At 37.5% G+C, this 57,671-nt stretch carries 59 protein-coding genes (1 of these 59 only partly in view); 49 read left to right on the top strand and 10 right to left on the bottom strand.

The annotated features are described in order from the left end of the window. Positions 1–11 precede the first annotated feature (11 nt). The gene (locus MHH73_RS04140) at positions 12–425 is read right to left on the bottom strand and encodes a VOC family protein (RefSeq protein WP_341064926.1); all 414 of its coding nucleotides are present in this window, start codon (positions 423–425) and stop codon (positions 12–14) included. A gap of 154 nt (positions 426–579) precedes the next feature. On the opposite strand from MHH73_RS04140, the gene MHH73_RS04145 reads away from it, so the two are divergent. Next, the gene (locus MHH73_RS04145) at positions 580–1,104 is read left to right on the top strand and encodes a dihydrofolate reductase family protein (protein WP_318245516.1); all 525 of its coding nucleotides are present in this window, start codon (positions 580–582) and stop codon (positions 1,102–1,104) included. A gap of 32 nt (positions 1,105–1,136) precedes the next feature. Here the strand turns inward: MHH73_RS04145 and MHH73_RS04150 are convergent, their stop codons facing one another. Continuing rightward, positions 1,137–1,520 (bottom strand): nuclear transport factor 2 family protein, encoded by a 384-nt coding sequence (locus tag MHH73_RS04150; protein ID WP_191816664.1) that lies wholly within the window; start codon positions 1,518–1,520, stop codon positions 1,137–1,139. 431 nt (positions 1,521–1,951) lie between these two features. Between MHH73_RS04150 and MHH73_RS04155 the strand changes: the two genes are divergently transcribed. Together MHH73_RS04155 and MHH73_RS04160 are read left to right on the top strand one after the other, a co-directional pair. Then, positions 1,952–2,869, top strand: a complete 918-nt coding sequence (locus MHH73_RS04155; RefSeq protein ID WP_341064930.1) for a macrolide 2'-phosphotransferase — start codon at positions 1,952–1,954, stop codon at positions 2,867–2,869. 220 nt (positions 2,870–3,089) lie between these two features. Continuing rightward, the gene (locus tag MHH73_RS04160; RefSeq protein ID WP_191816662.1) at positions 3,090–4,046 is read left to right on the top strand and encodes a hypothetical protein; all 957 of its coding nucleotides are present in this window, start codon (positions 3,090–3,092) and stop codon (positions 4,044–4,046) included. Positions 4,047–4,239: 193 nt separating this feature from the next. Here the strand turns inward: MHH73_RS04160 and MHH73_RS04165 are convergent, their stop codons facing one another. Continuing rightward, positions 4,240–4,938, bottom strand: a complete 699-nt coding sequence (locus MHH73_RS04165) for a polysaccharide deacetylase family protein (protein ID WP_191816661.1) — start codon at positions 4,936–4,938, stop codon at positions 4,240–4,242. A 129-nt stretch (positions 4,939–5,067) separates the two neighbouring features. Here MHH73_RS04165 and MHH73_RS04170 point away from each other — a divergent pair, with 129 nt between their 5' ends. The 7 genes from MHH73_RS04170 (at position 5,068) to MHH73_RS04200 (ending at position 11,420) form a co-directional block, all read left to right on the top strand. Beyond that, positions 5,068–6,750 carry a YrzE family protein gene (locus MHH73_RS04170; RefSeq protein WP_341064933.1) on the top strand — a complete coding sequence of 561 codons (1,683 nt, stop codon included), beginning with the start codon at positions 5,068–5,070 and terminating at the stop codon, positions 6,748–6,750. A 391-nt stretch (positions 6,751–7,141) separates the two neighbouring features. Then, a complete protein-coding gene (locus MHH73_RS04175) occupies positions 7,142–7,900 on the top strand; it encodes a TerC family protein (RefSeq protein WP_225230740.1) in 759 nt (252 codons plus the stop codon). 261 nt (positions 7,901–8,161) lie between these two features. Further along, on the top strand, positions 8,162–9,472 hold the full coding sequence (locus tag MHH73_RS04180; RefSeq protein WP_341064936.1) for an NtaA/DmoA family FMN-dependent monooxygenase: 1,311 nt from the start codon (positions 8,162–8,164) through the stop codon (positions 9,470–9,472). Between the two features lie 15 nt (positions 9,473–9,487). Continuing rightward, positions 9,488–10,471 carry an ABC transporter substrate-binding protein gene (locus tag MHH73_RS04185; RefSeq protein WP_341064939.1) on the top strand — a complete coding sequence of 328 codons (984 nt, stop codon included), beginning with the start codon at positions 9,488–9,490 and terminating at the stop codon, positions 10,469–10,471. A 286-nt stretch (positions 10,472–10,757) separates the two neighbouring features. Further along, a complete protein-coding gene (locus tag MHH73_RS04190) occupies positions 10,758–11,012 on the top strand; it encodes a hypothetical protein (protein ID WP_341064942.1) in 255 nt (84 codons plus the stop codon). Then, positions 11,013–11,216 carry a hypothetical protein gene (locus MHH73_RS04195; RefSeq protein WP_341064944.1) on the top strand — a complete coding sequence of 68 codons (204 nt, stop codon included), beginning with the start codon at positions 11,013–11,015 and terminating at the stop codon, positions 11,214–11,216. After that, positions 11,217–11,420: a hypothetical protein gene (locus tag MHH73_RS04200; protein WP_341064947.1), complete on the top strand. Its 204-nt coding sequence runs from the start codon at positions 11,217–11,219 to the stop codon at positions 11,418–11,420. A 202-nt stretch (positions 11,421–11,622) separates the two neighbouring features. Here MHH73_RS04200 and MHH73_RS04205 read toward each other — a convergent pair whose 3' ends face one another. Continuing rightward, positions 11,623–11,868 carry a ferredoxin gene (locus MHH73_RS04205; protein ID WP_341064950.1) on the bottom strand — a complete coding sequence of 82 codons (246 nt, stop codon included), beginning with the start codon at positions 11,866–11,868 and terminating at the stop codon, positions 11,623–11,625. Between the two features lie 490 nt (positions 11,869–12,358). Between MHH73_RS04205 and MHH73_RS04210 the strand changes: the two genes are divergently transcribed. The 14 genes from MHH73_RS04210 (at position 12,359) to MHH73_RS04275 (ending at position 25,155) form a co-directional block, all read left to right on the top strand. Continuing rightward, complete coding sequence (locus MHH73_RS04210; protein ID WP_341064952.1) at positions 12,359–13,684, top strand: phenylacetate--CoA ligase family protein; 1,326 nt, start codon at positions 12,359–12,361, stop codon at positions 13,682–13,684. Positions 13,685–13,804: 120 nt separating this feature from the next. Next, the gene (gene paaA / locus MHH73_RS04215; RefSeq protein ID WP_191815528.1) at positions 13,805–14,755 is read left to right on the top strand and encodes a 1,2-phenylacetyl-CoA epoxidase subunit PaaA; all 951 of its coding nucleotides are present in this window, start codon (positions 13,805–13,807) and stop codon (positions 14,753–14,755) included. 13 nt (positions 14,756–14,768) lie between these two features. Then, positions 14,769–15,107: a 1,2-phenylacetyl-CoA epoxidase subunit PaaB gene (gene paaB, locus MHH73_RS04220; protein ID WP_191815526.1), complete on the top strand. Its 339-nt coding sequence runs from the start codon at positions 14,769–14,771 to the stop codon at positions 15,105–15,107. Position 15,108: 1 nt separating this feature from the next. After that, positions 15,109–15,918, top strand: coding sequence for a 1,2-phenylacetyl-CoA epoxidase subunit PaaC (gene paaC, locus MHH73_RS04225; RefSeq protein ID WP_341064956.1), 810 nt, complete (start codon positions 15,109–15,111; stop codon positions 15,916–15,918). A 33-nt stretch (positions 15,919–15,951) separates the two neighbouring features. Then, positions 15,952–16,452 carry a 1,2-phenylacetyl-CoA epoxidase subunit PaaD gene (gene paaD, locus MHH73_RS04230; RefSeq protein WP_191815522.1) on the top strand — a complete coding sequence of 167 codons (501 nt, stop codon included), beginning with the start codon at positions 15,952–15,954 and terminating at the stop codon, positions 16,450–16,452. Between the two features lie 13 nt (positions 16,453–16,465). Next, positions 16,466–16,771 (top strand): EthD family reductase, encoded by a 306-nt coding sequence (locus tag MHH73_RS04235; RefSeq protein ID WP_191815520.1) that lies wholly within the window; start codon positions 16,466–16,468, stop codon positions 16,769–16,771. Next, a complete protein-coding gene (locus tag MHH73_RS04240) occupies positions 16,768–17,544 on the top strand; it encodes an enoyl-CoA hydratase/isomerase family protein (RefSeq protein WP_341064960.1) in 777 nt (258 codons plus the stop codon). Before MHH73_RS04235 ends, MHH73_RS04240 begins: the two co-directional genes overlap by 4 nt. 14 nt (positions 17,545–17,558) lie before the next feature. Beyond that, positions 17,559–18,332, top strand: coding sequence for an enoyl-CoA hydratase-related protein (locus MHH73_RS04245; protein WP_341064962.1), 774 nt, complete (start codon positions 17,559–17,561; stop codon positions 18,330–18,332). Between the two features lie 18 nt (positions 18,333–18,350). Beyond that, positions 18,351–19,868: an aldehyde dehydrogenase family protein gene (locus MHH73_RS04250; RefSeq protein ID WP_341064963.1), complete on the top strand. Its 1,518-nt coding sequence runs from the start codon at positions 18,351–18,353 to the stop codon at positions 19,866–19,868. A gap of 81 nt (positions 19,869–19,949) precedes the next feature. Further along, on the top strand, positions 19,950–20,825 hold the full coding sequence (locus tag MHH73_RS04255) for a 3-hydroxyacyl-CoA dehydrogenase (protein WP_341064966.1): 876 nt from the start codon (positions 19,950–19,952) through the stop codon (positions 20,823–20,825). After that, positions 20,822–22,027: a thiolase family protein gene (locus tag MHH73_RS04260; protein ID WP_191815510.1), complete on the top strand. Its 1,206-nt coding sequence runs from the start codon at positions 20,822–20,824 to the stop codon at positions 22,025–22,027. Before MHH73_RS04255 ends, MHH73_RS04260 begins: the two co-directional genes overlap by 4 nt. 184 nt (positions 22,028–22,211) lie before the next feature. Beyond that, on the top strand, positions 22,212–22,988 hold the full coding sequence (locus tag MHH73_RS04265) for an enoyl-CoA hydratase-related protein (protein ID WP_341064969.1): 777 nt from the start codon (positions 22,212–22,214) through the stop codon (positions 22,986–22,988). A 71-nt stretch (positions 22,989–23,059) separates the two neighbouring features. Then, positions 23,060–23,944, top strand: coding sequence for a phenylacetic acid degradation operon negative regulatory protein PaaX (paaX, locus tag MHH73_RS04270; RefSeq protein WP_191815506.1), 885 nt, complete (start codon positions 23,060–23,062; stop codon positions 23,942–23,944). 248 nt (positions 23,945–24,192) lie between these two features. Beyond that, positions 24,193–25,155, top strand: coding sequence for an NAD(P)H-dependent flavin oxidoreductase (locus MHH73_RS04275; protein WP_341064971.1), 963 nt, complete (start codon positions 24,193–24,195; stop codon positions 25,153–25,155). Positions 25,156–25,181: 26 nt separating this feature from the next. Here the strand turns inward: MHH73_RS04275 and sstT are convergent, their stop codons facing one another. Then, positions 25,182–26,423: a serine/threonine transporter SstT gene (sstT, locus tag MHH73_RS04280; protein WP_191815502.1), complete on the bottom strand. Its 1,242-nt coding sequence runs from the start codon at positions 26,421–26,423 to the stop codon at positions 25,182–25,184. 549 nt (positions 26,424–26,972) lie between these two features. Between sstT and codB the strand changes: the two genes are divergently transcribed. Together codB and MHH73_RS04290 are read left to right on the top strand one after the other, a co-directional pair. Next, a complete protein-coding gene (gene codB / locus MHH73_RS04285; RefSeq protein ID WP_191815500.1) occupies positions 26,973–28,250 on the top strand; it encodes a cytosine permease in 1,278 nt (425 codons plus the stop codon). Continuing rightward, complete coding sequence (locus MHH73_RS04290; RefSeq protein ID WP_341064975.1) at positions 28,219–29,490, top strand: cytosine deaminase; 1,272 nt, start codon at positions 28,219–28,221, stop codon at positions 29,488–29,490. Before codB ends, MHH73_RS04290 begins: the two co-directional genes overlap by 32 nt. 200 nt (positions 29,491–29,690) lie before the next feature. Here MHH73_RS04290 and MHH73_RS04295 read toward each other — a convergent pair whose 3' ends face one another. Then, positions 29,691–30,575 carry a LysR family transcriptional regulator gene (locus MHH73_RS04295; protein WP_191815496.1) on the bottom strand — a complete coding sequence of 295 codons (885 nt, stop codon included), beginning with the start codon at positions 30,573–30,575 and terminating at the stop codon, positions 29,691–29,693. 130 nt (positions 30,576–30,705) lie between these two features. Here MHH73_RS04295 and MHH73_RS04300 point away from each other — a divergent pair, with 130 nt between their 5' ends. The 3 genes from MHH73_RS04300 (at position 30,706) to MHH73_RS04310 (ending at position 32,600) form a co-directional block, all read left to right on the top strand. Continuing rightward, entirely contained in the window at positions 30,706–31,371 is a 666-nt protein-coding gene (locus MHH73_RS04300; protein WP_191815494.1) for a YczE/YyaS/YitT family protein, read from the top strand. 588 nt (positions 31,372–31,959) lie between these two features. After that, a complete protein-coding gene (locus MHH73_RS04305) occupies positions 31,960–32,379 on the top strand; it encodes a DUF1801 domain-containing protein (protein ID WP_341064980.1) in 420 nt (139 codons plus the stop codon). A gap of 47 nt (positions 32,380–32,426) precedes the next feature. Beyond that, positions 32,427–32,600: a hypothetical protein gene (locus MHH73_RS04310; RefSeq protein ID WP_341064982.1), complete on the top strand. Its 174-nt coding sequence runs from the start codon at positions 32,427–32,429 to the stop codon at positions 32,598–32,600. Between the two features lie 290 nt (positions 32,601–32,890). Here the strand turns inward: MHH73_RS04310 and MHH73_RS04315 are convergent, their stop codons facing one another. After that, positions 32,891–33,811 (bottom strand): MBL fold metallo-hydrolase, encoded by a 921-nt coding sequence (locus MHH73_RS04315; protein WP_341064985.1) that lies wholly within the window; start codon positions 33,809–33,811, stop codon positions 32,891–32,893. Positions 33,812–34,518: 707 nt separating this feature from the next. Between MHH73_RS04315 and MHH73_RS04320 the strand changes: the two genes are divergently transcribed. The 13 genes from MHH73_RS04320 to MHH73_RS04375 all read left to right on the top strand — a co-directional run bounded on the left by MHH73_RS04320 (position 34,519) and on the right by MHH73_RS04375 (position 45,238). Further along, complete coding sequence (locus tag MHH73_RS04320) at positions 34,519–35,949, top strand: aminotransferase-like domain-containing protein (RefSeq protein WP_341064987.1); 1,431 nt, start codon at positions 34,519–34,521, stop codon at positions 35,947–35,949. Positions 35,950–36,052: 103 nt separating this feature from the next. Continuing rightward, the gene (locus MHH73_RS04325) at positions 36,053–36,244 is read left to right on the top strand and encodes a hypothetical protein (protein WP_341064990.1); all 192 of its coding nucleotides are present in this window, start codon (positions 36,053–36,055) and stop codon (positions 36,242–36,244) included. Positions 36,245–36,265: 21 nt separating this feature from the next. Then, a complete protein-coding gene (locus MHH73_RS04330) occupies positions 36,266–36,724 on the top strand; it encodes a YfmQ family protein (protein WP_341064992.1) in 459 nt (152 codons plus the stop codon). An 86-nt stretch (positions 36,725–36,810) separates the two neighbouring features. Then, on the top strand, positions 36,811–36,987 hold the full coding sequence (locus MHH73_RS04335) for a hypothetical protein (protein WP_191815479.1): 177 nt from the start codon (positions 36,811–36,813) through the stop codon (positions 36,985–36,987). A gap of 201 nt (positions 36,988–37,188) precedes the next feature. Next, positions 37,189–37,356: a hypothetical protein gene (locus MHH73_RS04340; RefSeq protein ID WP_191815477.1), complete on the top strand. Its 168-nt coding sequence runs from the start codon at positions 37,189–37,191 to the stop codon at positions 37,354–37,356. Beyond that, on the top strand, positions 37,335–37,829 hold the full coding sequence (locus tag MHH73_RS22450) for a serine hydrolase domain-containing protein (protein ID WP_191815475.1): 495 nt from the start codon (positions 37,335–37,337) through the stop codon (positions 37,827–37,829). Before MHH73_RS04340 ends, MHH73_RS22450 begins: the two co-directional genes overlap by 22 nt. Continuing rightward, complete coding sequence (locus tag MHH73_RS04345) at positions 37,826–38,206, top strand: hypothetical protein (protein ID WP_191815473.1); 381 nt, start codon at positions 37,826–37,828, stop codon at positions 38,204–38,206. The genes MHH73_RS22450 and MHH73_RS04345 overlap by 4 nt, the downstream gene beginning before the upstream one ends. 97 nt (positions 38,207–38,303) lie before the next feature. Beyond that, positions 38,304–38,957 carry a DUF975 family protein gene (locus MHH73_RS04350; RefSeq protein ID WP_191815471.1) on the top strand — a complete coding sequence of 218 codons (654 nt, stop codon included), beginning with the start codon at positions 38,304–38,306 and terminating at the stop codon, positions 38,955–38,957. 273 nt (positions 38,958–39,230) lie between these two features. Continuing rightward, positions 39,231–39,773: a glycerol-3-phosphate responsive antiterminator gene (locus MHH73_RS04355; protein ID WP_404826103.1), complete on the top strand. Its 543-nt coding sequence runs from the start codon at positions 39,231–39,233 to the stop codon at positions 39,771–39,773. Positions 39,774–40,273: 500 nt separating this feature from the next. Then, complete coding sequence (locus MHH73_RS04360; protein ID WP_191815467.1) at positions 40,274–40,984, top strand: MIP/aquaporin family protein; 711 nt, start codon at positions 40,274–40,276, stop codon at positions 40,982–40,984. 19 nt (positions 40,985–41,003) lie between these two features. Continuing rightward, positions 41,004–42,494: a glycerol kinase GlpK gene (gene glpK / locus MHH73_RS04365; RefSeq protein ID WP_191815464.1), complete on the top strand. Its 1,491-nt coding sequence runs from the start codon at positions 41,004–41,006 to the stop codon at positions 42,492–42,494. Positions 42,495–42,598: 104 nt separating this feature from the next. Continuing rightward, entirely contained in the window at positions 42,599–44,209 is a 1,611-nt protein-coding gene (locus MHH73_RS04370; RefSeq protein ID WP_341064997.1) for a glycerol-3-phosphate dehydrogenase/oxidase, read from the top strand. 252 nt (positions 44,210–44,461) lie between these two features. Continuing rightward, positions 44,462–45,238 (top strand): hypothetical protein, encoded by a 777-nt coding sequence (locus tag MHH73_RS04375; RefSeq protein ID WP_341064999.1) that lies wholly within the window; start codon positions 44,462–44,464, stop codon positions 45,236–45,238. Positions 45,239–45,327: 89 nt separating this feature from the next. Here the strand turns inward: MHH73_RS04375 and MHH73_RS04380 are convergent, their stop codons facing one another. Beyond that, positions 45,328–46,494 carry an IS256 family transposase gene (locus MHH73_RS04380; RefSeq protein ID WP_341065002.1) on the bottom strand — a complete coding sequence of 389 codons (1,167 nt, stop codon included), beginning with the start codon at positions 46,492–46,494 and terminating at the stop codon, positions 45,328–45,330. A gap of 96 nt (positions 46,495–46,590) precedes the next feature. On the opposite strand from MHH73_RS04380, the gene MHH73_RS04385 reads away from it, so the two are divergent. Next, positions 46,591–47,058: a hypothetical protein gene (locus MHH73_RS04385; protein WP_341065004.1), complete on the top strand. Its 468-nt coding sequence runs from the start codon at positions 46,591–46,593 to the stop codon at positions 47,056–47,058. A gap of 198 nt (positions 47,059–47,256) precedes the next feature. Here the strand turns inward: MHH73_RS04385 and MHH73_RS04390 are convergent, their stop codons facing one another. Next, positions 47,257–48,207, bottom strand: a complete 951-nt coding sequence (locus MHH73_RS04390; RefSeq protein ID WP_191815457.1) for a zinc-binding dehydrogenase — start codon at positions 48,205–48,207, stop codon at positions 47,257–47,259. 292 nt (positions 48,208–48,499) lie between these two features. Between MHH73_RS04390 and garD the strand changes: the two genes are divergently transcribed. Next, the gene (gene garD, locus MHH73_RS04395) at positions 48,500–50,035 is read left to right on the top strand and encodes a galactarate dehydratase (protein WP_341065005.1); all 1,536 of its coding nucleotides are present in this window, start codon (positions 48,500–48,502) and stop codon (positions 50,033–50,035) included. 53 nt (positions 50,036–50,088) lie between these two features. On the opposite strand, the gene MHH73_RS04400 is transcribed toward garD, so the two are convergent. Then, a complete protein-coding gene (locus MHH73_RS04400) occupies positions 50,089–50,775 on the bottom strand; it encodes a FadR/GntR family transcriptional regulator (protein ID WP_341065006.1) in 687 nt (228 codons plus the stop codon). A gap of 174 nt (positions 50,776–50,949) precedes the next feature. Here MHH73_RS04400 and kdgD point away from each other — a divergent pair, with 174 nt between their 5' ends. From kdgD to MHH73_RS04425, 5 genes are all read left to right on the top strand, one after another. Continuing rightward, the gene (kdgD, locus tag MHH73_RS04405) at positions 50,950–51,882 is read left to right on the top strand and encodes a 5-dehydro-4-deoxyglucarate dehydratase (protein WP_341065007.1); all 933 of its coding nucleotides are present in this window, start codon (positions 50,950–50,952) and stop codon (positions 51,880–51,882) included. 4 nt (positions 51,883–51,886) lie between these two features. Further along, positions 51,887–53,347: an alpha-ketoglutaric semialdehyde dehydrogenase GucD gene (gene gucD, locus MHH73_RS04410; RefSeq protein WP_191815449.1), complete on the top strand. Its 1,461-nt coding sequence runs from the start codon at positions 51,887–51,889 to the stop codon at positions 53,345–53,347. A gap of 95 nt (positions 53,348–53,442) precedes the next feature. Continuing rightward, positions 53,443–54,798, top strand: a complete 1,356-nt coding sequence (locus tag MHH73_RS04415; RefSeq protein WP_341065011.1) for an MFS transporter — start codon at positions 53,443–53,445, stop codon at positions 54,796–54,798. A gap of 18 nt (positions 54,799–54,816) precedes the next feature. Continuing rightward, complete coding sequence (gudD, locus tag MHH73_RS04420; RefSeq protein WP_341065012.1) at positions 54,817–56,175, top strand: glucarate dehydratase; 1,359 nt, start codon at positions 54,817–54,819, stop codon at positions 56,173–56,175. A gap of 568 nt (positions 56,176–56,743) precedes the next feature. Continuing rightward, positions 56,744–57,671: the 5' portion of a DNA sulfur modification protein DndB gene (locus tag MHH73_RS04425; protein WP_341065014.1), read on the top strand. 152 nt of this gene lie beyond the right edge of the window; 928 of the gene's 1,080 nt are visible here — the first part of the coding sequence; it begins with the start codon at positions 56,744–56,746; its stop codon lies beyond the right edge, outside the window.

Raw genomic sequence — 57,671 nt, forward strand, 5'->3', positions numbered from 1 at the left:
TCCTTTTCTTCTTACTTTTCTTGCATTCTTTTAACATTCTCTGAATGATACGGTGAATCTTTTACTTCATTTACTACACTAAATGGATTACCGTCTATATCGAAAAAATCGAAGAACGCCATCTCTCCCATATGTTGAATATCAGTCGTTGTGACACCATTATGATTAAAATGCTGATGAGCTGTTTCAATGTCATCCACAACAAAATTATAATAGGCGTTTTTTTGTTTACCTTGTATAGTGAATTCCGTCGGTTGTGGACAATTCACTTTGATTAAAGCTAACTGAGTTGACCCAGTAGGTAAATAAAATCCTGCGCCACCTTCCCAAACGTCAATTTTCTTGGCACCTAAGTATTTTTCAAACCATAATGAAGACCTTTCAATATCTGAAACAGGTATAAAAATGCTACCGACTTTAAACATAGGTTTCCTCCTTAAAAAAATGGCTTATATATAATAATATAATATATTAAATTTTTTGATATTATTTAATTTAAATTTGTATACTTTGTAGATGATATTAATGAAGATGTATGTTAAAATATAAGAACAAATGTTCCGTTAAAGGAGGGTTATGATGAGAAAAGTAGTACTATATATTGCGCAAAGTTTAGATGGTTATATCGCAACAAAAGAAGATTCGCTAGATTGGTTATTTAGTGTGGAGTCAGAAGGAGATAATGGCTATGGTGAGTTTATCAACGGTGTGGATACAATCTTAATAGGAAAGCGTACGTATGATTGGGTAATGGAACAAGAGAAGGGGGAATTTCCATACAAGGATAAGGAATGTTTTGTGTTCTCCCGATCAGATAATGAAGATACGGAATATGTGAGATTTGTTCATCCAGATATTAAAACATTTACAAATCATTTAAAAAATGGCGAAGGAAAAAGCATATGGCTAATCGGCGGGAGTGACTTACTCTATACATTCTTACAAGAAAAACTTGTAGATGAAATGATTGTTACTGTTGCACCAAGAATCATTGGTGAGGGCATTCCGCTTTTTAAGGCAGGTGATTATCAATTCGATCTTGCTTTAAAAAGCACGAGAACCTTTAATCAATTTGTTGAATTACATTATGTTGTGGAAAGGTAATGTTTTGAGAATTAATGTGCTGTCAAAATCATTCAATCATGTTTAATTAAAAAGGTTTTGACAGCATTAATTATATTTTTTCCGGCACTTGTGAAGGTAATGATATAGCAAAAAGAAAATGAGGAACCATCTGACATCGTATAAGTGCCATCCGCTGACGCTAATTTCCCATGGGTGATTATTCGCTCAATATGTAAAGATTGGACATTATTATCTTGAGTGTTAGCAAAGAAGTGAAATAAACGCTCTTTGCCAATGATTAACTGATGATTCACTCGATCCCATTGTATATCCTTTGACAAATAGTGAGAAACTCGAGAGGGATCTTTACTAGCAAAAGCATGGATCATTTCTTTGATTGTCTCTTTTTTTGGTGCATTGCTACAATCTTTAGGGTAAGTAAAAGTAAAGCTCATCGTACTTTTCACTCCTTTTTATTTATCTTAACGGATTTTTTGCCTGATTGACAAATCAATGGAGGTCGTAATATAGTTATTATTAATAAAAGAAGGGAGGATCATTAAAAATGACTGCAAGTATGAGATTACGCCACGTTACTTTGAACAGCTAATTGAATAATGTTCAAGGGCTCTGTTTTCATAAACAGGGTAAACGGGAGTAGTCTGCACATTTTTAATGGTTTTCATCGTGATAATTTCGAACAGAAAACGCAGATTGTCTGTGTTTTTTGTTGTCTCTATAAACAAAATACCACCATATATGTTTACCCTAAACACAGACAACCGAGCGACGTCTGTGTTTTTTTATGATTATATTCCTTTACTCACTCAACTAATGGAAATGGAACGTGGAACAATTAACATGTGAAATAAAAGGAGAGAGACAAATGGATAAACAAGAAGTGAAAAGACTAGCTGATAAACATGGTTTAATCATTGATGAAGAAGAGATTAAAATAAATGAGTCAGGTATGGATTTCTTAGTTGCACATGTTGTAGATAAGAAAAATAATCAGTGGATATTACGTATACCACGCCGTGAAGATTCCATGACTCGTTCAAAACAGGAGCATGCGGTCCTTGAAGTACTTTATAAACATACGGGCATTAAAGCACCGCATTGGAAGGTTTTTACGAATGATTGTATGGCCTACAAACAATTAGACGGCATACCAGCTGGCACAATTGATCATGAGATACAAAACTATGTTTGGAGCTTCGATAAGGAAAGTGATTTGACACGTTATCACGAGACTTTAGGTGCAACACTGGCAGAACTTCACCGAACGTCGATCACCTATGTGGAAGATACTGGTATTAAAATCTTTAATAGTTCCCAAGCAAAAGAGGAAATGAGTTCAAGGATGAATAAGGTGAAGGAAATTTACGGGGTAAGTGATGAACTTTGGGCACGTTGGCAAAAGTGGTTGGCGAATGATCATCTATGGCCTAATCATACAGGATTGCTACATGGCGATGTGCATCCAGGGCATATTCTTGTGAATAAAGAGAAAGAGGTAACAGGGTTGATTGACTGGACTGAAGTAGCTGTTGGTGATGTCTCTATAGACTTTACCTCTCATTATTTAATTTTTGGAGGAGAGGGGTTAGATGCACTAATCTCAGCTTATGAAAAAGCAGGCGGTAGGACATGGCCATTTATGAAAGAGCACATTATCGAACTTGTCAGTGCAGCAGCCGTTGGAGTAGCTGAATTTGCTCAACTCTCTGGATTGGAGGAAATGGAGAAGATGGCAAAAACGATGCTTGGTGTAGATGGGAAAAATCATGAAAGTAGCAAATAAACCCTAGGTAGACTCAACAAACGGGCAAAGGCTATTAAAAGATTTGCTCGTTTGTTTTTGCTACCATTTGTTCGAAATCTACAATCGGTCGTTTGAGGGAGGCAATCATACTAGAATTATCCGTAGGTAAATTACATAGTTGAACTGTTACGAATATTGAAGGTAATAGAAGAATAATGTCGAATCCCACATAGGAAGAACAGCAAATGGAGGTTTTTAGATGGCACATTTACTCTATCAACTCTGTATTCAGGGTGAGATAACACAAATCTATCAACAATTAATAGAAAAGGAGAATCGTACGTTAGAAGAGGAAACGATGTTAAAAAATTATCAACAACGTTTCTTTCAGAAGAATGAACCTTTTCAACATGTTGATAAGTGGATAGAATATGTAGTCAATTGTTATCAAAGTTATTTTATCGATGTTCTAACCTGTAGAAAAGCTGTTCACCAAGCAGAAGGTAAACTATTAATAGATTTAAGTAAATCAATATCTAGCCAAGCGAAGTCGATGGAAGAAGTAGAGGATGAGTTGAAACAGAAATTTAAGCTCAAAGGGTATTCATTCCTTGGAGGAAGGACTTCACCACATTATGGTCCATATATTTGGCAATCTACAGAAAGTAAAAAGGTAGATGTTGAACTTTTAAAAGAAATAGAAACGGTTCAAGTATTTTTCCTCGATGATTTTTTGATGATGGGTTGGCTAGACTTTGCCACTTTTGGAGAAATAGGAGCAGGTGGATGGGCTTCGGAGGAAGGGATCTATTGTATACTTCCTCGCTACAGAGAATGTTTAAATGAAGATCGGTTCCTTGTTTCATTTTTCAAGCATGAAGCTCAACATTACAACGATTTTAAACATTACCCAAACTTAAGTGGGAAGGAGCTGGAATATCGTGCAAAATTAATCGAGCTCATCTATTATTCAGATCATCGTTTCCTAGAAAGGTTAATTCAACACGCCATAAATAATGATATTCCACATAACAATGCATCTTATCAAATTATGCAACAACTATCTACATACTTTTTTCAAAAAAATGAACAAAAAGATATGCATAAATGGTTGAGTATTCATTATAAGGAAATCAGTCAATATGGGAAAAAGCTATATTGTCAACATACAGATAGGTTGAATAGGTTAGAGACAGGAGGTAAGACTAGTCATTAAAAAGTTAGCTTATTTTACGCTCCTATTTAGCTGGGTGGTATTATTTACTTATTTCTATAACCTTTTTATGCCAAAGGGCTTGCTTTATCTAATCATTGGTATACCAGCCCTTTATTTTAGTACAAGCTTCTTAATAGATAGAATGAAGGGTAAAAAAACATCTTGAAGAGGAAGGTTTATGTCCTCTTCATTCTCATGCTTGTAGCTCATCGACAGTAACAAATCGATAGCCTTCTTTTGTTAACGCTCTTAAAATTTCTTCGATCACTTGAAGTTCGTCACCAGATTGATCATACATTGGATGAAGGAGAATAATAGAACCTGGCTGGATTTCTTCTAATACATAGTCGATTTTTTCTTCTGGTGTAGTGAAAAAAGTATCAGGTTCTATATTCCAAGTAATGGTTTCTTTTTCTTGTTGTTTGAGAAAATAAGGTAAGAAAACTAATTTTTTGCCGTTAGGTGGCCTAAAGTCTATCTCGCCTTTATATCCTGCTTCACGGATGAGTTCATCGGTTTTATCAATTTCCTCTTCAATAAATGTCGGTGACTTGAAAATCATTCTTGCATGTGAAAAGGTATGATTACCAACTTGATGACCAGCTTCAATTATTGCTTTCGTTTCTTCGGGAAACTTCTCTATATCTTGACCAATTAGAAAGAAAGTGGCCTTTGCATCGTATTGTTGGAGAAGGGGGAGAATCTGGTCCACATTCTGAGTTGGACCATCATCGAAAGTAAGAGCCACTACTTTTTCATCGGTTTCAATGCTATTTGTTATGTTTCCGAATATTTGATACGATCTTGCATTCATTAATTGATAGCTGCCGAATAAAAGCAGGCAAAGCAACAGTAAAGATAGAATGATCTTAAGGTATGTTTTTTTTCTCATACTACTTTTCCTCACATTTTTAGTTTTCATTAGCCTTGATTATAACAAAAAAATGAAAAAGGACTGAAACTATTTCCGTGTAGACCCGTATAACATAGTAGAACATTGTATTACGAAAGGGGATACTCCATGGGAGAACTGTTTATATTCTCACTCATAATTGCTGTGGTAAGCACAGTTATTTTGTTTCCAATCTTATCTTTATTTCAAAAGGGGGATGAAAAGCAAAAAAGCCCTTCATTTAACGGGTTCCTTTTTATCTTCGTTCTCCTCTTTATTATTGTCTTTAGTATTTATTATTTCACTAATTTAGATCGCAACATTAGTGGTCTTGTTATCGGTTTCACTGTATTAGCTGTACTTGGCGGTTTCTTTGCTAAAGGTATGGAACGTAAGGTTAAATTAGTACTAGGTTTAATAGGTATCATAACTATCGCTTATATGTCGTTCGCATTTGTTTTTAATGCAGATAAAAAATTTGAAAAAGCACAAATGCAGGTCGAAGAAGAAATTGAAACATTTGATGAAAATGAGACACCTGCTAGTGTGCCGCCTGATTTTGCTCGTAATAAAATGAAGAAAGCTTTTGGGCAAGTGCCGAACACGAGCTATTATGAACTAGGGAGTTTACAAATACAAAAAGTAGATGGGCAATATGTGTATATTGCACCCGTTGAATTTTCCGGTTTCTTTAAATGGATCCAAGGTGATACTACACCAGGATATTTTACTGTAAGTGCAACAGACTCTAGTGCCAATCCAAAGTTTATTCAATCGGAAATGGCTTATACACCCTCTTCTTTCTTAAACAAAGATATTTATCGTCAAATTCGATTGCAGTACCCTGATTATATTTTCTATGGTGATGTGCAATTAGAAATTGATGATGATGGTAAGCCTTTTTATATTCGCACATATGGTGAATTTATTAGCGCAAGAAACGGTTTTAATCCACTTGGAATCGTGATGGTTGACCCGTTAACAGGAGCTGCGAAGCAATATAAATTAAAAGATGTACCTGCTTTTATAGACGGAGCTGTTTCGCCGGAGACAGTTAGCTTGCATAATAGCTACTTCGGAAAATATGTGAATGGCTACTGGAATAGTTTATTTGGAAAATCTGATGTGAAGTTACCATCAGATGAAGGTACAGAAGCGAATGTGAGTCCTATATTTGATGAAAAAGGCGATATGTACTATTTCACTGATTTCACCAGTCCGAAAGAGGGCGTTGACTCAATGCTAGGATACTCTTTGACGAATTCTCGAACAGGTGAAGCGACTTATTATACGGGGAATCTTGAAGAATCTTATATGGATTCACAAGGGGCATTACAAATTATCGAAAAGAAATTCATTGAGAAAAAATGGTATGGTAAAATGCCAATACTATATAATTTCTATGGTGAAGCAAGCTGGTTAACACCGGTATTAGATACAAATGGCTTCTTGCAAAACTATTTTATCGTTTCAGCTGCGAATCCGGAAATTGCTGTTTATGCTAGTACACCAAATGATGCATTGAAGCAATATAAAACAGCACTACAACGTGGTAGTGGAAGTGTGGAAGGAAGCTCTAGTGCTGAAGAAGTCCAATTAACAGGAAAAGTAGTGAGGGTCTATAAAGAAAGGGTAGGAGAATCGACAAACGTTTCCTTCCTTTTGGAAGATGGTAAGAATTTCATTGCCTCTACTGAAAACAATCCGCTAGCGATCTATTTGCAAGAAGATGATGAGGTAGAGATGACTTATTTAAATACAGGTGAAATGTTTTTACCTGTTAAAGAAATGACCATTAGTGGACTAGAATAACAATATTTTACAAAAGCGTGCACAGTTCTGTTATGTAAACAGAATTTGTGTGCGTTTTTTATTGTTTGAATTTATTAGTAGCGCATCTATCTTTAGTTATTTAAACAGTGCCCAACTCTGTCTTTTCTAAGAAGGTTTATCACCTGTAATTTCACTAAATTTTTTAATGAGTAACAAATGTAAGAGAATTAATAGGTTGAAATCGAGGAATTTAGGAAAAATAAGTAGGCAGTAACTGTAGAGACAGTATAAAAGACATTTGCCGTTAAGGGAGAGAACATGGGAATCCCCCCAGCCTGAATATCTCGCTATGGGATTTCTTTGTTTGGCTACCGCTTCATGTGTGAACAAACTTTTTATACGTTTAATAAAAAAAGGGGAGTCGAAAGGATTGGAGCTGCTATTACCGTATTTAGGTGTATTACTCGTTATTATCTGCCTTGAAGGATTGCTTGCTGCGGATAATGCGGTCGTATTAGCATTAATGGTCAGTCATTTACCTGAGGAACAACGGAAAAAAGCATTATTTTATGGCTTAGTCGGTGCAATGGTCCTTCGTTTCGGGTCATTATTTATTATTTCTTTCTTAGTGAACGTCTGGCAAGTTCAAGCATTAGGCGCGATATACTTATTAATCATGTCAATTAAAAATTTATATACTTGGTTTAGAGAGAAAAAGCACAATCATACGCAACAACAAGATGAAGTATTAGAAGAAGCTACACAGAAAGAGTTCTGGTGGACTGTCTTTAAAGTAGAATGTGCGGACTTAGTCTTTGCCATTGACTCTATTTTAGCCGCCGTTGCTCTTGGTGTCACCTTACCTAAAACAGATTGGGGTCATATTGGTGGACTGGACACAGGTCATTTCCTTGTCGTATTTATTGGTGGACTTATCGGTGTCATTATCATGCGTTTTGCTGCTAATATCTTTGTTGATTTACTTCATAAACGTCCAAACCTTGAGGGTGCCGCTTATTTGATTGTCGGTTGGGTAGGGATCAAGCTACTAGTAATGGTTTTATCCCACGAAGACATTGCTTGGTTACCTAAAGGCTTGGCTCATTCTACACCTTGGCAGGTGATATTTTATGGTATTCTTGTTGCTATCGGGGTAATTGGTTGGTTTTCATCTAAAGGGAAAACATAACAATTTCATGTTAATACTTTGTTGCTTGAAATAACACTAAGGTAGCCCTATAAAAACCATTCTTGGTTCGGGCTACCTTTTATTTTTACATTTGAGCTAAAAGAAAAAATTAACAAATAATTTCAAAATAACACTAGATTTTTTTTGCATTCCATCCTATAATGAAAATGATTCTCATTATCAAACTAAATCTCTGAATAATAAACGTTTTTTTATGGGAATGTGAGTAGCAGCCGGAACTTCAGGAAAGGTTGAGAAGTAATGAGTGAGAAGCACCTTTGTATAGGTTTATCATTATCACCTACTTGGTTAAATGGTTGGGGTTGGCGTAAAAAAGATAGTAGTGCAGAACGTATATTTTCTGCTGATTTTTACATAGAGCTGACGAAGAAGGCAGAAGAAGCAAAGTTGGACTTTGTATTCAAACCGGACGCATTATTTTTGCATCCAGAAAGAGTCAATGTTTCACCAGCGATGGGAGGGTTAGATCCGACATTGTTGATGACGATGCTGGCAGAGCACACAAGTCAGATTGGATTGGTCACAACGGTTTCGACTACTTTTAACCCACCCTACGTGATTGCAAGGCAATTACAGACACTTCATCGATTAAGTGGAGGAAGAGCAGGGTGGAATATTGTCACTTCCATTGAAGGTGCAGATAATTTTGGCCACAAGAATATGCCTTCTTCAGAGGAAAGGTATAATCGCGCAAAGGAGAGCGTAGAAGTTATTCGTAAGTTGTGGAGGAGCTACCCTGCTGAAGCTTTTTTAGTTGATCGGGCTGAAGGAATATTTGCTGACAAAGAAAAAATTCATCCAATTGATTATAAAGGCGATTTCTATGATGTGAAGGGACCACTGAATTTACCTGCTCACCTTGCTGGAGAATTACCATTATTTCAAGCAGGTGCTTCTGATGCTGGGCGTGAGTTTGCTTCTGGTGTGGCATCAGGAATTTTTGCTGCCACACCTACAATCGAATCAGCGATAAGTTATCGTCAAGATTTACGCAATCGTGCAATGTCAAAAGGTAGAGACGCTGATGACATCTCTGTATTACCAGGATTATCTCTTTTCTTAGGAAATACAACTGCTGAAGCAAATGCGCTATATCGTGATGCTTTTGCACACCTGAGTCATGAACAACAATTGGCAATGGTTCGGCGTATACTAGGCGTGGATCTGAGTGGATTTGCTAAAGAAGACAAAGTAACTGCAGCTAACATACCGCATGATAATCAACAAATGCATAGCAAAACACATGCAGAACTGTTAAAAGATTATATTGTCAAAAATGAACCAACAGTTCAGCAATTACTATCAAGACCAGAGGTTATCAGTTCGGCTCATTGGATAATCATCGGCACAGCCGAAGAAGCTGCACAGCAGATTGAATACTGGTTGGATAAAGGAGCAATCGATGGTTTTATTGCTTTACCTGGTGGTTCAATCAGTTCACTACAACTATTTTTCGATGAGCTACTACCATTACTTGTAGAAAAAGGATTGTTCAGAGAAGAGTATGAAAGCGATACATTTATAAAAAATCTAACAAAGCAGAAGAACTAGAGGGAGAGATTAATAGTGAATCGAAAGTGGATTTTAGCTAGTTTAATGATGTTCATCATGTTAGTATTAGCCGCTTGTGGTGGAGGTAGTAGTGAAGAGTCAAATGCTTCCAACAAAGAAGAAGAAGATGCAAAAACCGAAGAAAACAGTGAAGATGGTACAAAAACAATTGAGTACTTAGGTAAATCATACGAAATCCCTGCTAATGCAGAGCGAATCGTAATTACTGGTGCCATGGAAGCAATGGAAGATGCGTTAGTATTAGATGTACATCCAGTGGGTGCTATTTCAGTTGGAGGAGAATTTCCTGAAATTTATACTTCTATCACAGATAAAGCTGAATCTATCGGTGAAAAAAGACAACCGAACTTTGAAAAAGTGCTTGAGTTACAACCAGATGTTATTTTAGCAACATCTAAATTCCCTGCAGATGTAACAGAGAAATTAGAGAAAATTGCTACGACCATTCCTGTTTCTTATATTTCCACTGATTGGGAAGCAAATTTAAAATTAATGGGTGAGATTTCTGGAAAAGAAGATAAAGCAGAAGAAATATTAAATGCATATAAAGAAGATGTAGAAACTGCAAAAACATCTATTGCTGGTGAATTAGAAGGCAAAAAGGTAGCTGCTGTACGTATTCGCGCAGGTCAAGTATTTGTCTATCCACAAGATGTATTCGTCAATCCTGTCTTATATAGTGAATTAGGATTAGAAGTACCAGCAGAGATTGAAGCAGCAGAGAACCAAGCACAACTTTCAATTGAGCAGTTAGCAGATATGAATCCTGACCACCTATTCATACAATTTGCTGAAAGCGAAAATGCAGAGGCGAAAAGCGCTTTAGAAGATTTACAGAACGATCCGATTGTGAAAAATATAACTGCGTTTAAAGAAGATCAAGTATATGTGAATACGATTGATCCATTATTAGAAGGCGGCCCAGCAAATAGCCGTGTGGAATTTTTAAAAGCCTTACAAGAAGATTTATCTAAATAATATCGCAGGATTAGGGTTATCATCAAAAGATGATAGTACTCTAGCAATTATTGTCCTATATACACACCATCCATATTTTTTCGCTCTCGCCTATGGACCCCCTTTCCGATGTGCTGAGCTATATATATCCATTATGGACAATAATTGACTAGACACCTTTTTCTATATAGAGATTTCGATGCCACCCTATGATTAGGGTGGCATCATTTCGGTTCTCCCCGTCTTTTGCCCGAAATAATAATAAAGAAAATCAGGAATCGTTGCTAAAAAGAAAAGAGCAAGAGAGGTGAGCAACGCAAAAGCTGAAATCGTTGCTAAAAAGAAAAGAGCCAGAGAGGTGAGGAACGCAAAAGCTGAAATCGTTGCTAAAAAGAAGGAAGCCAGAGAGGTGAGCAACGGAAAAGCTGAAATCGTTGCTAAAAAGAAGGAAGCCAGAGAGGTGAGCAACGGAAAAGCCGAAATCGTTGCTAAAAAGAAGGAAGCGATAGAGGTGAGCAACGGAAAAGCCGAAATCGTTGCTAAAAAGAAAAGAGCAAGATAGATGAGCAACGCAAAAGCTGAAACCGTCGCTAAAAAGAAGGAAGCCAGAGAGGTGAGCAACGGAAAAGCTGAAATCGTTGCTAAAAAGAAGGAAGCGATAGAGGTGAGCAACGGAAAAGCTGAAATCGTTGCTAAAAAGAAAAGAGCAATAGAGGTGAGCAACGGAAAAGCTGAAATCGTTGCTAAAAAGAAAAGAGCAAGATAGATGAGCAACGGAAAAGCTGAAATCGTTGCTAAAAAGAAAAGAGCAAGAGAAGTGAGCAACGCAAAAGTTGAAATCGTTGCTAAAAAGAAGGAAGCGATAGAGGTGAGCAACGGAAAAGCTGAAATCGTTGCTAAAAAGAAGGAAGCGATAGAGGTGAGCAACGGAAAAGCTGAAACCGTTGCTAAAAAGAAAAGAGCAAGATAGATGAGCAACGGAAAAGCCGAAATCATTGCAAATAAGAAGCGCGACCAAAATATGAGCAACGCAAAAGTAAAAAATCATTGCCCATAAAAAATATTTAAAGAAACAAACGGGATTCTATAACTGATAAGAAACAATTAACAAATATAAATAAGAGAGCCGACAGAACAATACCCGGAATACGCTGGGTACCCGGGCAATTATCTTATGATTCAACGGGTACACCTTTAAATGGTGTATCACCCAATTTAATCGAATCTGTTGGACATCCATCGATGGCGTCTTCAACGTCAAAGAGGAGATCTTCCGGTATTGGTTCAATTCCTTGGTTATCATCGAGAATGACAAATGAAATCCCTTCGTCATCATAATCATACACATCTGGAGCTGAGGCACCGCAAGCACCACAAGCAATACAAGTTTCTTTGTCTACAATCGTATATTTCGCCATGATATAACCTCCAATAAAAGTCAAATACTAATTATAACTTAAAAAATACGGTTAACTAAATAGTGTTATATATGGAATGATAATTTGATAATAATCATTTGTCAAATATTTTAAAAATAAATATTTCGTGGTAAGAACCCTAAAGACCATTGTTGTTAACTTATTTTAATTATATTTTCTTTATTTTTAAATATCTGATTTTTGTTTACATTTAAAAAAATATGTGATAATTTAAGTGAAAATAAATATAACCTTTTCACGGTTGTAAACTTGTGAAAGGTTATATTTATATATGTTTTTTAAATGAAAGCGTTTTAAAAATGGGCTTTTTCTATAGGAGACTATTGCTCAAAAGATTTTTTGCAAAAATGCTTACAAATTTCCACATAACAACACTGTTTAATGGAGGTGTTTCCACGATTAATTAATTTACTTATATGAGAAGCTATCAAAAAGAAAAAGCCACATTAACCAATAAGGAGATAAAAAGATGATTCTACACAAAGCTGAAACCTTTAGTAAGTCTGAAATGGAAGCGCTACAGTTAGAAGGATTAAAGAAAACTGTGAACCGAGTATTTGAACATATCCCTTTCTATCAAAATAAGTTTAAAGAATTAAATATTACGCCGAATGATATCCAAACACTTGATGACTTAAGTAAACTTCCTTTCACGAAAAAAACTGATTTAAGAGATAACTACCCCTATGGTTTGTTTGCGGTAGAGATGAAGGATGTCCTTCGCGTACATGCTTCATCTGGTACAAGTGGGAAACCAACTGTTGTTGGTTATACTCAAAATGATGTTGATAACTGGGCTGATTTAGCTGCTCGTGCGATTGCCTTAGCTGGTGGTGAACCGGATGGCATCTTTCAAAATGCGTATGGCTATGGGCTATTTACTGGGGGATTAGGGATTCATTTTGGTGCAGAAAGATTAGGAATGGCGACAGTTCCGGTATCAGGTGGCAATACCGATCGCCAAATAATGATTATTGAGGATTTCAAACCGACAGTGATTGCAGGTACACCTTCTTATATATTGAAAATTGCAGAAGAAATGAAAGCGCAAGGCAAAGATCCAGCTAAGAGTTCTTTAAAATATGGCATTTTTGGTGCAGAACCATGGACAGAAGGCATGCGTAAAAAACTTCAAGAGTTGTTCGGTATAAAGGCAAGTGATATTTACGGGTTAAGTGAAGTGATGGGACCAGGTGTGGCGATGGAATGTCATGAAGAACAACAAGGTCTGCATATTGCTGACGACCATTTCTTAGTAGAAGTAATCAACCCGGATACGTTAGAACCGGTAGCTGAAGGGGAAATCGGCGAACTTGTTTTTACTAGTTTAACGAAGGAAGCGTTTCCAATTATTCGTTATCGTACAGGAGACTTAGCATCAGTCAAATCTGGTCCTTGTTCTTGTGGTAGAACAACGAAAAAAATGTCACGAATTAAAGGGCGAATCGATGACATGATGATTATTCGCGGTGTAAATGTATTTCCTTCTGAAATCGAGCATTACTTATTACAAATAGAAGAGTTGGCACCTATTTATCAAGTGCATTTATTAAATGATGGTGTACTGGATAGTATAGAACTTCATGTAGAAATGGATGAAATGATGTATCAAAAATCGAACGGTGTCGATTTAGAGGGATATACTTTAAGTTTAGTGAAAAAAGTACAGCATTCTATGAAAAATAACTGTCTAGTTTCGATGAAAGTTAAAGTACATCCACCAAGGAGTATCCCTAGATCAGAAGGAAAAGCTGTTAGAATCGTTGATAAGCGACAAGCTGAAGTAACCATGTAAAAAAAGATTAAAATGAATAATCTGAAAAAAATTTGCACTATCATATAACTATAATATATAATATCGTTATAAACACGTTATATAAAATGGATCATAAAAAAGAGAAGAGAGGGAAGGTAGATGAGTGGTTCAGTTGTAGCGGAAACAGAAGAACAAAAGTATGAACAGTTTATGGAACGGATCAACCGTGGTGAACAAATCGAAGCTGATGATTGGATGCCTGAAGATTATCGCAATGCATTAATTAAATTGATTTCTATGCATGGAATCAGTGAGATTATGGGAGCGCTTCCAGAGAAAGAATGGGTACCTAAAGCCCCGTCTATACAAAGGAAACTCGGCATCATGGCAAAGGTACAAGATGAAATGGGGCATGGCCAATTACTATTGCGTGTCGCTGAAGACTTACTTAAGCCTACTGGGAAAACAAGAGATGACATCATGCATGATCTTTTCACAGGGAATTTGAAATTTCACAATGTATTCCATATGCCGGCACCGAGTTGGGGAGATGCAGGTTTAATTGGTTGGTTAGTAGATGGTGCGGCAATCATTACTCAAACGAATATGCTTAACAGTTCTTATGCTCCGTATTCTAGAGCATTGCATCGTATTTGTGCAGAAGAAGTCTTCCATGCTCAACATGGTGAAGCGATTATCATGGCATTAGCAGAGGGAACAGAGGAACAAAGAGAAATGGTGCAAGATGCTGTGACAAGATGGTGGGAGTCACTGCTGTTATTCTTTGGCCCCCCAAGTTCCCAAGTGGGCAAATCAAAACAAGATATTACCATCAAATATAAAATCAGACCAAAAACAAATGAAGAGTTGCGTCAAGCGTTCCTCACAAAATATGTACCTAGAATTCTATCTCTTGGTTTAGAGATTCCTGATGAAACCATTCGTTTTGATGAAGAGAAGCAAGAATGGATCTATCAACAACCTGATTGGTCGAAATTAAAAGAAATAATGAAAAATAATGGTCCTAAATCACAGGAACGCTTAAATCTTCGCCGCGTATCTTATGAAAATAATGCTTGGGTGCGTGAAGCATTAGGTCAAATTAGCTAAAGGAGGAAGTCAGATGGGTAGCAATGGATTTTTCCAAGAATTCGAAGTATTTAGTAAAAAAACAACAAAAGCAGCCTTTCAACATCAATTTAGCTTGCTTGCACCTAACGCTGAGATGGCTATGATTATGGCCCAGGAGAATTTCCTTCGCCGTGAACCTGTAGCGGATATTTGGGTGGTTAATCGTAAAGAAATTCGTGGCTTAAATTATGAAGAAAAGCAGATGCTGAATCGGTTAGATAATAAAGAATATAGAACAACAAAAGGGTATGGCTATTTAAAGAAAAAATGGCGTCATTACGAGCAACAAATGTTAGATGAAAAAGAGATTCTATCTTGGGGGGAGAAGTAAGATGAGCACGAATGCAGTAGAAATGACACCAGCGCATAAAGAAGCACTTGCCGAGCTTTTATTTCAGCTTGCTGATGACGACTTTCTCCTATCTTACCGAGGTTCAGAATGGCTAGGGTTGGCACCTCATATTGAAGAAGATGTTGCTTCATCTTCCATCAGCCAAGATACGATGGGCCATGCGAAAATGTATTACGGCTTACTAGAAGAGTTGGGTTATGGAAAAATAGATGATCTGGCACATGGCCGTTCAGCAAAGGAAAGAAAGAATAGTATATTAGTAGAACGAGAAAATGGTGCAGGCTACTATATGGAAACACCTAGATATGATTGGGCATATGCAGTTGTACGCAATTATTTCTATACACTAGCGAAAAAAGTAAAAATAGATTCATTGAAAAAAACCACCTATCAGCCCCTAGCAGAAGTAGCCACAAAAGTGAGCATGGAATTGTTTTACCATCATCTGCACTGGAGGACATGGTTTACGCAATTATTATCCTCTTCAGACGAGGCTAAAGAACGTATGAACAAAGCAATCGAAGGAGTAATGGCTGACTTTGGTGATGTTTTCTCTTATGGTAATGCATCTCAAAGCTTTAAAGAATTTGCTTTAATTGAGGATGCGACGGTATTAAAACAAAGATGGGAAGCAGCACTAAAAGAAGTAGTGAAAGCGCTTCATATTGAATCACCCATCATTCAGCAACCAGATCGAAATGGACGCTTAGGGGAACACACTGAGGAACTTGACCGTGCGTTAAGTACGTTATCAGAGGTTTACCGCCTCAATCCTGCTGTTCCTTGGTAAGACTTTTTTTAGAACATGTGAGGAGGAATAGAGATGGATCAATCGACTTTAGTAGCTGAAAAGGACATTATGGAAGCGCTTGAATTAGTTCAGGATCCTGAAATTAGCACAGTGAGTGTGGTAGACCTAGGAATGATCGAGGATGTAGAAATTCATGATTCGCATGTATCGATTACGATGCTTCCAACCTTTTTAGGATGTCCAGCACTTGAAATCATCAAGAAAAATGTGGTCGAACAAATCGAAAGTGTAGCGGGGGTAAAAGCAGTAGAAGTATCATTTAAAACTTCACCTCCATGGACTTCAGATCGCATTACAGAAAAAGGACAACAAGGACTAAAGGCATTTGGTATTGCTCCACCTCCAAAGCATTTTACAGAAGACGGTTCTTGGCATGTGGATTGCCCCTATTGCGGGTCAACCTATGTCACGCTTGATAATATATTCGGACCTACAGCCTGCCGAAGTATTTTATATTGTAAATCATGTAAAAACCCATTCGAAGCAATGAAACCAATATCAAACTTAATGTAAAGGGGAAATTAAAATGATCAAATTAATCGCATTTTACAAGCAACCGGAAGATAAGGCAGCATTTGATGAGCATTATTACAATGTACACGTGCCAATTACAGAAAAAATTCCTGGATTACAAAAAATGAAAGTAACGAAAATGGTTGGTACACCAACTGGGGATGAGCCTAAATTTTATTTAATGTGTGAAATGTACTATGAAAATCAAGAAGCATTAAAAAATGGTATGAAATCACCCGAAGGTAAAGCATCAGCGAAAGATGTCATGGGATTTGCAGGTAAACTTGTTAGCTTTGCTATCGGTGAAGAAGTCGAATGAGAGAATATGCGTTTATAGAAACAAAAGTGGAGGATTATATTGGCATTATTGAGTTGAATCGCCCGAAGCAATTGAATGCCCTTAATCGTCAAATGATAAAAGAAATTGTCCAGGTAATGGAGAGTTATGATCAGGATGATACCGTGAGAGTCATCTTACTCAAGGGAAAAGGAAGAGCCTTTTCAGCAGGGGCAGATATTGATGAAATGTCGAATGACGATCCCATTCGCTTAGAACTACTAAACCAATTTCAAGATTGGGATCGTCTTTCATTAATAAAAAAACCGATTATCGGTGCTGTACAAGGTTTTGTTTTAGGAGGGGGCTTTGAACTGGCTTTAAGTTGTGATGTATTGATTGCAGCTGAAGGTACGGAATTCTCATTCCCTGAAGTGAATCTAGGTGTGATGCCAGGTGCGGGAGGTACACAACGTTTAACCAAACTTGTAGGTCGCACGCTCGCATTAGAATGGATATGGAGTGCAAAGCGTATTCAAGTAGAAGAAGCGCAATCTCATGGCTTTGTAAATAGAATTGTATCTGGTGAACTATTAGAGGAAGAAGCATTAAAGTTTGCGAAAATGATTGCAGAAAAGCCGCCACTAGCCATCCGCCTCATTAAAGATTCTGTTAATAAAGCTATTGATTACTCTTTATATGAAGGCATGCAATATGAGCGGAAAAACTTCTATCTACTCTTCTCTTCAGAAGATCAAAAAGAAGGCATGAATGCTTTTGTTGAGAAAAGAAAGCCCAAATTCCAAGGAAAATAGAAAGAAGGTTGGCAATGTTCACTACAATTAATTATGAATGTCACGAAGGAATCAGTTGGATCAAGCTGAATCGTCCCGATAAATTGAACGCTTTTATTGCAGAAATGAATCGCGAAATCACACAAGCAGTAAGGCAAGCGGCTAAAGATGAAGAGGTACGTTGCATCGTTATTACTGGTGAAGGTAGAGCATTTTGTTCCGGGCAAGATTTAGCCGAGGTAAATGATGATACGAATCACGGTGATTTACTAAGAAATCATTATACACCGATGGTAAAAGCCATTATGGCTTGTGAAAAACCTATTATTGCTGCAGTGAATGGTGTAGCTGCAGGCGCTGGATTTAGTTTAGCTTTAGCGTGTGATTTCCGTCTCGCTTCAGAAAAAGCAAGTTTTATCAATGCTTTTGTTAATATTGGCCTTATCCCTGATTCTGGTAATTTACACTTTCTTAGCCATTTAGTTGGTAGAGCGAAAGCGATAGAGATTTCTGTTCTAGGTGAAAAAATCCCTGCGCAGAAAGCTTTAGAGTTGGGTGTGATTAATCGCGTTATCCCACAAGATACTTGGCAAAAAGAAGTAGAGGAATTTGCGAGTAAATTAGCGAAAATGCCTACAAAAGCAATTGGCTTAATTAAAAGATACTTAACATTGGCGGAGAATCTTCCACTAGATGCTTATTTGGAAAAAGAAGCAGAAGGGCAACGCATTGCTGGTTTAACAAAAGATGCAAAAGAAGGCGTTCAAGCTTTTATAGAAAAAAGACAACCTGAATACATCGGACAATAAAGATTAGGAGTGGTAGATATGGCAACAGTACAAGAGGCAGCAAAAGAAGCAGTACCAATGAAGAGAGATTACTATCACCTGATAATTAATGGCGAAAAAGTGGAAAGCACAGGCGGAGAAACAATCAAAACTTACAATCCTGCTACTGGTGAATTGTTGGCAGAGGTAGCAAAAGCGTCAAAAGAAGATGCAGAAAAAGCAGTGTTAGCAGCAAGAGATGCATTTGATAACGGTAAGTGGAAGAAGTTCCCTGTTAATAAAAGATCGCGTATTATGAATAAAATCGCTGCTATTATGCGCAGCCGCTTTAATGAACTCGTTGAATTGGAGATGCTTGATACGGGTAAAACATTAAGCACGGCACAAGGACAAGTGATGCAAGCGATTGAGGATTTTGAATTTTATGCAGGCGCGATTGTTGGCCACCGTGGCACAGTCAATCCAATGGCAGGACAATTTCACAATTATACTGAAAAGGAACCTGTAGGGGTTTGTGCACAAATCATCCCTTGGAACTATCCTCTAATGATGGCTGCTTGGAAGGTTGCCCCTGCGATTGCAGTTGGATGTTCAATCGTTGTGAAACCAGCTAGCTTAACACCACTTACAGCAATTATTTTAGGAGAAATCTGCATCGAGGCAGGTGTCCCGGCAGGAGTAGTAAATATTGTTCCTGGATCAGGTAAAGATGTAGGGAATTACTTAGTTGAGCACGATAAAGTGGATAAAGTGGCTTTCACAGGATCAACACCAATTGGTAAAGATATTATGGCGAAAGCTTCAAATACATTGAAACGCGTGACATTAGAGCTAGGTGGAAAATCACCAAATATCGTTTTCGATGATGCGGATATTGATGCAGCAGTTGTAGGATCAATCTACGGAATTTACTATAACACAGGTCAATCTTGTGAAGCGCGTTCTCGTCTCTATGTACATGAGGATATTTACGATGAATTTGTAGAGAAATTTGTTGCAAAAACAAAGTCATTAACATTAGGTAACCCATTTGATAAGGGGACACATGTTGGTGCCATTATCGATCAGAACCAATGGGATGTCATTGATGGTTATGTGCAATCTGCCAAAGAAGAAGGCGCTGAAATTCTTGCGGGTGGTAAAGGTGCGCAAGTAGAAGGGTTTGAAAATGGCTTTTGGTATGAGCCTACAGTGATTGCTAATGTGAATCATGAGATGAAAGTGGTTAAAGAAGAAATCTTTGGGCCAGTTGTTGTTATCATGAAATTCAAAGATGAAAAAGAAGCAGTTAAACTGTCGAATGATACTGTGTATGGTTTGGGCTCCGCTGTTTGGACAAAAGACGGAGCAAAAGCAACAAGAGTAGCAAACAAAATTGAAGCAGGAATTGTTATGGTGAACTGCCCATTCTCTGCTTTTCCTGGTACACCTTTTGGTGGTTACAAACAGTCTGGTTTCGGTCGTGAATTATGTATTGAAACATTGGATCTTTATACAGAAACAAAAAGTATTATTTCTTACTTTGGGAACAAACCGCTGAACCCATTCGGCATTTAAGGAATACACATATGCGGATGCCAAGACTATTTACGCTTGGCATCCGCCTTCATTTATTAATGGAAAATAGAGGAGGAGAGCATGATGAGTAAAATTGTTGTTGTCGGATCAGGTGTGATGGGCAGAGGGATTGCTTATGTAAGTGCAGTTGGTGGATACGAAGTGGTTTTGAATGACATAAAGGAAGAAGCATTGAACAGTGCAAAAAAAGAGATAGAGAGTATTTTTGCAAAAGGTGTTTCTCGTGGGAAAATTTCGAGTGAACAATCAGCCGCGGCTCAGGCGAATCTTAGTTATGCAACAGACTTGAAACAAGTAGTGTCTGATGCTGATCTTGTCATTGAGGCCGTTCCTGAAATTGCGAGCATTAAAAAAGACATTTTTGAAACGATTGAGCAATATGCACCTGAACATTGTCGTTTTGCCTCAAATACATCAACAATGAGCCCGACAGAAATTGGCTCCTATACGAACCGTCCAGAAAAAACAATCGCCATGCACTTCTTCAACCCGGTACATAAAATGCCGCTCATTGAAATCATTCGCGGATTAGAAACGAATGATGACACAGTTGCTTTTATTGAAGGTGTTGCTGACAAAATGGGCAAAGAAACTGTGGTTGTAAATGAATTCCCAGGTTTTGTAACTAGCCGTATGAGTGCGCTTGTTGGAAATGAAGCATTTTACATGCTTCAAGAAGGATTAGGAACGCCGGAAGATATTGATAAAGCGATTAAATTAGGCTTGAATTATCCAATGGGACCATTCGAATTAGTCGATTTAGTAGGATTGGATGCAAGACTAAACAACTTAAGATATTTACATGAAAAATTAGGTGAAAAATACCGCCCTGCGCCATTACTTGAGCAATACGTCAAAGCTGGTAGATTAGGTAGAAAATCAGGCAAAGGCGTCTATGATTATACGAAAAAAACCGAGGAGGCTCCTGTAAAATGAGAGAAGTTGTGATCGTTGATGCAGTAAGAACACCCATTGGTCGCTATAAAGGTGCATTAAAGGATGTCCGTCCGGATGATTTAGGAGCCACAGTTATTAAAGCACTGGTCGATCGGAACCCTGATTTACCAGCAGAGCAAATAGAAGAGGTCATTTTAGGCAATGCCAATCAAGCGGGAGAAGACAATCGGAACGTTGGGCGTATGTCAGCTCTTTTAGCAGGTTTACCTATTGATGTTGCAGGTACAACGTTGAACCGTCTCTGTGGTTCCGGCTTAGATGCTGTCTTATATGCAGCACGTGCGATCGCCGTCGGTGAAGGTGACGTTTATATTGCTGGTGGTACGGAGAGTATGACGCGTGCACCATTTGTGATGGCTAAACCAAGTAAAGACTACCCACGAGGTAATATGGAAATGTTCGATACAACGATTGGTTGGCGTTTTACGAATAAGAAGCTTCATGAAATGTATGGCACAGACTCTATGCCACAAACAGCTGAAAATGTAGCACAACGCTACAATATTTCCCGTGCAGACCAAGATGCATTTGCTTATGAAAGCCAACAACGTGCGAAAAAAGCTATAGATGCTAATATTTTTAAAGAGGAAATGGTCCCTGTTGTCTATAAAGATCGTAAAGGGAATGAAATAGTAGTGGATACGGATGAGCACCCACGCCCCGACACCTCATTAGAAAAGTTAGCTAAACTACGTCCCATTTTTGAAGGAGGGACAATTACTGCTGGCAATGCTTCTGGTGTTAATGACGGTGCAAGTGCATTGTTAATGATGAGTGCGGATAAAGCAAAAGAGTTAGGACTAAAACCATTAGTATCCTATGTTGTTGGTGCAACAGCTGGACTTGAACCAGCAGTCATGGGACTCGGCCCAATTTATGCCACAAGAAAGGCGCTAGATCGTGCCAATTTATCTACTGCTGATATTGGCTTGGTCGAACTAAACGAAGCTTTTGCTTCACAATCATTAGAATGCATGAAACAACTTGAACTAGATACAGATAAGGTGAATGTCAACGGAGGGGCTATTGCCTTCGGTCATCCATTAGGAGCAAGCGGAGCGAGAATTCTAACGACATTGATATATGAAATGAAACGTAGAAAAGAAACATATGGGCTAGCAACGATGTGTATCGGGGTGGGTCAAGGAATTGCTGCGATTGTGAAAAATGTAGAAGAATAAAGATGGGTGTCCCCTACTTGTATAAGGGGACTTTGCGGTATTTAATAGGAAGTAAGTGAAAAGACAAAACTCTCGATATTACTAACCATAAGATTTAGATATTACTAGGCTAATAGACTAAACATCCATCTTTAATACCATAATGGTTTGTTGCAATTTGTACATTTTAAAGGAGGAAAATCCAATGACAAACGTATTATTCAAGCTAGAGAATCATATTGCAACCGTAACGATTAATCGCCCAAATGTCCTTAATTGTTTTGATTATGCTACACTAAAACAGCTTCAAGACACGGTAGCGGATATACAACTAAATCCCGATGTACGTGTCGTTATTTTCACAGGGGCAGGAGATAAAGCTTTCAGTGCTGGAGCAGATTTAAAAGAAAGAAAAACATTGAATGAGCAACAAACAAGAAGAAATGTCCGCTTAATTCGTGATGTGTTCAATGATATTGCCAATTTACCGATGCCAACGATTGCTGCAATTAACGGATATGCATTTGGTGGAGGGTTCGAACTGATCCTTGCTTGTGATTTTGCTATCGCAGTTGAAGATGCTACATTAGGTTTAACCGAAACGATCTGGGCTATTATTCCAGGTGCTGGTGGTACACAACGCTTACCGAGAGTGGTTGGAGAGATGAAAGCGAAGGAGTTAATCTTTACAGCTGCGAAAATATCAGCCAATGAGGCATATGGATTAGGAATTTTGACAAGAGTAGTAGAGAAAGAAGCATTGCAATCGACTTGCATCAATTTCGCACAACAAATGTTGAAAAGTGGGCCAGTTGCGCTCATCCAGGCAAAATATGCAATCTCACAAGGGATGAACACGGATATTCAAACCGGTATGGCGATTGAATCGAAGGCATATGAACTGACGTTACCAACAAATGATCGTGTCGAGGCACTGCAAGCATTTAGTGAAAAAAGACAACCGGTGTTTCAAGGGAAATAACTATTGCGTTTCTTTGTCTTTTTTAGATAAGATAAAAGATAAAGTACGAATGGAAAAAGAGTGTGATAGAAATGGGCAATAATACGCAATCCTTAATCTTTACGATATATGGAGATTATTTGCGTCATTATGGCAATAAAATTTGGATAGGTACGCTCATCCACCTACTGAAAGAATTTGGCCATAATGAACAGTCAACAAGAGTAGCAATGTCCCGAATGTACAAGCAAGGCTGGGTTCAGTCTGAAAAGAAAGGGAATAAAAGCTATTATTATTTGACCCCGCGTGGAGAAGATCGGATGGAAGAAGCTGCGGGTAGGATATTTAAACTGAATCCGCATAGTTGGAAAGGCAAATGGTGTTTCCTTATGTATTCGATCCCAGAGGAAAAACGCCAGGTTCGGGATGAGTTCAGAAAAGAGCTTGTTTGGAGTGGCTTTGGTAGTTTTCAAAATGGCTTTTGGATTTCGCCAAATAACCTAGAAAAAGAAGTCAAGCAACTTGTTAAGAAGTATGAGATTGAGGCTTATGTTGACTTTTTTGTTTCTGAATATAAAGGACCTCAAGATAGCCTGTCATTAGTGGAGAGAAGTTGGCCAGTAGATGAAATTCAAGCAAAGTATGAAGAGTTTATTTCTACATATAGTAAGCAATATATTATTCATCAAAGTATGATTCAAGATGGGAAAATGACTAAAGCAGAGTGCTTTGTCGAAAGGACATTACTTGTGCATGAATACCGTAAATTTCTCTTTATCGATCCAGGTCTACCGAAGGAGCTTCTTCCTGTAGAGTGGAATGGGAATCATGCAGCACTTTTATTTACGCAATATTATAAATTACTTGCAGAACCTGCTAATGAATTCTTTGAAGAGATTTTTCGGAAAGATAATGATATCAAACGAAAAGATGCCGATTATGATGTGTCGAAGCATCCTTTAATGAGTGAAGAATAAAACGATGGCTATTTCAGCCATCGTTTTTTACTCGTTGCCCTTGAAACACAACGCCTTTTTGCACATAACTATCAATAGAAAGTTGTATTTACGCAAGATCCTTATCATCGATTGCACGTACAACTTTTCTGCGTGAGCCGATAACATGTGAACATGGTGTAAATTTTTTATTGATAAGTATTTTGTATTTTTTAGAATTGTCATACATTAAGATTTGTTATAACATTATTATTACAGGTGGTGAAAAAATGAAATACTTAACAACTCTTTTAAATATTCAATATCCCATTATTCAAGGAGGGATGGGCAACATAAGCTCTGCGCAATTAACAGCGGCTATTTCTGACGCGGGAGGCTTAGGTACAATCGGGTGTGGTACATTATCCGTTGAAGAAGTAGCCGAAAAGATTAAAGCAGTGAAAGAAATGACAACAAAACCGTTTGCCGTCAATATTCCCCTGACTGTTACAGAAGATGTGATAGGGATGATGAAATTGGTTATAAAAGAGCAAGTGCCAATTGTTTCTCTATCAGCAGGGAATCCAACACCATACGTAGCTAAGCTACATGAGGCGGGCATAAAAGTCATTGTCGTTGTCGCTTCAGTGAAACATGCTATAAAGGCGGAACGAGTAGGGGCAGATATTTTAGTAGCGGAAGGTTTTGAGGCAGCGGGAATTAACTCAAGTTTAGAACTCACGACTTTTACTTTAATTCCACAAATCGTCAAAGCTGTAAATGTTCCGGTTGTTGCCGCTGGTGGTATTGGTGATGGGAGAGGATTAGCAGCAGCTATGATGTTAGGAGCAAGTGGTTGTCAAATGGGAACGAGGTTTATTGCCACAGAAGAAGCACCCTTTCATGAAAACTATAAGAAAAAAATCATTCAGGGTGATGACCTCTCAACAATGATCTTAGGCAGACCACATGGGAAAGTCAGAAGGGTCATCAATGTGCCATATGCCCAAACAGTGCTAGCGGAACAGGAGAATGACTCAGTGGAGCAATATTTAGCAAAAACATCGGAAACACAGCATGTATTAGGGGCTATTGAAGGTGATTTTGAAAATGGCTTCATAAATGGTGGACAGATAGTGGGTTTAATTAATACGATTCCAACTGTTAGAGAATTAATTTTTGAGATGATGTCAGAAGTAGAACGGCAAATCAAGCAAGTGAGTGAAGGGTTAAACGGTATTACACAAAAATAAGAGAGCCGACATGGCTCTCTTATTCATTAAGCTGCAGAAACTTTACCTTTTTTCTTTGCTTTCCTTGCTTTCGCTTTCTCAGCAGCAGCGGTAAATAAAACATCTGATGATGAATTAAGTGCTGTTTCACAAGAATCTTGTAGGACGCCAATAATAAAACCAACAGCAACAACTTGCATGGCGATATCATTTGAAATTCCTAATAGGCTACAAGCGAGTGGAATCAGTAGAAGTGAACCACCGGCAACGCCAGATGCACCAGCAGCTGAAATAGCCGCTACAACCATAAGAATAATGGCTGTCCAAAGATCCACAGAAATATTTAATGTATGAGCTGTAGCTAATGTAAGGACAGAAATGGTTACAGCTGCGCCAGCCATATTTATTGTTGCACCAAGTGGAATAGAAACAGAATAAGTATCCTCATCTAATCCAAGTTTTTTACATAATGTCAAGTTTACAGGGATATTAGCAGCTGAGCTTCTAGTAAAGAATGCAGTAATCCCGCTTTCCCTTAACACCTTAAATACTAAAGGATAAGGATTTTCTTTAGTATACATAAATACAATTAGTGGGTGCATAACAAAAGCTACAAAGAACATACAACCCAATAATAATAGAAGTAATTGACCGTATTCAGTTAAAGCAGAGAGACCACTTGTAGCAATCGCATCATATACTAATCCCATAATACCTAATGGGGCTAGGTTGATAACCCATGTAACTAGAGTCGTCATTGCATCAGAAAAATTAGCTAACATCGTCTTAGTAGACTCGGCAGCAACTCTTTTTAAAATTAACCCAATAACGATAGCCCAAGTAAGAATCCCGATATAATTCGCATTCATTAATGCATTAACAGGGTTATCCACGATATTAAATAATAACGTTTCTAAAACTTCAGCAATACCCCCAGGTGGTGTAATTTCTGTTGCCTCAGAGGTAGATAATGTCAACGTAATAGGGAATAATTTACTTGCGACAACGCCTACTACACCAGCTAAAAAGGTACCAATTGCGTATAAACCAAGAATCATTTTCATATTGGTTTCTTTTCCGCTTTTATGGCTGGAAATCGCATGTATGACTAAAAATAAAACAAGTATAGGAGCAACAGCTTTTAATGCCCCAACAAACAATGATCCAAAGATGGAAACCCAGCTAGCCGCATCAGGAACCGTAAGCGCAAGTATAATACCAATTACAATACCGACAATAATTCTTTTCACCAAGCTAATTTGGTTCCATTTACTAATGAAGTTTTTCATGATGAGCCTCCATGTTATAAATTTGAAAATATTCTAATGTACAGTTGTCTTGTCCATATGGACACCATGGAATTAGTTTATCATGAATAGATCATTAACGGAATAAGAAATTATTTCAAAAAATATTCATCTGTGAATTTTTTATGTACTTAATTGGATTTAATCGAATAACTAAAGAAATAGCTCAAGTTAGAAATAAAGTCTTAACGAATGAAATTTCAATGAAAATATCATTAAATCACTTAAATAGTAGATAGTAGAAATGGAATATTCTTGTAAAATAATAATCTGTATAAAGCTATTGACGACCGCTTTTTTATCTGCAATAATAAACTCAATTAAATACTGGTACCTTTAATTCAGTCCAGAGAGGCTGGCAAGGGCAGCGGATATCATTATTTCTGTAGTGATATAGTATTTTCCAGAGAGAAATACTATATCTAATCATTTACAGATAATGAAACTAGAGGCTAATTGTCAGATCTTACTGATGATTAGTCTCTTTTTTTCTGCTTTTTGGTATCAGAAAACTGATGGAGGGATTTACAAATGAGTAAAATCGATCAAGAGTTTTCGTGGCAAGCGGTGCCAAAATCGCAGAGAAATAATTTCTGGAAGACATTATCCGTTATGTTAGGGTTCACGTTTTTCTCAGCAAGCATGTTAGCAGGAGGAGAGCTTGGTATAGGTCTGAGCTTTAGTGAGTTTATTGTCATCGTACTCTTGGGAAATTTACTTTTAGGCATATATACAGGTGCGCTTGCACATATTGCTGCCAAGACAGGATTGTCAACACATCTTTTAGCTAAATATGCTTTCGGTGAGAAAGGATCGTATTTGCCTTCCTTTTTACTAGGATTTACACAAGTTGGTTGGTTTGGTGTTGGTGTGGCTATGTTTGCTGTTCCTGTAGCAACCGCGCTAGATTGGAATGTGTATGCACTTATTTTTGGTTTCGGTATTGCGATGACAATCACTTCACTCTACGGCATGAAGTCATTGGTTATTTTAGGGTTTATTGCCGTACCAGCAATCACACTCTTGGGTGGTTATTCAGTTATAGAAGGAATTTCAGCTTTTGGTGGCTTAGAAGGATTAATGGATTACACACCTGCGCAAACGATGTCAGTTGCAGCAGCATTGTCCATCTGCATAGGGTCATTTATAAGCGGCGGAACATTGACACCTGACTTTGCGAGGTTTGCTAGGACTTCCAAGCAAGCCGTAACAGCAACAGTAATCGCCTTTTTCTTAGGGAATTCACTTATGTTTTTATTTGGCGCAGTCGGTGCGATGGCATATGGTTTAGCCGATATATCTGAAGTCATGTTTTTACAGGGATTGATGATTCCGGCTGTACTCGTATTAGGACTTAATATCTGGACAACGAATGATAACGCCTTATATGCATCAGGGCTTGGTTTTGCCAATATTACGAAGATTTCCAAGAAAGTATTTGTTGTAGTAAATGGTTTGATTGGTACAATCTTTGCTATGTGGATGTACAATAACTTCGTTGGTTTCTTAAATATCCTAAGTGCTGCCGTACCGTCTATCGGTGCGATTATTATAGCAGATTACTTCTTCATTAAACGTAGAAACTATGAAGGATTTGAGCAAGTGAAATTTAAAGTCATTAATTGGGTGGCCATGGGAGCGTGGGCACTAGGGGTTACTTTTGCCCAAATTATGCCGGGCATTACACCTCTTAATGCATTGTTTGGCACAGCAATCATTTATATCATATTAACTTTCATTGTAGCAAAAATATCAAAATCTAAGGGGATGACCACAAATGATCATACAGAACGCGAAATTACGGGGTAAAGAAGGGCTATGGCAATTAATTATCAAAGATGGTGTTTTTCACGAGATTACACAACAATCAATTGAAGTTCCAGCTGGAGAACAAGTAATTGATGTTGATGGGGCGCTCACTTTACCTCCATTTATTGAACCTCATATTCATCTGGATACAACTTTAACCGCAGGTGAGCCAGAATGGAATAGAAGTGGTACTTTATTTGAGGGAATCCAAAGATGGTCAGAGCGGAAGGCATTCTTAACTCCTGAAGATGTTAAAAAAAGAGCAAAGCAAGCATTAAAATGGCAAATTGCCCAAGGGATTCAGCATGTTCGCACACATGTGGATACAACTGATACAACCTTAACAGCTGTTAAAGCCTTATTGGAAGTAAAAGAAGAAATGAAAGACTATGTTAATATCCAGCTTGTCGCTTTCCCACAAGAAGGGATTTTATCTTACCCAAGTGGGGCAGAGCTGATGGAAGAAGCATTGAAAATGGGTGTCGATGTCGTTGGTGGCATTCCACACTTTGAATTTACAAGAGAATATGGCGTAGAGTCGATGAAGATTGCTTTTGACCTTGCCGAAAAATACAATCGTTTAATAGATATCCATTGTGATGAAATAGATGATGAGCAGTCACGTTTTGTTGAAGTTGTTGCTAAAGAGGCGTACGAGCGAGGGCTGGGAACAAGAACAACAGCCAGTCATACGACAGCGATGGGCTCTTATAACGATGCTTACACATATAAGCTGTTCCGCTTACTGAAGATGTCTAACATTAATTTTGTTTCAAACCCATTAGTCAACATTCATTTACAAGGGAGATTTGACACGTATCCAAAAAGAAGAGGATTGACTAGGGTAAAAGAAATCCAAGAAGCAGGCCTAAATATTTGCTTCGGCCATGATGATATTTTTGATCCTTGGTATCCCCTTGGAACAGGCAATATGTTACAAGTACTTCATATGGGTATTCACGCTTTACAGTTGCTAGGTTATGAACAAATTGTCCATTCAATCGATTTGATTACGAAAAATAGTGCAAAGACATTACAAATCGAGGATGAATATGGTATTGAGGAAGGCAAACCGGCGAATTTAATTATCCTTGAGGCAGAAAATGAATATGAGGCCGTTAGGAAACAAGCGACAGTCCTTTATTCTATTCGCGAAGGGAAAGTGATAGCTGAAACGAAGCCAAAAGTAACTAATATTACATTTGGCGATCATGTTGAGCAGATTGATTTTAAAAAGTGAATTTCGCGATAATGACCACGGAGGAATCTGTGGTTTTTTCTATCGGATTTTTGAAGAAAGCTTACTTAGGAAGCAGATTGGTTTTAGGAAGGCGTATGCATCAAGTTTTTCGATTTTAAAAAGAAGATGCATGCCCTTCCATTATAGTCTACTAAGACCATACACCATCTCAAATGGAGAGCGGGTGATTAGATTGTGCTTTAACTTTTGCCGCCAATCATTTTCCAAAAGTGCCAAGATGCTTTGGACATTTGCTTTTCTTTAAGGCGCAAAAACACGGGTTCCATCTGATATTCATAAGATTGTATTGCTCGAACTTCGATATTTTCAAACAGCTGTGGAGAATTGTCCATTTGCGGAATTATTGATATTCCAAGGCCTTTACTAACAAGTTGGATGGCCATCATCACATCTTTACATTCAATAATGATATTTGGAGTTAAATTTCTTTCTTCAAAGGACTTAAGAATATTTTCCGTGAATGTCAAACCTTCTAGTGCTCCTAATAAGATGAAAGGAAAGGAAGCAATTTCTTCAAAAGTCGTACTGTTAGGAGACAGTTGATCTGCCCATTCACTTGGTATAATCGCTACACAAGATTGTTTGTTCAAACTTTTTATTTCGTATTGTTCATTATTCGTTGGTCTTAATAGAAAGGCCATATCGATTTCTCTTTGGTCGAGTCTTTTCAATAATTCTTCGGTATTTCCGTTTAGAATACTGATTTTGACATAGGGAAATTCTTCCCGATACAAGCTGATATAATCAAGAAGCAGATTTGAACAAGAAGAAGATACCCCGATTCGGACAGTTCCTGCATCTCCTCGTTCGATTTCTTGTATTTGTTCTTCTACTACGTGCATTTCCATTAACATTTGTGTTGCATATTTGTACAAGATGTTTCCTGTCTCTGTTAACTCCCATTTTTCCCGGTAACGATGAATTAAGGTAGACCCTAAGTCGGTTTCTAGCTTCTTTAAAACTTGGCTCAAAGGCGGTTGCGCCATATGTAGGACTTTTGCTGCTTTAGAAATACTACCTTGTTCGACGATGGTTTTATAATATTGAAGCTGTCTAATATCCATTATTTTAACCTCCTAGTCATATGTAATTTAATATAACTAGTTTATCATATATATATTTTTTATATATTTGTTTCGATGATAAAATGAGTAAGTGAAACATTGAACAATTTAGAATCGGGTGAAACAAATTATGGCTAAACGACTAGTTCTTTATGTACTAGGCTTATTTTTTTTATCGCTAGGCGTTAGTTTTTCTATTCAAGCAGATTTAGGGGTTTCACCAGTATCATCATTACCTTATGCGTTAAGTTTAAGTACTGGTGTGACAATCGGTATAATGACTGTCGCTGCGAATATTTTATTCATTATTGTTGGAAGCATTTTGACTAAATCATTTATCGTTAAAGAGGTTGTTGGTCAACTGATTATTTCGTTCTTATTCGGTGGATTTATGGATTTAACGTTGCTTTTAGTACAACTTTTTCCAGCACCACAAACAATGGGGATGAAAATTATCTTTCTGATAATCAGTTTATTTGTTGTGGCAGTAGGTCTGTTAGGATATTTTAATGCTAAGTTACCACTTATGCCTTATGATGCCTTAACATATGCGATCAGTGCGCGTTTTAAGATGATTTTTAGTAAGGCGAAAATTACAAGCGATTTATTGAATGTCTGTGTCGCTGGTGCGGTTTGTCTCATCTTTGTTCATTCACTAGGAGCTATCGGGGTTGGTACAGTTATAGCGGCTTTCTTTATTGGTAAGATTCTTGGTTGGATGACAAAATTATGTGAAGTACCGTTAAAAGAATGGTTATGGGCAGAACCACAAGAGGAATTAAGTAAGGTTAACTAAGGGGTTATATAAAACATTTCATCATAACCAGTAAGGGAGGGGATGCCCTGCTGGTTATTTATTAGTTAAGAAAGTTATATTGTTGTTTATAGTTAAAGTGCAAACGGGCAATATAACCGTTTGCATTTTTATTCTCCTTCTTCTTTATGGGCTCCTTTTAAGGCAACAATTACTGCTGTTGTAGATGGCACGAAATAGTGCTTTTCTATCAGGTAATAATCGTAAATTCTGCGTTGACAATTTTATGGGCAGCCTAATTAATACCGAGTACTATTGGGCCTGGCCCCATCGGTTTATCAATGGGTGCTTCCCTATCAAATGATGGATTTTTTTAAAAAAGTAATATTGAAATAAAAAAGTCTGAAAGAAATGACAAGACGAACAAATTCTATCAATTAGGGTTTGTTCGTCTTTTTTTAAAAACGCGTAGTTCTAGCTTTTATGTTGAATTGGTTATACTATTCAGAGAAGTTGTTGTTACAATAAAGAAAGCACCTGAAAACTGTTTTTAAAAAAAGGTTAAAACGGGTTAATGATTTCTAACATCATATCTTCAATAAGTAAAAAAGTGCATAGGAGGATGAAACCGTGTATCAACTTAAAACAAAAGAGACAGATGAGGATGTCATGAAGTTTATAGAAAGTGTTGATTCTTTGAAGAAACGAGAGGATGCGTATCAGTTATTAGATTTATTCACTGCATCAACAAATTGCCAAGCTAAGATGTGGGGAACGAGTATCATTGGATTTGGCAAATATCATTATCAATATGAATCAGGGCATTCCGGAGAGGCTCCATTAGTGAGCTTTTCCCCGCGAAAAGCCAAAATAAGTATTTACTTAGCAGCTGATGATCCTAATCGTGAAAGGTTATTAAATGATTTAGGGAAGTATACTACTGGGAAGTCATGTGTATTCATTAATAAAGTTGCTGACATTAATCAGGCGACATTGTCACAACTTATCAATAGTTCAATGAACTATTTACAAAAGAAATACCCTGTTTAAAGTCACTGTTTAATAGGTTTTTTATTCTTAGCGCCATAGGAGGGAAAATGAACAGAATCAAAACGAACGGTTGGGATATGGCAGCTATTTTATGTATCTGGTTATTACTCTACTTTTTTAATATCAATTTGAGTATTTGGCTTTTGATTATATCAGGATTGTTCGCCTATTTTCTTGCTAATCTAATAAGAACGATTAAATGGATAAGGAAAGGAAGATAATGATTTCTTTATAAAAAAAGGCATCCCCTTTAAGGGGGGATTTGAATCGGTGGAGTTGAAGAAAATGAAAGAGGAGATGGGGACGAACTACAAGCTGTTTATACTTGGATTGGCTACTAAAAGATATGAATCTTCATGTAGCGATGTTACCAAACAATCTGCCTCAGCTTTTATAACTTGGTGTTACAGAAAAATAAAGTATCAATTCTTCTCAAAGGAAAAACTAGGGAAGTCATGATGAATCATCTCTTTCCTAGTTCGCCTTGTCCATGTCTTTTTCTGCCCATCAGTTACAACCAAAATGTTTCGCCAATGAGTAATTTTTTTAGTTGATTTGGATCTAATTGTTGCTTGTCCCATTCAGCATCCAGTCTAGCAATAGCTTCTGGTCCGGTATCGTCTGCTAAATGATAAGTACCATAATGCATAGGGATAAAGGTAGTGCCATTTAATTCTATATATGCTTTCACTGCATCTTCTGGGTTAATGTGACTGACTTTCATAAACCATTCTGGTTCATAGGCGCCAATCGGCATTAATACGGTTTCGATATTAAACTTTTCGGCAATCTCTTTAAATCCACGAAAATAACCTGTATCACCGACAAAATAAATAGAGTGTGGCTCATTTTCTATTACCCAACCACCCCAATGAGAGGTATTCGTATCTGTTAGCGTTCTTTTCGTCCAATGTTGAGCGGGTACAAAAGAAAGGGACAACGAATTTAGTTTAAAAGAATCATACCAGTTCGCTTCAAATATATTATGGTATCCCCGTTTGTTAAAAATTTTTCCTAAACCAATTGGTACATAGAACGTGGGGTCCCCTTTTAGTTTTTTGATGGAGGGAAAATCTAAATGATCAAAATGGCCGTGAGAGATTAAGACAATATCGATGTCTGGTAAATCAGTTATAGAAATACCGGGTGCTGTTAATCGTTTCCCGAGACCCATACGGTTTGCCCAGACAGGATCAGTTACGATATTTAATCCATCTATTTGAATGAAAAAAGTAGAATGACCAATCCATTTAATCGAAGCATCTTTTCTATTTTTATTTAATTGTACAATTTCTTTTGTTGGCGATTGTTCGATTTGAATAGAAAGATCTTTTTTATTTTGTCTTCGTTCTTTTTGCCAGCGACGAAAATCATTGAATGATTTTGTGTTTTCTATATTATCTAGATTGAAAAAACGTTTTTTGCCTGTCATTCTATCCCTCCAACTCATTTCCCTTTAAAACATGTGTTAGCAATCATTATATCTGTCTATTTTTTGATATTAAAGTTTTTGTATTAATTGAACCCCATTATTTTAAACTCATGAAAGAAACTTAAAGTTGTGTAGAGGCACAAAATGAAATTCTGATCAAAAACAGCTCCCAGTGGATTTTTATAAGGGTCTTGTGTATTCGATGGAATAGATGAAGCTTATGAATGCAACTCTTGGCGTAGGAGTGATGTATATATTGTATTTCTTTTAGTAAGCATAGGACAAAATCTCCTTACGTAACTTTTAGTATGTCTAAGTGAAAGGTGCGTGAGCCGCGCTGAAAAGAGTACAAGTAAATCAAGTCGTATTTTATTCGATAAAAGCATCAACGATTAAACGTTTCATTATTTTAGACTGTGTGACTGGCACAGCGTTTTATTATGTGATTAAAGCTATTTCGACTAGTATGATACTTGCACTTATTGGTTGTGTTGTTGGGACGGAAGGAATTAAAAAAGTGAAAAGAGAAACGGATAGGAAGCTGTAGAGGATACTAGTGTATGGTCTTTTAACTTCGTTCTTTTTTCTGTGCTAAATTAGAGTAGAGAATGTTCTATGTTATTCCTATCACTCAAAAAACAAAGTACTATTCCAATATTAAATAAGTTGGTTACACTATAAGTATTAACTAAAAGGGAATGTATATAATGAATGACAAAATCAACCGTAAATTGAAGAAGCCGCTTTATAAACAAATTGCTGATGAAATAGAGAATGGAATCTCTAATGGTACTTTTCCTGCTGATAAAAATCTACCATCGGAAAGACAGTTAGCTAAAACTTTTCAAGTAAATAGAAGTACGATTGTTGCTGCTTATGATGAACTGGAATCAAAAGGGTTGATTGAACGAAGAATCGGTAGTGGTACAGTCATAAGTAAAGATATTTGGGGCATGACAAAAAAGCGTATGCCAAGTTGGAACAGATATATTGAAGCGGGTTCGTTCTTACCTAATTTGCCGATTACGCAAAAAATTCGAAAGGAAATGGAAAAAAGAAAACTTATCAATATGGCGAGTGGTGAGTTGTCAGAAGATTTATATCCAACCGATATTTTAAGAGAAATTACCCAAACGCAATCGTTTATTGGTAGACTAGGTTACGACCATCCTCAAGGTAGTGAAGCATTAAGATACATTATTACGAAACATGTGAGAGAATACAGAAATATTCAAACAACACCAGCCTCTATCCTTGTTACTTCTGGAGCACAACAAGCCCTGCATCTTGTTGTGCAATGCTTATTAAAACCTGGTGATGCTGTTGTGATTGAAGATCCTTCTTATCATTACAACTTGCCCATTTTTAAATCAGCAGGCATTCAAGTCTATACCCTATCAGCACTAAGCAATAAGGCTCTTTCTGCCGAGCTTCTTTCATTACATAAAAAACACCGAATTAGTATGATATTTTTAAATCCAGCATTTCAAAATCCAACAGGGAGGCTGCTTAGGAAAGAGCAATTGCAAGAGATTTTGGATATTTCATCTGAGTATGGCATCCCAGTGATTGAAGATGATCCATACAGCTTAATCGCTTTTAATAACAATGATGTCTCTACATTGAAATCGATGGATCAAAACGGAAATGTATTGTACATCAGTTCGTTATCAAAACTAGTGGCTTCTGGTTTAAGGATTGGCTGGATTATCGGGCCGAACTCGGTAATAGAAAGATTATCGGATGCAAAGCAGCAGATTGATTTTGGTCATGCTAGCTATACACAATGGATTGCTAATGATTTTTTGGAGTCAAAGCATTTCCCAATCCATTTAGATTGGATCAAAACAGAACTAGTGCAAAGAAGAAACGAAGTGGTTGCTAGTTTAAAGAGATATTTAGGAGATCAAGTGGCTTTTACTATCCCTCAAGGTGGGATTCATATTTGGTGTGAAATAAAAAGAGACGTTGATGAAATAAAGTTGTTAGAGAATGCCATTAAGCAAGGCGTGATTTATTTTCCTGGAATGATGATGGGATCAAAGAAGTTATTTGTTCGGTTTACCTTTGGACGAGCGAATGAAGCACAAATAAGAACGGGTATCCAACGTTTTAGTGCCGCATTGGCACTTACTTAAATGAAGTGGATGGTAAAAAAACAGATGAATTGGATGGTCATTAATATGCTCTTTTCAATTAAGATAAAGGAGAAAGCGAAATAAACAAAAAGGAGCATAAAACATGATCATATTATACGGCGTAATTATATGCATCCTATTGATTGCAATTATTGCTACCCTATTGATTACGAATAGGAGTGACGATAATTATCAATCATCTTCACGAAAAAATAATCGAAACTTAACAATGATTTATATAGTGGTGATTGCTTTGTCCATCATTGCTTTAGCTATATATATTGCTTATGACTAAAAGTTTTAGGAGGACCAAGGCATGACATGGACAATGGGTTTTGTATTAATACTAGGTATTTTAATCAAGATGATTACTAGCCCACCAAGCGCGGCTGTTGCATGGGTATTAAAAAAATATGCTATCCATCAAGAAATAAATGAAAAAGAGATTACATTAGAATATGATAACCATCTGATAGAGGGAGAGTTTAAGGAGAAAATAGTTGCTATGTATAATGAAGCGAGTTTTTTGAAGAGAATTCATATTTATCCTGGCAACGAACACTTATTTATGCCACAAAATCAAAATACAGTACCCTATCATATTTGTTATAGTAAAGGAAAGAAAAAGATACAATTATACCTTTATATTGAAGAAAAACATATAACTGTTGTTAAACAAACGAAGAAGAAAGTAATTGCCTATCATTTGGATAATGAAAAGTTGTATACTGAGTATGAAGAAAACCGATTATACTTAAATAGTAAAATACAATAAAGGGAATAATTTTTGTTGTCATAATCCTTGTTTTATTTTTTCCATAAAGGGTAAATGGAAAAGTAATAAGGAAGGTGGCTATAAAGATGAGTAGAGAATCTGTTAAAAAAGAACAAAAGAAAAAAATAGAACAAGATCCTCATGTTGATCCATTACCACTTGAAGATATTGAACTAGAAGTAAAAGAGGAAAAAGTAGGCAAGAAACAAAAAAATCAATCGAGTTCATCATCGAAGAACAAACATGATTATAGTAGTAACTAAATAGATGTTAACACAAGGTTTCTCACATTATTTTGAGAAGCCTTTTTTAAATGCTGAGATTCTTCATTATTTCATTAGTGAACATCAGCAAACAGAAGAAGTAACGATATTGAAAAGAGGTCCCATTTTTATTTAGCGGGATTTTTTCTTATTGAACAGAATATATGTTGTATTACCTTTTAAAAAAAGGAGTGATAGATAGTGACAATATTAAATATAGAAGAAAGAATGAAGGCGTTACACATACAAGGATTAACAATAACAACGATTAAAAATAAGAAGATCTTTCAAAGTGAACAATATAGAGTGCGTAATAAACAAGACCAACTTCCTGTTATGGAAATACGATGTTTAATGTCTGCTCTATAAGTAAATTGCTCACTACAGTCTTAACTTGCAAACTAATAGATGAACAGCACCTCCAACTAGATACACCAGTAAATGAATTGCTTACAAGATGGACAATACCCTCTAATACACTCTCACCCAGCCTCACCCTTAGACAATTATTAAGTCACCAATCAGGTATCATTGATCCGCCAAATAGTTTTTTACCCTATCAAAAACGTTGGGGTTACCCTACAGTAGAACAACTTTTTCTTGGGAAAACTGAATATTGTCGAGAGCCTATTATCAGACAAGAGAATCAGGTGGGGAGATTTCATTATGCAGATGCTCATTTTTGTTTGATAGAGAAGTTAATAGAGGGAGTCACAGGTAAATCTTTCCCGATATTAATGGAAGAGAAGATATTGCAGCCACTGGGTATGACGTGTAGTACTATGAGATTACTTATGCGAAAAATATTTCTCAAGGACATGATAGGAACGGAGCAACAGTGAAAGAGAAATACCCGCATGATCCTTATCCAGCTGCTTCAGGGTTATGGTCAACATCTCAAGACATTAGTATGCTGGTGATTGAACTCATGGATGCAATCGTAGGGGATAGTAAGCTCGGCCTTTCACCCCTAACTATAAATGAAATGTTTACATCACAGGGTGAGTGTAAATGGTTAGGACTTGGCTGCTTTTTAGGAAGTACATCCAATGGATTTGAATTGAGTTCCCTTGGTTGGGGAATAGGCTTTCAAAGTTTGCTTGCTCTATACCCGAAAAAGAAGGAAGGGATCATAATTTTGACGAATACTGAGCTTGGCGTTCATCAAAGGGATGGGCTCATCGGTGAAATTTATCGGGCATTTATAGAGAAAAAGTAAGAGGATTAATAAAGAACGCACCCAAAATACAAAAAATAAATTGATGGTATATTTTTCATATGTTACAATATATTGGTTGTGAAAGGAGAGAAACGAGATGAAAAGTAAACAAATTAAACAACTTTCTCTCGCATCATTGCGAGACAACTGGGGTAAGGGTGTATTGCTCTCATTCTTATATTTTCTGATTACGTTCATCCCCCAATTTATTATGGGAATACTATTAATTCCTTATCCTGAATGGGAGTATGCTACAGGATATAATTTAATCAGTATTGCGATTAGTTTAATCTTAATTCCATTTGGTGTAAGTCTTGCATTGTCGTACATTACATTAATCAGAGGCTCTAAGCTTCCAGTGGAGGAATTATTCACAGGCTTTAAGTATATGAGTTTCTTAAGAGCGTTGGGGTTAATGATTTTACAAAGCATTTATACTTTCTTATGGTCCTTATTATTGATTATCCCAGGCATCATTAAATCGTTTTCCTATTCCCAAGCGATGTACATCTTACGCGATCGCCCAGAATTATCTGTGAACAAAGCGATAACTGAAAGTCGAAAAATGATGAAAGGTCATAAGTGGAGATATTTTTGTTTGAATTTAAGCTTCATCGGTTGGGCTTTTCTATGTATCTTAACGCTTGGAATTGGATATCTTTGGCTCGGCCCATACTTTTTAACAGCGCATGCACACTTTTATGAAGATTTAAGAGATCGAGAAGTTGCTGTGAAAGAAGCAATTATATAATTTGTAGAAGACCATCATCTCATAAAGATGTTGGTCTTTTTAACTTTTATCTAATTTACTATATATACATGAGGTTTTCTTCTTATATCAGTAGGGAACACTTTTAATCTGGATACAGCAAGTATCTAGCTTTCTTTTTTTTGTGCAGAAGATGCTTTATAATGAATGAAGCCAATGATGAACAATTAAGACAGGTATTTAGTATAATGGCTTCTTTTACCTGTTTCTATTATTAATGGATAGACATGAGCAATGAAGAAGGAGTTGATCTTAGTGATCAAACAATCAATCCTACCAGCTATTCGTAATATGAAGGATTTCGAGAAAGTCATTTCATCACAATATGAGTATATGATTTTACTGGATTCTCACATTACGCAAATAAAAAGTGTTGTAGCAACAGCTAAAAAGCATAATAAAAAAATCCTTATTCATATGGATATGATTGATGGATTAAAAAATGATGAAAGTGGCACTTTATTCGTTTGCCAAGAAATAAAACCAGCTGGGATTATTTCAACAAAAAGACAAGCGATTATTACAGCTAAGAAAAAAGGGGTGCTAGCCATTCAAAGGCTTTTCTCGATTGATACCCTCGCGTTAGAGAATGGACTAGAGTTATTGAAGAATACGAAGCCTGATTATATTGAAGTATTGCCCGGTATTATTCCTGAAATCATTCGTGAAGTTCATAAGAAAACGGATATAAAAATAATTGCTGGTGGCTTGGTGAGGGAGAAATCAGAGATTGAATCAGCCCTTAAGTCCGGTGCTATTTCTGTTTCAACATCTAACAGAGATTTATGGGAACTATAATTAACTGCGATCTTTTTCTACTTGCAACAGGTTGGTAGAAAAAGATGGCTTTTTTTATTGTCTCAAAAAAGTTGCATTTTCTATTCGCTGAAGAAATATAATGACTTGAAAGGGTTCTCATCTTTTAGTCAAATTTATTTCTCTACACACTGTATCTCATCTTTTCTGATACTTTTTGTAGTGTTCCCACATCGATTCAAAGGCTGTGAAAAGTGGTAAAACGATCTTACTTGTTGCTACTAACTGCTCGGTCTGGTGATTTTTCTTTACATGTCTCTTATCTTATTCTTCTAAAAAATTTAATTATTTATTTGCAATCGTTTTCATTTTATTATAATATTGTTCGTACAAGTTAATTTATTTTGTCGGAGATATAGAGAGGCATGCGAAATAACGTTTGGTCGTTATTTTCTTTCGCATGCCTCTTTTTGTTTTCTCTTGAAAGGCTAATGTAAAAAAAGTAGTTTGATAGTCTATTAAATGATTAGGAGGATTACTAAATGTCTGATATTTTTATAGGAGAGCTAATTGGCACTTTCATATTAGTCGTATTCGGTGTGGGTGCTGGGGCAAATTTGAATTTAAACAAGACATTTGCTAATGGTGGTGGCTGGATTGTCACTTCATTTGCATGGGGATTTGCCGTCGCGTTTGGTGTCTACGTTTCAGATTTCTTTGGTGCGGGTGGTCATCTCAATCCAGCGGTGACACTGGCGGCCGCTTTAGCCGGTAGTATTGAGTGGGGTGCTGTTGCTTATTATGTATCAGCTCAAATGATTGGGGCATTTATTGGTGCAGCGTTTGTTATTCTATACTTTTATCCACACTGGAAAGCTACAAGTGATCAAGGCACGAAACTTGGCGTTTTCTCAACAAGCCCAGCGATTAAAAATACGCCATTTAACTTTATCAGTGAAGTACTCGGGACATTTATTTTAGTCTTTGGTTTGAATGCCATTGGGTTAAATTCATTTGCTGAGGGACTAAATCCTCTCATTGTTGGATTCTTTATTGCCGCAATTGGTATGAGTCTCGGCGGAACAACAGGTTATGCGATAAACCCAGCTCGTGATTTAGGCCCGCGTCTTGCCCATGCCTTACTACCGATCCCAGGTAAAGGATCTTCAGACTGGGGCTATGCTTGGATTCCAGTTGTAGGTCCATTAGTGGGGGCTGTTCTTGCCACATTCGTATTTCAATCTTTATTCTAAAAAATAGGGGGATGCCGAAATGACAAAAAAATATATCTTATCACTAGATCAAGGAACAACAAGTTCAAGAGCGATACTTTTTAATAAAGAAGGTCATATTGTTGGTGAATATCAACGCGAGTTTAAACAGCATTTTCCAAAGCCAGGCTGGGTTGAACATGATGCGATGGAAATATATGCGTCCATCCTATCTGTGATGGCTGGTGTGATTAGTGAAAACAATGTACAGGGGAGCGAGATTGCCTCTATTGGCATCACTAATCAACGGGAAACCACTGTCGTCTGGGATAAAAATACGGGATTGCCAATTTATCATGCGATTGTTTGGCAATCTAGACAGACGAGTGAAATCTGTAACGAATTAAAGGAAAAAGGGTTAAATGATACTTTTCGTTCGAAAACGGGCTTATTAATTGATGCATACTTTTCAGGTACAAAAGTAAAGTGGATATTAGACAATGTTGAAGGAGCACGTGAGAAAGCAGAAAATGGCGAATTGCTTTTCGGAACGATTGATACATGGATTATTTGGAAGTTATCTAACGGTCAAGCACATGTGACAGATTATACGAATGCATCAAGAACATTAATGTATAATATTTATGACTTAAGGTGGGATGACGAATTATTGGATATTCTTACAGTACCTAAGTCTATGCTGCCTGAGGTGAAATCAAGTTCTGAAGTGTATGTGGAAACAGCGAAAGAGATTTTTGGCGACATCACGATTCCTATTTCCGGTATTGCTGGTGACCAACAAGCTGCTTTATTCGGCCAGGCGTGTTTTGAAAAAGGCATGGCAAAAAATACGTACGGCACAGGGTGCTTTATGCTCATGAATACAGGGGAAAATCCAGTACAATCAGAAAATGGTTTACTCACAACTATTGCATGGGGACTGGATGGTAAGGTAGAATATGCATTAGAGGGTAGTATTTTTGTTGCCGGCTCGGCTATTCAATGGTTAAGAGATGGTATGAGAATGATTAAGACTGCCCCGGAAAGTGAAGACTACGCAACGCGCGTCGAATCAACTGATGGTGTTTATCTTGTACCTGCATTTGTTGGACTTGGGACACCATATTGGGAGAGTGATATTCGAGGAGCTGCTTTTGGCATGACGCGTGGAACGACGAAGGAACATTTTATTCGTGCCACATTAGAGAGCCTCGCGTATCAAACAAAAGATGTGTTAACAGCAATGGAAAGTGATTCAGGTATTGAGCTGAAGAAACTACGTGTCGATGGTGGCGCTGTGAAAAACAATTTCTTAATGCAATTCCAAAGTGATATACTAGACACTATTGTTGAACGCTCAGAAATTAATGAAACAACGGCTTTAGGAGCTGCGTATTTAGCCGGCTTAGCTGTTGATTTCTGGACAAAAGAAGAAATTATCAATAACTGGAAAATTGGAGATTCCTTTGAAAACCAAATGGAATCAAACAAGCGTGATGAATTATATAACGGTTGGAAGAAAGCAATTAAAGCAACAATCGCCTTTCAATAAAACAAGTTAATATAAAATGTTGGAGAATGAGAGACCGCAAATCACCCCTGTACATAAGGGCTATTTGCGGTCTTTTCTTTTATCCAAGGAAGGATGGACAGAAGATGAATAGAAACGCAAACTTAAACGAACTGAAGAACAAAAAATTTGATTTACTTGTACTCGGAGGTGGGATTACTGGAGCTGGAATTGCTCTTGATGCCCAGTCACGTGGCTTAGATACAGGACTAATTGATATGCAGGATTTTGCTGCTGGCACAAGTAGTCGCTCGACAAAACTTGTTCATGGTGGGCTACGTTATTTAAAACAAATGCAAATAGGTGTTGTGGCAGAGGTCGGTAAAGAAAGAGCCATCGTTTATGAAAATGCACCCCATGTTACCAATCCTGAATGGATGTTGCTTCCGTTAATTAAAGGAGGTACATTTGGACCGTTTACTACTGGTATTGGATTAAGAGTTTACGACTTTCTTGCAGGTGTTAAGAAAAGTGAAAGACGGAAGATGCTATCTAAAGAAGAGGCAATGAAAAAAGAGCCATTACTTGTAAAAGACACCCTGAAAGGTGCAGGTTACTATGTAGAATATAAAACGGATGATGCCCGTCTTACACTTGAAGTCGCTAAAAAAGCAGATGAACTCGGTGCAACCTTAGCAAACTATGTCAAAGCAGACGACTTTATTTATGAAAATGGCAAAGTCATTGGTGTGAAGGCAGTCGACGTATTATCTGGCGAAGCTTTCCCTATTTATGCGAAAGAAGTTGTCAATGCTACAGGTATCTGGGTAGATGGGCTAAGGAAAAAAGATGGCTCTCTAAGCGGTAAGAAATTATTTCATACAAAGGGTGTCCACTTAGTATTCGACCAACAAGACTTTCCGTTACAAAACGCTGTTTACTTTGACACACCAGATAAAAGAATGGTATTTGCCATTCCACGTAATGGGAAAACATATTTAGGCACAACAGATACTAAATACGAGGGAGACCTCGTAAATCCAGAAATGACAGAAGAAGACCGAGACTATCTACTAAAAACAGTAGAACTTGTTTTCCCAACATTATCACTGTCTAAAGACCAGATCGAATCACATTGGGCGGGTGTTCGTCCACTCATCTACGAAGAAGGAAAAAAAGAATCCGAAATCTCACGTAAAGATGAAATATTCTATTCGGATACTGGACTCATCACCATTGCAGGTGGCAAACTAACAGGCTACCGCAAAATGGCTGAGAAAACAGTTGATGTTGTCGCAGAGAGATTAGGAAACAACCAATCATGTCAAACAGATCACATCATTTTATCAGGCGGTGAAGTAGGTGGTTCTAATGGCTATCAGTCTTTCGTGGAAGAACAAATAAAGAATGGTAAAGCAATCGGCTTTACAGAACAAGAAGCAAAGCGCATAGTCGAACGCTATGGCTCTAATGTCAAACAAGTATTCGAAATCGCTAAAAAAGCTAAGGGCGAGCATGATAAAGTCAATCTATCCCTTGAAGCCTATGCTACATTAATCTATAGCCTTGAAGAAGAAATGACTGAAACCCCAACCGATTACTTTATGCGACGCACAAGCGCCATACTGTTTAATAAACAATGGGCAATGAAATATAGTGAAGCAGTTGTGACATTTATGAGTGATTATTTTGCTTGGGATGAACAAATGACTGAGAAAATGAGAGCAGAGTTGCAAGAGGAAATGAATAAGGCATGATTCTAATTAGTAGAAGTACGTATGGATTAAAGAGCTGTGCGTGCTTCTTTTTTAGGAAAGAACTTAAAGAGCTTTCCCGACTTTGTATATGCAAACTGTTTTACTCGATTCAAAGTCCCTGGGCTCGTTGTTAAAAATCAGTAGAATAATAGCGTCATCGTAAAAGAAGGAATCGATGCTGAAAATCTGGTGAGCAAAAAAATGAGCGAGTCAAAAGCCGGAATCGATGCTTAAAAACCGGTGAGCAAGAAAATGAGCGAGTCAAAAGTCGAAACCGATGCTAAAAAACCGGTGAGCCAGGAAATGAGCGAGTCAAAAGTCGGAATGGATGCAAAAAAACCGATGAGCCAGAAAATAAGCGTAGGAAAAGTCGGAACCGATGCTAAAAAACCGATGAGCCAGAAAATGAGCGAATCAAAAGTCGGAATCAATGCTAAAAAACCGGTGAGCAAGAAAATAAGCAAGGCAAAAGAGGGAATCGATGCTGAAAATCCGGTGAGCCAGAAAATGAGCGAGGCAAAAATGGGACTCGATGCAAAAAAAACGGTGAGCCAGAAAATGAGCGTATCAAAAGAGGGAATCGATGCTAAAAATCCGGTGAGCCAGAAAATGAGCGAGTCAAAAGTCAGAACCGATGCTAAAAAAACAATAAGCCAGAAAATAAGCGAGTCAAAAGTCAGAACCGATGCAAAAAAACCAATGAGCCAGAAAATAAGCGAGTCAAAAGTCAGAACCGATGCAAAAAAACCAATGAGCCAGAAAATAAGCGAGTCAAAAGTCAGAACCGATGCTAAAAAACCGATGAGCCAGAAAATGAGCGAGTCAAAAGTGGGAATCGATGCAAAAAAACCGATGAGCAAGAAAATGAGCGTATCAAAAGTCAGAACCGATGCTAAAAAACCAATGAGCCAAGTCAAGTCCTTAATATTGTGTAAAATTCTAAACCACTGTTTTCAACTATTAATTAGTGATATGATTTATCCCCTTACATTTTTTGAGGGAATCTTCCATGGTTCTATTCCTTCATAGCCAGGGTGGGATGTCAAAGGCTCCTCACTTTGACAGTCCACCCTGGCTATGAAACCATCTATAATGGAAGTTTCACTCAAATGTAGAGGCTATTTGCATAAGGATTTTCTCTTTTGGTAAACCGTTTGTTGATAATGAAGTAAGACAGCTCCCACTAAACGAAAAGCGGACTGAGTGTTAGGAAAAATCCGTATGACTCTTTCCCTTCTACGAACTTCTTGATTTAACCGTTCTAATGAATTCGTACTTCTTATATGAGGCCAAAGAGCTTGTGAATGTCCCATATATTGAATGGTATCTTCAAAGCCTTCATCAAGGATTTTTAAGGCGTTTGTGAATTTAGGATTTTCACCGAATTGGTTCATAAGTTCCTCTTTGAAATTCCTCATATCCTCTATAGTTACCGCTTCAAAAATCCGCTTGACCATCGTCCTAATTTCACCAGAATCTTTCTTTGGGAGTTTCTCGATAATATTACGTTTAAAATGTACATTACATCTCTGCCAGCTAGTGCCGATAAACTCCCGTAGAATTGCTTTTTGAAGACCTTGATGAGCGTCTGAAATAACGAGCTTTGGAGACTGAAGTCCACGGGATTTAAGCTGTTGAAAAAATCGACTCCAGCTATCATAGTTCTCAACATGATCAACTTGAAGGCCAAGAATCTCACGAGTGTTTTTATCAGTCAGGGCGGTCGCAATATAAATCGCTTTGGAGACAACTCGATGGTGCTCGCGCACCTTAATATACATAGCGTCCACAAAGATAAAAGGATAGTAGGAGACATTAAGTGGTCTCTTGGCCCAGTCGTTAACGATAGGATCTAGCTTTTGAGTAAGAGAGGAAACAAAAGACTTTGAAACGTTCTCCCCACAAAGCTGTTCCACAATATGTGTAACCTTACGAGTAGATATACCATTAATCACCATTTCGACCATTGAGATAACGAAGGCTTGATCACATCGTGCATATTTTTCAAAAACGGAAGTTGAAAATTCACCATTTCTAGTGCGTGGTACTTTAAGTTTTAGCTTCCCAATACTCATCGTAAAATCACGTTCGTAGTAGCCATTACGATAATCTAAACGGTCAGTCGTGCGTTCGTAACCAGCAGCTTGTATATATTGATCTCTTTCTTTTTCCATGTATTCATTTAATACAAGGACAATAGCAGATCTAACCACAGTATCAATATTTGAGTTTATAACGGCTTCTTTTAAAACATCCAAATCTAGGTTAAACTGTATTTGAGTCATTCTTATTCCTCTTTCATTGTTTATCGTCGTTGAAAACAGTGTTGACAAGAAGGAATAAAATGACTCTTCTTTTTACACAATTATATGGACTTAATCATGAGCCAGAAAATAAGCGAGTCAAAAGTCGGAATGGATGCAAAAAAACCGATGAGTCAGAAAATAAGCGTAGCAAAAGTCGGAACCGATGCAAAAAAACCGATGAGCCAGAAAATGAGCGTATCAAAAGTCGGAATCAATGCTAAAAAACCGGTGAGCAAGAAAATAAGCAAGGCAAAAGAGGGACTCGATGCTGAAAATCCGGTGAGCCATAAAATAAGCGTAGGAAAAGTCGGAACCGATGCTAAAAAACCGATGAGTAAGAAAATAAGCGAGTCAAAAGTGGGACTCGATGCTAAAAAACCGGTGAGCCAGAAAATGAGCGTATCAAAAGCCGGAATCGATGCTGAAAATCCGATGAACCAGAAAATAAGCGTATCAAAAGCCGGACTCGATGCTAAAAAACCGATGAGCAAGAAAATAAGGACCGCAAAGCTGACACTGTTGTCATCGCATGCTCTTTCTTAGAAAAAACCGAATCTAGAAATAGAGGCACTTAAATTTTGAAGCGCAAAATGACTGAGATAGAATCCCGTGTCTTTGTACTTTCAGAAAAGCTCTTTACAAAATTATGTTCTATGTGCTATATCTTCCTCAAATAAAAGTTTAGTTAATCACATGACAAAAAAGGGGCTTGGAATAAAATAATTTCCAAACCCCTTTCGATTAATCCATAATTGCTACTAAACGTCCTGTCACTTCATGACGTTCTAAACGAGCTAATCCTTCACCAATTTCATCAAATGTGATTTCAGAAATGGCTGGATTGATATCGCCTGAAGCCATTAATTTATATACTTCTGCAATATCGTATTTATCTCCACCAACACTTCCAAGTAGGCTGGCTGCTTTTAAAATAAGTGGATCAGTATTAATAGTCGATTCTAGTTTCCCCATACCTACTAATACTACTTTACCACCGGGTGCCACAACATCGATTGCGCCAGCTGTTGTTGTGCCAAAGCCTGCATAATCGACAACTAAATCTGGTGCAATATCGGCTAATTCTTTAATATCTTCAAAGACATCTTTTACACCAATTTCTTTAGCTAATTCACGTGCTTTAGGGCTTACATCTACTGCATACGTTTCAATGCCAGCAACAACAGCTGCGCGAGCAGCAATTTGGCCCAATCCGCCGATACCAATTACTGCAACTTTCATTCCTGGTTTAGCTTCACCACGTTTGAACATTGCGTGATAAGAAGTCATTCCTGCATCGGTGCCAGCTGCAGCTTGTGCATAAGTCACACCATCAGGAATGGGAACAAGGTCAACTGCAGGTGCAGATACTTTATTTGAATAGCCTCCATCATAACCATATCCAGGTCCCATACCAACTAAGCTAATAGGACAAACACCCACACGATCTCCTACTTTGAAATCGGTTACACCTTCACCGACTTCAGTAATTATACCTGCTACTTCATGTCCCATAATGATTGGTTTTTTCTCAATAATATCCATCCATTTTGGATCATTCAGAGCGCCTACATCAGAATGACAAAGTCCAGCTGCCTTTACATCGATAATCACACGACCCTCAGTTGCTACTGGATCTGGTTTTTCTACTAATTTTAATGGTACATTGGTTGCTGTAAATTCCCAGCCTTTCATATTAACCCCTTCTTTCTATAAGTTTTACCATGGTTCTCACCTAGGATTCGCCAATTAAATTGAAATTATAATTGTACATTGTCGACAATATAAATTATAACGCTATTTATGTAATCTGTATACTGTATCAAAAATAGTAATATATTACTGGCTTTCCTCTATACTTACTTTTTCTATAATAAATAAAAGCTTGACTTCAATACAAATGATATACTTTTAAAAATATTCTTACTATTTATTGACCGTTGTGTATATTTGTCTTACAATAATACAAAATGAGGAGGGATGTTTTATGCAATCGAATACAAAACGAAAAGAAGAGCCCCTTTTTATAAAAGTTCATGAAAAAGACAATGTAGCAATTGTTGTTAATGCTGGTGGGTTAAAAGAAGGTACAACTTTTTCTAGCGGGCTTGTTCTTACTAGTAGAGTACCAGAAGGACATAAGGTAGCACTTAAAGATATAGCTGAAAAGGGTGAGATTATCCGTTATGGTGAGGTGATAGGGACAGCTCTGAAACCTATTAAGAAAGGAAGTTGGGTAGAAGAGTCGATGGTTGAGCTTCCAGTACCACCAGATTTACATAAGCTAGATATAGCGAATCGTGTGCCTGATTCCCTTCCACCATTAGAGGGCTATACATTCCGAGGGTTTCGCAATCCTGATGGAAGCGTAGGAATAAAGAATATTTTGGGAATATCAACAAGCGTGCAATGTGTTGTAGGTGTACTTGATTTTGCTGTGAGGAGAATAAAAAAAGAATTACTACCAAACTATCCAAATGTAGATGATGTTGTAGCTATTAATCATCAGTATGGATGTGGAGTAGCCATCCAAGCGCCTGAGGCGGTAATCCCGATAAGGACATTGCAGAATTTAGCTAAACATCCGAACTTTGGGGGAGAAGCTTTAATTATCGGTCTCGGTTGTGAGAAGTTATCTCCATTAATGCTCACACCTGATGGTAAAGATCGAGACATATTGTCATTACAAGAGCAAGCAGGTTTCTCAGATATGGTAGCAAGCATTATGAAAATGGCCGAAGAAAAGTTAGAGAAATTAAACCTTCGCAAAAGAGAAATTTGCTCAGTAAGCGATTTAGTGGTCGGCTTACAATGTGGGGGAAGTGATGCTTTTTCAGGTGTTACAGCAAATCCTGCTGTTGGTTATGCCGCTGACCTTTTAGTAAGAGCTGGTGCGACCGTCATGTTTTCTGAAGTAACTGAAGTAAGGGATGCAGTTCATCTTCTGACACCTCGTTGCGAAACGGAAGAGATTGGAAACACTTTAATTAAGGAAATGCAATGGTATGATGAGTATCTTCAAAAAGGTAAAGCAGATCGAAGTGCGAACCCATCTCCTGGCAATAAAAAAGGAGGTCTTTCTAATATTGTTGAGAAATCATTGGGTTCAATTGTGAAATCGGGTAGTAGTGCTATTTCTGGTGTACTTGCACCAGGAGAAAAGGCAATACAGAAAGGCCTCCTTTATGCGGCCACACCGGCAAGTGATTTCGTATGCGGTACATTACAGTTAGCTTCTGGCATGCATCTGCAAGTGTTTACAACTGGTAGAGGTACACCGTATGGTTTGGCAATGGCACCCGTTATCAAAGTATCCACAAGAAATACACTAGCAGAACAGTGGAATGATTTAATTGATGTAAATGCAGGTACGATTGCCACAGGTGAAGCAACAATTGAAGATGTAGGATGGGAAATATTCCACCACATTATTGAAGTAGCAAGTGGAGAAAGAAAGACATGGGCAGATCAATGGGGGCTTCATAATGATTTAGCTCTATTTAATCCTGCGCCGATTACCTAAGCAGATAAAAAAAGCGAACCCAGTACCGTTTACATACGGTTTGGGTTCGTTTTTTATTCTAATACTTTTCTTTCAACAAACTTTAAATGATTGTACATTGCTTGAAAGGCAGCTTGAGGCTTTTTTTCCTTGAGTGCTTCATAAATGGCTTTATGATGTTTGATTGTTTTTTCTTTTTCACGATATTTGATTTGTGCATTGATTTTTACATGTGAGATTAAGAGCGAATCAATCATTCCTTGTAAGACAGGATTATTTACACTAAGGGCTATGATTCGATGAAACATAAGGTCATGTTCACCGTATTCGTTGTCGACTGAATTTTCCATTTGGATAATTGTATCATTCAATGCTTCAAGTGTTTCAGCAGTCATTTTCTCTGCTGCATATGTGACAAGGCCTAGTTCTAAAGAGGTGCGTGCTTCAACGATTGCTTCAATATTGTCACTTACTAGGGAAAGCATAGTAGAAAATGGTTTATTACTAATGCTCTCTGTAAAGTAAGTACCATCTCTCGTTTTTCTTTTTACAATACCAAGAGATTCTAGAGAAGTCATCGCCTCTCTCATGACGGGACGACTGACACCTAGAAGTTCCATTAATTCCATTTCCGGAGGTAGTTTATCACCGGGTTTAAGTTTATTTGAAATTAATAAATCAATGATTTGTTCCTCTACTTGCTGAGCCAATGTTTTTCGTACGACTTGGCTACTAATTAAATCAAGTGCATCTTTCTTCACAATTGTCCACCATCCAAATTACAGTAGTTTAATTAATCTAATTGTAATACAAATAGAATTAAAAGAATAGCAAGCCCTTCAGAAAAATAAATAAAATTTTCAAAAAATATATTGTCAGTTAATTTAATTTGTCTTACAATTATACATAACAAATTGAAAAGGGAGGAATGAAACATGCATTCATCTAGAAAAGCACCTACAGGTATTCTCGGATTCCCTGTAGCTCCATTTGATGAAAATGGAAAGTTAGACGAAAAAGCGTTAGCAGTTAATATTCGATTTTTGCTCGAAGAAGGATTAGAGGCAATCTTTATCGCATGTGGATCAGGAGAGTTCCAATCATTAAGTAAAGAGGAATATGAAATCATGATTGATGTTGCCATCCAAGAAACCGGTGGTAAGGTACCTGTTTATACAGGTGTAGGTGGAAATATTCAGGATGCTCTTTCATATGCACGCATATCAGAGAATAAAAAAGCAGATGGCTTTCTTGTATTACCTCCCTATTTAGCAGAAGGTGAACAAGAGGGGTTATATGATTATCTGTATCAAGTAATCTCAGAAACTTCACTAAATGCTATTGTTTATCAAAGAAATAACGCGATTTTACAACTTAGCACATTAGAGAAATTACTAGATTTAGAGCAACTTGTTGGGCTAAAAGATGGTGTAGGGAATATGGAACTGAATATTTGTCTAACCAATCGCTTTGGTAACCGTTTAAGTTGGCTCAATGGCATGCCTATGGCAGAAGTGACAATGCCGGCTTACATCCCGTTAGGGTTTGATTCATATTCTTCCGCGATTTCAAATTATATCCCTCATATTTCAAGACAGTTTTACCATGCTTTGTTGCAAGGGAACAGCGAAATGGTACATGAAATATACAAAGATATTATTCTACCAATAAATGAAATTCGTAAGCAGCGCAAGGGCTACGCAGTCTCGTTAATTAAAGCAGGCATGGAACTGACAGGGCTACCTGTGAAAAACAGGGTACGTGCACCATTCACATCCGTAGAACCTGAACATTACAAACAATTAGAAAGTATTTTGCAGTTGGCTAAAGAGAAGTATCCGAAGAAACAAAAGATGGTAAGGGGGTAAGCAAATGAGTACAGTTACAACTGCGAACTACTTGAATTATATTAATGGAGAATGGGTAGAGTCCACTTCAAATGAGACAATTGAAAGTATAAATCCAGCTGCACCAGAAGAAATCGTTGGTCATATCCAATTGTCAACAAAAGAGGATCTAGATAAAGCGGTGGAGGCAGCGAAAAATGCTCAGAAGACATGGAGAGGTTTAAGTGGCTCAGAGCGAGGCGAAATACTTTATAAAGTAGCAGCCATAATGGAGGAACGGTTAGAAGAAATTGCTGAATGTGCGACAAGGGAAATGGGAAAAACGCTGGCTGAGACGAAGGGTGAAACGAAACGAGGCATAGCGATTTTAAAATATTATGCCGGAGAAGGAATGAGGAAAGTAGGGGATGTCATTCCATCTACTGATAATGAAGCGCTGATGTTTACTACAAGGGTACCTCTAGGAGTTGTGGGGGTTATCACTCCGTGGAATTTTCCAGTTGCTATTCCAATTTGGAAGGTGGCACCAGCTTTGATTTATGGCAATACAGTGGTTATAAAGCCAGCCAGTGAAAGCGCTGTTACATTTGCGAAAATTGCCAAATGCTTTGCAGACGCTGGATTACCTAAGGGTGTTCTGAATATGGTAACAGGATCAGGGACGATTGTTGGTGGAGGTATAGCCGCACACCCAGAAATTAAAGGGATTACATTTACTGGTTCAAATGCAGTTGGTAAATCAATCGCTCATGAGGCGATGAAACGTGGAGCGAAGTACCAGCTTGAGATGGGAGGGAAAAATCCGGTAATTGTCGCTGGAGACGCTGATATAGAGTTAGCGGTGGACGCTGTTATTAAAGGTGCATTTCTTTCTACTGGACAAAAGTGTACAGCAACGAGCCGCGTGATTGTTGAAGAAACAATATATGATAGATTCATAAAAAAGCTTATTGCCGAAACAAAGAAAATTACCATTGGAGCAGGTATTCATGCAGATAGTTGGATGGGGCCGTGTGCAAGTGAAACACAATATAAGAGTGTATTACAAGCCATTCAAACAGGGATCAATGAAGGTGCAAAGCTCATTTTAGGTGGCAAACCGTATGAGGACAAGGTAAATAATGGTTACTTTATCGAACCAACTATCTTTGAAGTAGCGGATCAGAATATAGCAATTGCTAGAGAAGAGATCTTTGGACCAGTTATTGCCCTTATGAAAGTTTCTTCTATGGAAAGAGCAATTGATTTAGCTAATGATTCAGCCTATGGCTTAAGTGCGTCGATTTTTACGGGAAATATTACAAGAATGCTGAAATTTGTGCAAGAGATGGAAGCGGGATTGATTCGAGTAAACGCTGAGAGTGCTGGAGTTGAATTACAAGCACCATTCGGTGGCATGAAAGAATCTAGTTCACATTCACGGGAGCAAGGAGAAGCAGCAAAAGAATTCTTCACATCTATTAAGACCGTTTTTGTGAAAGGGTAACATCAGGATGAGTGGGCAGTGTAGTCTACTCATCATTTTAAAAAACAGTAGATTGTTTACGCTTACATTCAATAAAATAAAAGAGGGTGATTACCATGGCAGTCCTTAAATCGGAAAGACAAATAACACCAGCAACAGGAAAGAAAACAAAGGCGAGATGGTTAATTGTTTTAATGATCTTTATTGTCACAGTTATCAACTATGCTGATCGTGCTACTTTATCCATTGCCGGTCCAGCGTTATCAAGTGATTTAGGTATCAATTCTGTTATGATGGGGTATTTATTTTCTGCCTTTGCATGGTCTTATGTATTAGGGCAAATTCCTGGTGGATGGTTGCTTGATAAATTTGGCTCTAAGCGTGTTTATTTTTGGAGTATTTTCCTATGGTCTTTGTTTACTTTTGTACAAGGATTAATAGGTTCATTCCAATCAGTCACAACAGTTGTCATTATTTTATTTGCTTTAAGATTTTTTGTAGGGTTGGCTGAATCACCATCTTTCCCTGCGAATAGTCGGATTGTAGCTGCATGGTTTCCTAGTGCGGAAAGAGGGACAGCGGCAGCGATCTTCAATTCAGGTCAATACTTTGCTACCGTTCTATTCGCACCTATCATGGGGTATATCACCTTCACTTTTGGTTGGGAATATGTCTTCTTTTTCATGGGGGCCATTGGAATCATTGTTGCCTTTGTTTGGTTAAAAACGATATATAATCCGAAAGATCACCCTAAGATTAATCAGGCAGAGTTAGATTATATAAAAGAAGGTGGCGCATTAGTAGATATGGATAATGTGGCCAGTCAAGAGGAGAAAAAGCAAGGGCCAAACTGGCAATATATAAAGCAATTATTAAGCAATAAAATGCTTCTTGGTGTTTACCTAGGTCAATATTGCATAACAACATTGACATATTTCTTCTTAACATGGTTCCCAGTCTATTTAGTGGATCAAAGAGGAATGAATATATTAGAGGCAGGTTTAGCCGCTTCATTACCTGCTATCTGTGGATTTATCGGGGGTATATTGGGAGGAACATTCTCTGATTTTTTATTGAAGAAAGGCTTCTCGATAACGGCAGCAAGGAAAATACCAATTATCACCGGTTTACTTCTCTCTATGAGCCTTGTGATTGCTAACTATGTGACAACAGAATGGATAGTTGTTTTTGTAATGTCTCTTGCCTTTTTTGGAAAAGGATTTGGGGCACTGGGATGGGCAGTGGTCGCAGATACTTCTCCGAAAGAAATGTCAGGGGTGAGCGGCGGGTTGTTTAATACCTTTGGTAACGTAGCAGGTATTACAACTCCAATCATTATCGGCTATATCGTTGGCACAACTGGATCTTTTAATATGGCATTGTTGTTTGTTGGTGCAAGTGCATTAGTCGCAATATTAAGTTATCTATTCCTTGTAGGAGAAATTAAGCGAGTAGAATTAAAGAAAGTTTAATAAGGGAGGTAGAAACGTATGGAAGCAAATATAGTAAATAAAGTGATAGCTAAAGAAGCGCCCGTTATTACAAAGGTGGAGGTCATCCCTGTTGCAGGTAGAGACAGCATGCTCTTGAACTTAAGTGGCGCTCATGCCCCTTTTTTTACTCGAAACATCTTAATTTTACATGATCATTCAGGACGAATAGGAGTAGGTGAGGTTCCTGGAGGAGAATCTATTCGGCAAACGCTAGAAGCTGCAACGGAGATAATAATGGGTAGTTCAATTGGTGCTTATCAACAAGTGCTTAAACAGGTCAATGAAGCATTTGCTAATAAGGATGCAGCAGGAAGAGGACAACAAACTTTTGATTTACGCACAACCATACATGTAGTTACAGCTATCGAATCGGCGTTTCTTGACTTACTTGGTAAATATCTGAATGTACCAGTATCCGACTTGCTAGGAGAAGGTAGGCAGCGTGACCAAGTTGAAGTATTAGGCTATTTATTCTATATTGGTGACCGACACAAAACAGATCTTCCGTATGAATCACCATCAAGCGATGACAGTCGTTGGTTTCAGTTACGCCATGAAGAAGCCGTCACACCAGAACGGGTGGTAGCCCTTGCTGAAGCTGCATACGAAAGATATGGATTTAAAGACTTTAAACTTAAAGGCGGCGTGTTTAATGGCGAAGAAGAGATGGAATCCATCATAGCCATTAAAGAACGCTTTCCTCATGCTAGAGTGACACTCGATCCTAATGGCGCTTGGTCCTTAAATGAAGCCATCGCATTATGTAAAGGAAAGAATCATATTCTAGCCTATGCAGAAGACCCATGTGGAGCTGAAAATGGCTTCTCATCTAGAGAGATTATGGCTGAGTTTCGTTTAGAAACAGGCTTACCAACGGCAACCAATATGATTGCTACAGATTGGAGACAAATGGCACATAGTATTCGCTTGCAAGCTGTTGATATTCCCCTTGCCGACCCTCATTTTTGGACGATGCAAGGCTCTGTGAGAGTCGCCCAAACATGCAAGGACTTTGGCTTAACATGGGGTTCCCATTCTAACAATCACTTTGATATATCGCTGGCGATGTTCACCCATGTCGCAGCTAGTGCACCAGGGAAAGTAACAGCTATTGATACACACTGGATTTGGCAAGAAGGTCAACATTTAACGAAAGAGCCCTTCATAATAAAAGAAGGAAAAATCGATGTACCAACAAAACCAGGCTTAGGCATTGAGATAGATAGAGAGAAACTAGCAGATGCTCATCAACTATATAAAACATACGGACTTGGCAGCAGAGACGATGCCAAAAGCATGCAATATTTAATTCCGAATTGGCAGTTCCATCCAAAGAAGCCTTGTATGGTTAGATAAGAGGTTAAATAACACCAGGATTGTGTCTTGGTGTTATTTATTTTAAAAACTTTCACTTAGCATAAGCTGATTTTCATATCTAACTAATGGAACTTGTATATAAAAGGAAACATAAAGAATAAAGTGTGAAGAAAAGTTAGGTTGAGTGTATATACATAAAAGGACCCAAGGTGCATAACAAGATTGATAGAGATAAAAAAGGAAATCGCTGAATTTTATCGTAACAAATTCAATTATTAAAAAAGGCATTAGCTGAAGTGACTTCAACTAATGCCTTTTTTATTCGTATGATCAAGAATGATCTGATAGATTCTTTGACTATATTCAATAGAATGATAAGTTTACAAATAGTCACTTGCGTATTTTTATAAATATTTAATTATGCTGTATATTCATATGTTTGTCAATAGTTTAGAGATAGTAAAGGTTTAAAACAAAAGGAGTTTAACTTCTAGAAGGAAAGCGAGTAAAAAAAAGAGAGAAAAAAGAAAAAATATGGTGAAATATATTTTAAATATTTTGAAAGATATGTATAATAACTAAGACAAAGGTCTTGGGAGTGAACAACATGCATAGTAATGATGTCCTAGCAAAAGTGAAAGGTAAGGATTTTATTCAATTTGGTAAAAGAGTTTTAATGATACAAATACCTTTTAAAACAATGAATACCTATATTACTGTTGATGAAAATGTCCAAAGGAAGATGGATATGAGTAAAAGGCGAGAAATTAAAGATTTTATCATACATGTATTAAAAAATAACGAACCATTTTATTTTTCCCCTTTTATTTTTTCAGCACGAAAAGCAGTAATAGAGTCAGAGGATGGTTGGATGTTAGTTCCAAAAGAGAAAATGGCTATTATAGATGGACAACATCGAAATGGCGCTATTTTAAGTGCACTTACACAGCTTCGTATGGAGAAGGAGTCAGCAGAGGAATATGGAAATGTAGAGGTTGTTAAACCAATAGATACTTATATTCATCATTTGGAGCATTTACCAATTACGATGCAAATTTATCTTGATTTGGATACGAAGAGTGAGAGGCAACTTTTTAAAGATTACAATGTAGAAAGACGTGAGGCCAATATTGGTAAGCGAGTGATGTTTGATCAAAGAGATGCTTATGCCATGTTGGCAAGGAAGGTTGCTTGTGAATTAGAGGAAGAATATGAAATTGATATCAAATCTTCAAGGATTACAAAATATAGCTCTGCATTAACGACATTAGTCGTAATAAGAAAATGTTTAATAGCATTATTTGAAGGAAGGCTAGCGAATAAAAAAGGAAACCCAAGTGACTATTGCAAGGAGGATGAAGTGTTAGCGGTTGCGAAAGCTTTTTTTCTATCTTGGAAGAAAATATTTCCAAAAGGTATGGAAAACCGCAACAAGTATATTTGTGGGCTTCCTGGCGTCCAAGTGGCACTAGCTTATTGTGTGAATCGTTTAAAACTCAAGAATGATGTTGATTATTTTACTGCGATTCAATTGT

Source organism: Cytobacillus sp. FSL K6-0265 (genome assembly GCF_038003465.1).
Lineage (GTDB): Bacteria > Bacillota > Bacilli > Bacillales > Cytobacillaceae > Cytobacillus > Cytobacillus stercorigallinarum.

Coding starts and splice junctions, on each gene's coding strand:
- MHH73_RS04360 (WP_191815467.1), top strand. CDS start 40,274: ATGTCTGATATTTTTATAGGAGAGCTAATTGGCACTTTCATATTAGTC.
- MHH73_RS04150 (WP_191816664.1), bottom strand. CDS start 1,520: ATGAGCTTTACTTTTACTTACCCTAAAGATTGTAGCAATGCACCAAAA.
- MHH73_RS04205 (WP_341064950.1), bottom strand. CDS start 11,868: ATGGCGAAATATACGATTGTAGACAAAGAAACTTGTATTGCTTGTGGT.
- MHH73_RS04260 (WP_191815510.1), top strand. CDS start 20,822: ATGAGAGAAGTTGTGATCGTTGATGCAGTAAGAACACCCATTGGTCGC.
- MHH73_RS04160 (WP_191816662.1), top strand. CDS start 3,090: ATGGCACATTTACTCTATCAACTCTGTATTCAGGGTGAGATAACACAA.
- MHH73_RS04180 (WP_341064936.1), top strand. CDS start 8,162: ATGAGTGAGAAGCACCTTTGTATAGGTTTATCATTATCACCTACTTGG.
- MHH73_RS04275 (WP_341064971.1), top strand. CDS start 24,193: ATGAAATACTTAACAACTCTTTTAAATATTCAATATCCCATTATTCAA.
- MHH73_RS04245 (WP_341064962.1), top strand. CDS start 17,559: ATGTTCACTACAATTAATTATGAATGTCACGAAGGAATCAGTTGGATC.
- MHH73_RS04390 (WP_191815457.1), bottom strand. CDS start 48,207: ATGAAAGGCTGGGAATTTACAGCAACCAATGTACCATTAAAATTAGTA.
- sstT (WP_191815502.1), bottom strand. CDS start 26,423: ATGAAAAACTTCATTAGTAAATGGAACCAAATTAGCTTGGTGAAAAGA.
- MHH73_RS04195 (WP_341064944.1), top strand. CDS start 11,013: ATGAGCAACGCAAAAGCTGAAACCGTCGCTAAAAAGAAGGAAGCCAGA.
- paaC (WP_341064956.1), top strand. CDS start 15,109: ATGAGCACGAATGCAGTAGAAATGACACCAGCGCATAAAGAAGCACTT.
- MHH73_RS04155 (WP_341064930.1), top strand. CDS start 1,952: ATGGATAAACAAGAAGTGAAAAGACTAGCTGATAAACATGGTTTAATC.
- MHH73_RS04370 (WP_341064997.1), top strand. CDS start 42,599: ATGAATAGAAACGCAAACTTAAACGAACTGAAGAACAAAAAATTTGAT.
- gucD (WP_191815449.1), top strand. CDS start 51,887: ATGAGTACAGTTACAACTGCGAACTACTTGAATTATATTAATGGAGAA.
- MHH73_RS04145 (WP_318245516.1), top strand. CDS start 580: ATGAGAAAAGTAGTACTATATATTGCGCAAAGTTTAGATGGTTATATC.
- MHH73_RS04325 (WP_341064990.1), top strand. CDS start 36,053: ATGATCATATTATACGGCGTAATTATATGCATCCTATTGATTGCAATT.
- glpK (WP_191815464.1), top strand. CDS start 41,004: ATGACAAAAAAATATATCTTATCACTAGATCAAGGAACAACAAGTTCA.
- kdgD (WP_341065007.1), top strand. CDS start 50,950: ATGCATTCATCTAGAAAAGCACCTACAGGTATTCTCGGATTCCCTGTA.
- garD (WP_341065005.1), top strand. CDS start 48,500: ATGCAATCGAATACAAAACGAAAAGAAGAGCCCCTTTTTATAAAAGTT.
- MHH73_RS04170 (WP_341064933.1), top strand. CDS start 5,068: ATGGGAGAACTGTTTATATTCTCACTCATAATTGCTGTGGTAAGCACA.
- MHH73_RS04350 (WP_191815471.1), top strand. CDS start 38,304: ATGAAAAGTAAACAAATTAAACAACTTTCTCTCGCATCATTGCGAGAC.
- paaA (WP_191815528.1), top strand. CDS start 13,805: ATGAGTGGTTCAGTTGTAGCGGAAACAGAAGAACAAAAGTATGAACAG.
- MHH73_RS04210 (WP_341064952.1), top strand. CDS start 12,359: ATGATTCTACACAAAGCTGAAACCTTTAGTAAGTCTGAAATGGAAGCG.
- paaD (WP_191815522.1), top strand. CDS start 15,952: ATGGATCAATCGACTTTAGTAGCTGAAAAGGACATTATGGAAGCGCTT.
- MHH73_RS04300 (WP_191815494.1), top strand. CDS start 30,706: ATGGCTAAACGACTAGTTCTTTATGTACTAGGCTTATTTTTTTTATCG.
- MHH73_RS22450 (WP_191815475.1), top strand. CDS start 37,335: ATGTTTAATGTCTGCTCTATAAGTAAATTGCTCACTACAGTCTTAACT.
- gudD (WP_341065012.1), top strand. CDS start 54,817: ATGGAAGCAAATATAGTAAATAAAGTGATAGCTAAAGAAGCGCCCGTT.
- MHH73_RS04385 (WP_341065004.1), top strand. CDS start 46,591: ATGAGCCAGAAAATAAGCGAGTCAAAAGTCGGAATGGATGCAAAAAAA.
- MHH73_RS04295 (WP_191815496.1), bottom strand. CDS start 30,575: ATGGATATTAGACAGCTTCAATATTATAAAACCATCGTCGAACAAGGT.
- MHH73_RS04320 (WP_341064987.1), top strand. CDS start 34,519: ATGAATGACAAAATCAACCGTAAATTGAAGAAGCCGCTTTATAAACAA.
- MHH73_RS04140 (WP_341064926.1), bottom strand. CDS start 425: ATGTTTAAAGTCGGTAGCATTTTTATACCTGTTTCAGATATTGAAAGG.
- codB (WP_191815500.1), top strand. CDS start 26,973: ATGAGTAAAATCGATCAAGAGTTTTCGTGGCAAGCGGTGCCAAAATCG.
- paaX (WP_191815506.1), top strand. CDS start 23,060: ATGGGCAATAATACGCAATCCTTAATCTTTACGATATATGGAGATTAT.
- paaB (WP_191815526.1), top strand. CDS start 14,769: ATGGGTAGCAATGGATTTTTCCAAGAATTCGAAGTATTTAGTAAAAAA.
- MHH73_RS04235 (WP_191815520.1), top strand. CDS start 16,466: ATGATCAAATTAATCGCATTTTACAAGCAACCGGAAGATAAGGCAGCA.
- MHH73_RS04250 (WP_341064963.1), top strand. CDS start 18,351: ATGGCAACAGTACAAGAGGCAGCAAAAGAAGCAGTACCAATGAAGAGA.
- MHH73_RS04240 (WP_341064960.1), top strand. CDS start 16,768: ATGAGAGAATATGCGTTTATAGAAACAAAAGTGGAGGATTATATTGGC.
- MHH73_RS04315 (WP_341064985.1), bottom strand. CDS start 33,811: ATGACAGGCAAAAAACGTTTTTTCAATCTAGATAATATAGAAAACACA.
- MHH73_RS04375 (WP_341064999.1), top strand. CDS start 44,462: ATGAGCGAGTCAAAAGTCGAAACCGATGCTAAAAAACCGGTGAGCCAG.
- MHH73_RS04255 (WP_341064966.1), top strand. CDS start 19,950: ATGATGAGTAAAATTGTTGTTGTCGGATCAGGTGTGATGGGCAGAGGG.
- MHH73_RS04310 (WP_341064982.1), top strand. CDS start 32,427: ATGAACAGAATCAAAACGAACGGTTGGGATATGGCAGCTATTTTATGT.
- MHH73_RS04415 (WP_341065011.1), top strand. CDS start 53,443: ATGGCAGTCCTTAAATCGGAAAGACAAATAACACCAGCAACAGGAAAG.
- MHH73_RS04290 (WP_341064975.1), top strand. CDS start 28,219: ATGATCATACAGAACGCGAAATTACGGGGTAAAGAAGGGCTATGGCAA.
- MHH73_RS04200 (WP_341064947.1), top strand. CDS start 11,217: ATGAGCAACGGAAAAGCTGAAATCGTTGCTAAAAAGAAAAGAGCAAGA.
- MHH73_RS04330 (WP_341064992.1), top strand. CDS start 36,266: ATGACATGGACAATGGGTTTTGTATTAATACTAGGTATTTTAATCAAG.
- MHH73_RS04265 (WP_341064969.1), top strand. CDS start 22,212: ATGACAAACGTATTATTCAAGCTAGAGAATCATATTGCAACCGTAACG.
- MHH73_RS04335 (WP_191815479.1), top strand. CDS start 36,811: ATGAGTAGAGAATCTGTTAAAAAAGAACAAAAGAAAAAAATAGAACAA.
- MHH73_RS04380 (WP_341065002.1), bottom strand. CDS start 46,494: ATGACTCAAATACAGTTTAACCTAGATTTGGATGTTTTAAAAGAAGCC.
- MHH73_RS04165 (WP_191816661.1), bottom strand. CDS start 4,938: ATGAGAAAAAAAACATACCTTAAGATCATTCTATCTTTACTGTTGCTT.